This is a genomic window from Dolichospermum compactum NIES-806, assembly GCF_002368115.1.
Taxonomy (GTDB): domain Bacteria; phylum Cyanobacteriota; class Cyanobacteriia; order Cyanobacteriales; family Nostocaceae; genus Dolichospermum; species Dolichospermum compactum.
In genome coordinates this window covers 2,696,240-2,753,910 of record NZ_AP018316.1, presented here as the reverse complement: position 1 = coordinate 2,753,910, position 57,671 = coordinate 2,696,240, and the positions used below count along the sequence as shown (strand labels likewise).

At 37.1% G+C, this 57,671-nt stretch carries 54 protein-coding genes and 1 pseudogene (2 of these 55 running past the window's edge); 40 read left to right on the top strand and 15 right to left on the bottom strand.

The genetic code is table 11. The annotated features are described in order from the left end of the window. Positions 1–568, bottom strand: partial view of a prolipoprotein diacylglyceryl transferase gene (gene lgt / locus CA730_RS13130; RefSeq protein ID WP_096667882.1) — the 5' portion only. The gene continues 308 nt to the left of window position 1, outside the view; 568 of the gene's 876 nt are visible here — the first part of the coding sequence; it begins with the start codon at positions 566–568; its stop codon lies off the left edge, out of view. A gap of 242 nt (positions 569–810) precedes the next feature. On the opposite strand from lgt, the gene coaD reads away from it, so the two are divergent. The 6 genes from coaD to CA730_RS13100 all read left to right on the top strand — a co-directional run bounded on the left by coaD (position 811) and on the right by CA730_RS13100 (position 7,735). Then, complete coding sequence (gene coaD / locus CA730_RS13125; protein ID WP_096667880.1) at positions 811–1,344, top strand: pantetheine-phosphate adenylyltransferase; 534 nt, start codon at positions 811–813, stop codon at positions 1,342–1,344. Further along, positions 1,272–1,988 carry a DivIVA domain-containing protein gene (locus tag CA730_RS13120; RefSeq protein WP_172891186.1) on the top strand — a complete coding sequence of 239 codons (717 nt, stop codon included), beginning with the start codon at positions 1,272–1,274 and terminating at the stop codon, positions 1,986–1,988. The genes coaD and CA730_RS13120 overlap by 73 nt, the downstream gene beginning before the upstream one ends. Positions 1,989–2,273: 285 nt before the next feature. Further along, entirely contained in the window at positions 2,274–2,735 is a 462-nt protein-coding gene (locus CA730_RS13115; protein WP_096667877.1) for a hypothetical protein, read from the top strand. 4 nt (positions 2,736–2,739) lie between these two features. Further along, complete coding sequence (locus CA730_RS13110) at positions 2,740–5,205, top strand: tetratricopeptide repeat protein (RefSeq protein ID WP_096667875.1); 2,466 nt, start codon at positions 2,740–2,742, stop codon at positions 5,203–5,205. 175 nt (positions 5,206–5,380) lie between these two features. Then, complete coding sequence (locus CA730_RS13105) at positions 5,381–6,247, top strand: DUF2887 domain-containing protein (RefSeq protein ID WP_096667873.1); 867 nt, start codon at positions 5,381–5,383, stop codon at positions 6,245–6,247. A 102-nt stretch (positions 6,248–6,349) separates the two neighbouring features. After that, positions 6,350–7,735 carry an IctB family putative bicarbonate transporter gene (locus CA730_RS13100; protein WP_096667871.1) on the top strand — a complete coding sequence of 462 codons (1,386 nt, stop codon included), beginning with the start codon at positions 6,350–6,352 and terminating at the stop codon, positions 7,733–7,735. A 57-nt stretch (positions 7,736–7,792) separates the two neighbouring features. Here the strand turns inward: CA730_RS13100 and smpB are convergent, their stop codons facing one another. After that, positions 7,793–8,263, bottom strand: coding sequence for an SsrA-binding protein SmpB (gene smpB, locus CA730_RS13095; protein ID WP_096667869.1), 471 nt, complete (start codon positions 8,261–8,263; stop codon positions 7,793–7,795). Between the two features lie 311 nt (positions 8,264–8,574). Between smpB and CA730_RS13090 the strand changes: the two genes are divergently transcribed. Continuing rightward, positions 8,575–9,258, top strand: coding sequence for a response regulator transcription factor (locus tag CA730_RS13090; protein WP_096667867.1), 684 nt, complete (start codon positions 8,575–8,577; stop codon positions 9,256–9,258). 102 nt (positions 9,259–9,360) lie between these two features. Here the strand turns inward: CA730_RS13090 and CA730_RS26260 are convergent, their stop codons facing one another. From CA730_RS26260 to CA730_RS13075, 3 genes are all read right to left on the bottom strand, one after another. After that, entirely contained in the window at positions 9,361–9,789 is a 429-nt protein-coding gene (locus CA730_RS26260; RefSeq protein WP_096667865.1) for a leucine-rich repeat domain-containing protein, read from the bottom strand. Positions 9,790–10,005: 216 nt separating this feature from the next. Next, the gene (locus CA730_RS13080) at positions 10,006–10,803 is read right to left on the bottom strand and encodes a leucine-rich repeat domain-containing protein (RefSeq protein WP_096667863.1); all 798 of its coding nucleotides are present in this window, start codon (positions 10,801–10,803) and stop codon (positions 10,006–10,008) included. A 77-nt stretch (positions 10,804–10,880) separates the two neighbouring features. Beyond that, entirely contained in the window at positions 10,881–11,810 is a 930-nt protein-coding gene (locus CA730_RS13075; RefSeq protein WP_027400844.1) for a leucine-rich repeat domain-containing protein, read from the bottom strand. Positions 11,811–11,932: 122 nt separating this feature from the next. Between CA730_RS13075 and CA730_RS13070 the strand changes: the two genes are divergently transcribed. From CA730_RS13070 to CA730_RS13000, 16 genes are all read left to right on the top strand, one after another. Beyond that, a complete protein-coding gene (locus CA730_RS13070; protein ID WP_096667861.1) occupies positions 11,933–12,676 on the top strand; it encodes a hypothetical protein in 744 nt (247 codons plus the stop codon). 9 nt (positions 12,677–12,685) lie between these two features. Beyond that, positions 12,686–13,051, top strand: a complete 366-nt coding sequence (locus tag CA730_RS24380) for a hypothetical protein (protein ID WP_157749971.1) — start codon at positions 12,686–12,688, stop codon at positions 13,049–13,051. A 19-nt stretch (positions 13,052–13,070) separates the two neighbouring features. Next, positions 13,071–13,895, top strand: coding sequence for a TRAFAC clade GTPase domain-containing protein (locus CA730_RS13065; protein ID WP_096667859.1), 825 nt, complete (start codon positions 13,071–13,073; stop codon positions 13,893–13,895). Continuing rightward, a complete protein-coding gene (locus CA730_RS13060) occupies positions 13,888–14,766 on the top strand; it encodes a GTPase domain-containing protein (RefSeq protein WP_096667857.1) in 879 nt (292 codons plus the stop codon). Before CA730_RS13065 ends, CA730_RS13060 begins: the two co-directional genes overlap by 8 nt. Positions 14,767–14,770: 4 nt before the next feature. Next, the gene (locus CA730_RS13055; protein WP_096667855.1) at positions 14,771–17,098 is read left to right on the top strand and encodes a hypothetical protein; all 2,328 of its coding nucleotides are present in this window, start codon (positions 14,771–14,773) and stop codon (positions 17,096–17,098) included. 56 nt (positions 17,099–17,154) lie between these two features. Beyond that, on the top strand, positions 17,155–18,804 hold the full coding sequence (locus CA730_RS13050) for a hypothetical protein (RefSeq protein ID WP_096667853.1): 1,650 nt from the start codon (positions 17,155–17,157) through the stop codon (positions 18,802–18,804). 527 nt (positions 18,805–19,331) lie between these two features. Continuing rightward, complete coding sequence (locus CA730_RS13045) at positions 19,332–20,483, top strand: hypothetical protein (RefSeq protein WP_096667850.1); 1,152 nt, start codon at positions 19,332–19,334, stop codon at positions 20,481–20,483. 13 nt (positions 20,484–20,496) lie between these two features. Then, complete coding sequence (locus tag CA730_RS13040) at positions 20,497–21,705, top strand: vWA domain-containing protein (RefSeq protein ID WP_231939826.1); 1,209 nt, start codon at positions 20,497–20,499, stop codon at positions 21,703–21,705. A gap of 181 nt (positions 21,706–21,886) precedes the next feature. Further along, positions 21,887–22,657, top strand: coding sequence for a hypothetical protein (locus CA730_RS13035; protein WP_157749969.1), 771 nt, complete (start codon positions 21,887–21,889; stop codon positions 22,655–22,657). 41 nt (positions 22,658–22,698) lie between these two features. Next, positions 22,699–23,634, top strand: coding sequence for an ARC6/PARC6 family protein (locus CA730_RS13030; RefSeq protein ID WP_096667844.1), 936 nt, complete (start codon positions 22,699–22,701; stop codon positions 23,632–23,634). A gap of 35 nt (positions 23,635–23,669) precedes the next feature. Beyond that, positions 23,670–25,136 (top strand): vWA domain-containing protein, encoded by a 1,467-nt coding sequence (locus tag CA730_RS13025; protein ID WP_096667842.1) that lies wholly within the window; start codon positions 23,670–23,672, stop codon positions 25,134–25,136. Further along, on the top strand, positions 25,129–25,512 hold the full coding sequence (locus tag CA730_RS13020; RefSeq protein ID WP_096667840.1) for a hypothetical protein: 384 nt from the start codon (positions 25,129–25,131) through the stop codon (positions 25,510–25,512). The genes CA730_RS13025 and CA730_RS13020 overlap by 8 nt, the downstream gene beginning before the upstream one ends. Positions 25,513–25,533: 21 nt before the next feature. Then, entirely contained in the window at positions 25,534–26,925 is a 1,392-nt protein-coding gene (locus CA730_RS13015; protein WP_096667838.1) for a vWA domain-containing protein, read from the top strand. Between the two features lie 150 nt (positions 26,926–27,075). Then, positions 27,076–27,594 carry an FHA domain-containing protein gene (locus tag CA730_RS13010; protein WP_096667836.1) on the top strand — a complete coding sequence of 173 codons (519 nt, stop codon included), beginning with the start codon at positions 27,076–27,078 and terminating at the stop codon, positions 27,592–27,594. An 80-nt stretch (positions 27,595–27,674) separates the two neighbouring features. Then, on the top strand, positions 27,675–29,405 hold the full coding sequence (locus CA730_RS13005) for a PP2C family protein-serine/threonine phosphatase (RefSeq protein ID WP_231939825.1): 1,731 nt from the start codon (positions 27,675–27,677) through the stop codon (positions 29,403–29,405). Positions 29,406–29,464: 59 nt separating this feature from the next. After that, entirely contained in the window at positions 29,465–31,585 is a 2,121-nt protein-coding gene (locus CA730_RS13000) for a protein kinase domain-containing protein (protein WP_096667832.1), read from the top strand. Positions 31,586–31,629: 44 nt separating this feature from the next. On the opposite strand, the gene CA730_RS12995 is transcribed toward CA730_RS13000, so the two are convergent. Then, complete coding sequence (locus CA730_RS12995; RefSeq protein ID WP_096671513.1) at positions 31,630–32,646, bottom strand: potassium channel family protein; 1,017 nt, start codon at positions 32,644–32,646, stop codon at positions 31,630–31,632. Positions 32,647–32,935: 289 nt separating this feature from the next. On the opposite strand from CA730_RS12995, the gene CA730_RS12990 reads away from it, so the two are divergent. From CA730_RS12990 to CA730_RS12975, 4 genes are all read left to right on the top strand, one after another. After that, positions 32,936–34,219, top strand: a complete 1,284-nt coding sequence (locus CA730_RS12990; protein WP_096667830.1) for an aspartate aminotransferase family protein — start codon at positions 32,936–32,938, stop codon at positions 34,217–34,219. Between the two features lie 174 nt (positions 34,220–34,393). Further along, the gene (locus tag CA730_RS12985) at positions 34,394–34,711 is read left to right on the top strand and encodes a hypothetical protein (protein WP_096667829.1); all 318 of its coding nucleotides are present in this window, start codon (positions 34,394–34,396) and stop codon (positions 34,709–34,711) included. An 86-nt stretch (positions 34,712–34,797) separates the two neighbouring features. Next, positions 34,798–35,853, top strand: a complete 1,056-nt coding sequence (locus CA730_RS12980) for a YwqG family protein (RefSeq protein WP_096667827.1) — start codon at positions 34,798–34,800, stop codon at positions 35,851–35,853. A gap of 390 nt (positions 35,854–36,243) precedes the next feature. Next, positions 36,244–36,501 carry a hypothetical protein gene (locus tag CA730_RS12975; RefSeq protein WP_096667825.1) on the top strand — a complete coding sequence of 86 codons (258 nt, stop codon included), beginning with the start codon at positions 36,244–36,246 and terminating at the stop codon, positions 36,499–36,501. A 12-nt stretch (positions 36,502–36,513) separates the two neighbouring features. Here CA730_RS12975 and CA730_RS12970 read toward each other — a convergent pair whose 3' ends face one another. The 5 genes from CA730_RS12970 to CA730_RS12950 form a co-directional block, all read right to left on the bottom strand. After that, a complete protein-coding gene (locus CA730_RS12970; RefSeq protein ID WP_172891185.1) occupies positions 36,514–37,020 on the bottom strand; it encodes a hypothetical protein in 507 nt (168 codons plus the stop codon). An 87-nt stretch (positions 37,021–37,107) separates the two neighbouring features. After that, on the bottom strand, positions 37,108–38,484 hold the full coding sequence (locus CA730_RS12965; RefSeq protein ID WP_096667823.1) for an aminopeptidase P family protein: 1,377 nt from the start codon (positions 38,482–38,484) through the stop codon (positions 37,108–37,110). A 124-nt stretch (positions 38,485–38,608) separates the two neighbouring features. After that, entirely contained in the window at positions 38,609–38,836 is a 228-nt protein-coding gene (locus CA730_RS12960; protein ID WP_039199568.1) for a hypothetical protein, read from the bottom strand. A 247-nt stretch (positions 38,837–39,083) separates the two neighbouring features. Further along, complete coding sequence (locus tag CA730_RS12955) at positions 39,084–40,949, bottom strand: S8 family peptidase (protein ID WP_096667821.1); 1,866 nt, start codon at positions 40,947–40,949, stop codon at positions 39,084–39,086. Positions 40,950–41,055: 106 nt separating this feature from the next. Beyond that, positions 41,056–41,238: a BLUF domain-containing protein gene (locus CA730_RS12950; protein WP_096667819.1), complete on the bottom strand. Its 183-nt coding sequence runs from the start codon at positions 41,236–41,238 to the stop codon at positions 41,056–41,058. A 235-nt stretch (positions 41,239–41,473) separates the two neighbouring features. Between CA730_RS12950 and CA730_RS12945 the strand changes: the two genes are divergently transcribed. Beyond that, positions 41,474–41,899: a hypothetical protein gene (locus CA730_RS12945; RefSeq protein WP_096667817.1), complete on the top strand. Its 426-nt coding sequence runs from the start codon at positions 41,474–41,476 to the stop codon at positions 41,897–41,899. 29 nt (positions 41,900–41,928) lie between these two features. On the opposite strand, the gene CA730_RS12940 is transcribed toward CA730_RS12945, so the two are convergent. From CA730_RS12940 to CA730_RS12930, 3 genes are all read right to left on the bottom strand, one after another. After that, a complete protein-coding gene (locus CA730_RS12940) occupies positions 41,929–43,104 on the bottom strand; it encodes a TRC40/GET3/ArsA family transport-energizing ATPase (RefSeq protein WP_096667815.1) in 1,176 nt (391 codons plus the stop codon). Between the two features lie 42 nt (positions 43,105–43,146). Then, a complete protein-coding gene (locus CA730_RS12935) occupies positions 43,147–43,539 on the bottom strand; it encodes a DUF2358 domain-containing protein (RefSeq protein ID WP_096667813.1) in 393 nt (130 codons plus the stop codon). A 77-nt stretch (positions 43,540–43,616) separates the two neighbouring features. Then, positions 43,617–44,123: a hypothetical protein gene (locus tag CA730_RS12930; protein WP_157749968.1), complete on the bottom strand. Its 507-nt coding sequence runs from the start codon at positions 44,121–44,123 to the stop codon at positions 43,617–43,619. A gap of 741 nt (positions 44,124–44,864) precedes the next feature. On the opposite strand from CA730_RS12930, the gene CA730_RS12925 reads away from it, so the two are divergent. The 4 genes from CA730_RS12925 to CA730_RS12910 all read left to right on the top strand — a co-directional run bounded on the left by CA730_RS12925 (position 44,865) and on the right by CA730_RS12910 (position 47,451). Continuing rightward, positions 44,865–45,503: a lysophospholipid acyltransferase family protein gene (locus CA730_RS12925; protein ID WP_096671509.1), complete on the top strand. Its 639-nt coding sequence runs from the start codon at positions 44,865–44,867 to the stop codon at positions 45,501–45,503. A gap of 97 nt (positions 45,504–45,600) precedes the next feature. After that, on the top strand, positions 45,601–45,915 hold the full coding sequence (locus tag CA730_RS12920; protein WP_231939824.1) for a HindVP family restriction endonuclease: 315 nt from the start codon (positions 45,601–45,603) through the stop codon (positions 45,913–45,915). A gap of 210 nt (positions 45,916–46,125) precedes the next feature. Further along, positions 46,126–47,079 carry a DNA cytosine methyltransferase gene (locus CA730_RS12915; protein WP_096671507.1) on the top strand — a complete coding sequence of 318 codons (954 nt, stop codon included), beginning with the start codon at positions 46,126–46,128 and terminating at the stop codon, positions 47,077–47,079. Between the two features lie 75 nt (positions 47,080–47,154). Next, positions 47,155–47,451, top strand: a complete 297-nt coding sequence (locus CA730_RS12910; RefSeq protein ID WP_096667809.1) for a DUF2288 domain-containing protein — start codon at positions 47,155–47,157, stop codon at positions 47,449–47,451. Positions 47,452–47,623: 172 nt separating this feature from the next. On the opposite strand, the gene mnmE is transcribed toward CA730_RS12910, so the two are convergent. Then, positions 47,624–49,018: a tRNA uridine-5-carboxymethylaminomethyl(34) synthesis GTPase MnmE gene (gene mnmE / locus CA730_RS12905; protein WP_096667807.1), complete on the bottom strand. Its 1,395-nt coding sequence runs from the start codon at positions 49,016–49,018 to the stop codon at positions 47,624–47,626. 98 nt (positions 49,019–49,116) lie between these two features. Between mnmE and CA730_RS12900 the strand changes: the two genes are divergently transcribed. The 8 genes and pseudogenes from CA730_RS12900 to CA730_RS12860 all read left to right on the top strand — a co-directional run. Next, complete coding sequence (locus CA730_RS12900; protein ID WP_096667805.1) at positions 49,117–50,553, top strand: TldD/PmbA family protein; 1,437 nt, start codon at positions 49,117–49,119, stop codon at positions 50,551–50,553. A 154-nt stretch (positions 50,554–50,707) separates the two neighbouring features. Then, positions 50,708–50,920, top strand: a pseudogene (locus CA730_RS12895) (Uma2 family endonuclease); the annotation flags it as partial. 110 nt (positions 50,921–51,030) lie between these two features. Then, a complete protein-coding gene (locus tag CA730_RS12890) occupies positions 51,031–52,644 on the top strand; it encodes a serine/threonine protein kinase (RefSeq protein ID WP_096667803.1) in 1,614 nt (537 codons plus the stop codon). Between the two features lie 880 nt (positions 52,645–53,524). Further along, positions 53,525–54,226 carry a Uma2 family endonuclease gene (locus tag CA730_RS12880; protein ID WP_096667799.1) on the top strand — a complete coding sequence of 234 codons (702 nt, stop codon included), beginning with the start codon at positions 53,525–53,527 and terminating at the stop codon, positions 54,224–54,226. Between the two features lie 238 nt (positions 54,227–54,464). Next, entirely contained in the window at positions 54,465–55,145 is a 681-nt protein-coding gene (locus CA730_RS12875) for a Uma2 family endonuclease (protein ID WP_096667797.1), read from the top strand. Positions 55,146–55,148: 3 nt separating this feature from the next. After that, a complete protein-coding gene (locus CA730_RS12870; protein WP_096667795.1) occupies positions 55,149–56,498 on the top strand; it encodes a TldD/PmbA family protein in 1,350 nt (449 codons plus the stop codon). A 47-nt stretch (positions 56,499–56,545) separates the two neighbouring features. Then, complete coding sequence (locus CA730_RS12865; RefSeq protein ID WP_197705442.1) at positions 56,546–56,701, top strand: hypothetical protein; 156 nt, start codon at positions 56,546–56,548, stop codon at positions 56,699–56,701. A gap of 313 nt (positions 56,702–57,014) precedes the next feature. Beyond that, on the top strand, positions 57,015–57,671 hold the 5' portion of the coding sequence (locus tag CA730_RS12860; protein ID WP_096667793.1) for an AAA family ATPase. Its footprint extends 417 nt past the window's final position; only the first 657 of its 1,074 coding nucleotides appear in the window; the start codon lies at positions 57,015–57,017; its stop codon lies beyond the right edge, outside the window.

Below are 57,671 nucleotides of genomic sequence, written 5' to 3'. Positions count from 1 at the left end.
CATACAGAAAAGTGGGATGGAAATATTCAAAATTCACGAAATCCAAAGGACGACGATCTGGGGGAATATATAATTTCCAAGGTAAATTAGTTGGTCTGCCAAAAGCTTCCGAGTTGAAAAAATTTCCCCACCGACCAATGGCTTGCCCTAGTATTAAGGAAGGAGCAACCAAATCCGTCAATTGCCAAAAAGATACCTTATTCAATCTAGCAAAAATTAACGCCGCGATCGCACCGCCAATAATTGCCCCATGAATCGCAATACCCCCTTGCCAAATTGCAATTATCCGTTCCGGGTGTTGAGAATATTCTGTCCACTGAAACAAAACATAATACAATCTAGCGGCAGGAATAGCCCCAATCACCAACCAAATTGATAAATCACTGATTAAATCTGGATTCAGATGACGACGCTTGGCTAGGTACTGAGAAAGACTAACACCAATTAATACCGCAGAAGCAATCAACAACCCATACCAACGAATAACAATCGGACCCAATTTAACCACAATCGGACCAGGGGAAGTAAATAGAAACCCCAAAGGCAAAACAGAAAAATCCACTACCATACAAAATTACCTATAGGAATTTGAAATCTATGGAGATGAAACACAATAATATAGTACGCCTTCACTATAGCGATAAGTAATTCAGCAAAATTAAAATCATTTGTAGAATTCGGTAATTGGTAATTGGAATAATTCTTTCCCCTGCGCCCTGCTCCCTACCTCCCCTACCTCCCCCACTCCCTGTGTTAGATTTAATAAAGTTCTGTTGAAAATCCGTCAATATAATCACTTAAAATAACATTGTGATTGCTATTTATCCTGGTAGTTTTGATCCCATCACCTTGGGACATTTAGACCTTATTCAGCGCAGTAGTCGTTTATTTGAACGAGTCATAGTTGCCGTCCTCCGCAATCCCAATAAAATGCCATTGTTCACAGTAGAGCAAAGATTAGAACAAATTCGTCTATCTACAAAACATTTACCAAATGTAGGAGTAGACAGCTTTGACGGTTTAACCGTAGAATATGCCCAAATGCAACAAGCGCAAGTTTTGTTACGGGGGTTAAGAGCGGTATCTGACTTTGAGATTGAGCTACAAATGGCTCACACTAATAAAACATTGTCTACTCAGATCGAGACAGTTTTTCTGGCAACATCAAATGAGTATAGTTTTTTAAGTAGTAGTGTGGTAAAAGAGATTGCCAGGTTTGGTGGCTCTGTTGATCATCTTGTTCCCCCACAAATTGCCCTAGATATATACCAATGCTACAACCAAAAATCCCTAGCCTCGAATCCAACCACAACGGCAGTAATCCTCCCCCACGAGAGTACGTGAATGGTATCCCCTCCATTGGCAATCCAGAACCAACAGCAGGGGTAGACATTCAGCACGAACTCAACCAATTAGAGGAAATAGTTCTCTCTAGTTTGAGGATTCCCCTCACAGGACGAACTTTAATAGATGAAGATAAATTACTTGAACAACTGGATTTTGTCCGTTTTTCTTTGCCAACAGTGTTCCAAGAAGCACTAGATATTTTGGCACAAAAGAATGAAATTCTTCTAGAAGCAGAAGAATATGGACAACAGGTAGTAGATGTAGCCCAAGCCAAAAGAGCGCAAATTTTGTCTGAAAGTGATATTGTCAGACAAGCACAGAGAGAAGCTGACCAACTGCGGCGACAAGTCCAGCAGGATTGTGAAGCAATGATGCAAGACACCCTCGCAGAAATTGACCGTAAACGCCGCGCTTGTCAACAAGAATTAGAAGAAATGCGCCAAATTGCAATTTCTCAAGCTGAAGAAATTGAAGATGGTGCTGATAAATACGCCGATAACGTTCTGGCTAATATTGAACAGGATATTCAAGAAATGTTAAAAATTATTACTAATGGTCGCAAACAATTAAATTCCCCCAGTGTCCCCAAGAATGGAGATCATCCCCAACAACGCCCCCCACATAATTCCAAAAAAAGATAGTATCACCTCATTTTATCTCGTTCCCAGTCTCCGACTGGGAATGCCATCACAGAGGCTCTGCCTCTTGCTGTCATTGAAGTCAGCGCCTTCTATAATTCATTCCCATACAGAGTATAGGAACGGGGATAAAATCTGTTTTTTTAACCTTAACCGAAAAGAATTGGTATAGACTTTATTTCGCGCATAAATGCAAATAAGCAAAAGCTCGAAATTTCTTGTTTGTTGCTTGACCTGTTGCGAATGATATATACTTATGCTGTATTAATCAATTAAGGTGTAATTTTTATGGTAGAACCACTCACTGGTGCGGTAATTGTTTCTTTGTTTTTTTCCGAAGCACTCAAAGAAGGTGGAAAAGCTTTAGCGAAAGGAGTCGCGGATACTTTTGCAAAGTTGGTTAGCACCACTAGAGAAAAGCTAAAAGCCGAAGGAATGGAAGGTTTATTGATTCGTGCTGAAAAAGATCCAACTGAGCAAAATAAAACTAAGTTACAAGATGAATTGCAAGAATACATTAATGCTGATGCAAATTTCGCTAATCAATTGAAATTGCTGGTTGAAGAACTAAAAGCACAAGATGAAAATATCCGTCAGGTGATTCTGAGTGGAATTGAATTAACTGGAGATTTAAAAGCTGGGGATATCACCCAAGAAACTACCCGGAGTGGTGGTTCAGTTGAACAAACCATGCTCAAAGATATCAAAGCTGGCAATATTGAGGTGGGTAATTTAAGTCAAGAATCTTAAAATTATGACTATAAATTCCAGTTTTCAAAATGTCCAGAAAATCTTTGAAAATGTCCAAGCCAGTGGTGATATCAATATTAGAGATATTTATCAAACCGTCAACAATTTAAGTGATATTTCTCAACCTACGGGGTTTCCTCACAACATCCCTGGTAGTAATACAAAGAAGTTTGTCGGACGGGAAAAAGAACTGGTACTGATTCATCAGTATTTAAAAGAAAATAATTCGGCTGTGATTGCTGCTGTTGAAGGTATGGGTGGTATTGGTAAAACTGAATTGGCAACCCAATATTCTCTTTTACATTTACAATTAAATACTTATCCTGGGGGTATTTGTTGGTTGCAAGCTAGAGATCAAAATATTGGTTTACAAATTATTCAATTTTGCCGCACAAATTTAGGTTTACAACCACCGGATCATGTTGATTTATTAGAACAGGTAAGTTGGTGTTGGCAACGTTGGCAACAGAGTAATACCTTAGTAGTTATTGATGATGTTCAGAATTATTCTGCGATTCAGCCTTATTTGCCGCCCAAACCATCTCAATTTAAGGTTTTGATCACAACGAGACTCAAGCTAGATTTATCTGGTTCTTTGTCTTTGCAAATCCTTTCTGAATTAGAGGCACTGGCATTACTATCTGAATTGATTGGTGCTGATAAATTAACTTCAGAAACAGCACAAGCACAGGAACTTTGTCAGCGTTTAGGTTGCTTACCTCTGGCTTTACAATTGGTTGGTCGTTATATTAGAAAACGCCAGATATCTTTAGCAGAAATGCTGAAAAGATTAGAAGCTAAAGGTTTAGGTCATCCTGCTTTAGTTGTTGATATGAATGACCCAACCTGGACTTTATCTATAACCCGTGGTGTTGAAGCTGCTTTTGCATTAAGTTGGGAAGTCCTCAGTTCTGCTGCTCAAGAATTAGGTTGTTTACTGAGTTTGTTTGCTCTAGCTCCTATTCGTTGGTCACTTGTGGAAAGTGCTGCACCTGAGCAATATACAGAAGATTTAGAAGATGCCAGAATTGAATTAGAACAATTACATCTTTTGCAAAGTGAAGATAATTATTATCAATTACATCAACTAATTCGTGAGTTTTTGAAAAAGAAGCATCATAACTTAGCTTCTGGACAACAACAAATATCTCACTTCTGCCAAACAATGATTGATGTAGCTCAATCAATTCCTGAGCGGCCAATACAGGAAGATATTAAAAAATTAAAATTAGATATACCGCATTTAGAGGAAGTAGCAGAACATCTAGTTGATGTTGTTAGTGATGAAAATTTATATTTGCCTTTTGCTGGATTAGGAAGATTTTATGAAGGACAAGGATTATATAAACTTGCAGAACCTTGGAAAGAAAAATGTGTTTTATTACTAAAACAGCATTTAGGTGATGACCATCCCTATGTCGCTCTAAGTTTTAACAATTTGGGAGGACTCTACCATTCCCAAGGCAGGTACAGCGAAGCAGAACCTCTCCATATCCAAGCTTTAGCTCTCTGGCAAAAGCTCTTGGGTGATGACCATCCCTATGTCGCTATCATTTTCAACAATTTGGCTCTACTCTACCATTCCCAAGGCAGGTACAGCGAAGCAGAACCTCTTTACATCCAAGCTTTAGCTCTCTGGCAAAAGCTCCTGGGTGATGACCATCCCGATGTCGCTACCAGTTTTAACAATTTGGCTCTACTCTACTATTCCCAAAGCAAGTACAGCGAAGCCGAACCTCTCTACATCCAAGCTTTAGCTCTCTGGCAAAAGCTCTTGGGTGATGACCATCCCCGTGTCGCTCTAAGTTTTAACAATTTGGGAGGACTCTACTATTCCCAAGGCAGGTACAGCGAAGCAGAACCTCTTTACATCCAAGCTTTAGCTCTCTGGCAAAAGCTCCTGGGTGATGACCATCCCGATGTCGCTACCAGTTTTAACAATTTGGCTCTACTCTACTATTCCCAAAGCAAGTACAGCGAAGCCGAACCTCTCTACATCCAAGCTTTAGCTCTCAGGCAAAAGCTCTTGGGTGATGACCATCCCGATGTCGCTACCAGTTTCAACAATTTGGCAGGACTCTACGAATCCCAAGGCAGGTACAGCGAAGCCGAACCTCTCTACATTCAAGCTTTAGCTCTCTTGCAAAAGCTTCTAGGTGATGACCATCCCTATGTCGCTCAAAGTTTCAACAATTTAGCTCTACTCTACAAATCCCAAGGCAGGTACAGCGAGTCCGAACCTCTTTACATCCAAGCTTTAGCTCTCTGGCAAAAGCTGCTGGGTGATGACCATCCCTCTATGGCTACCAGTTTCAACAATTTGGCAGGACTCTACGAATCCCAAGGCAGGTACAGCGAAGCTGAACCTCTCTACATTCAAGCGGTAAATATTTTAGAACAACGCTTAGGAGTAGATCATCCTACTACTATTACTGTTCGTAATAATCTTGAACGTTTACGTAATCGTTAAGTAAATGCTGTTAATCTTAAAGCATTTATTTTCAGACAAATCTATTGGATAGGATAACAATAGCTTTGTTTAGCAATCTGATATTTTACTTTCAGATTCTCATTCCTATACTCTGTATGAGAATAAGAAAAATAGAATTTTTGGATAAGGAGATTAAAGAGAACGATAGGTAATTATGAAAACTGATAAACTGTTTTACCGACTATTTTTATCTCAGCCAGGATTGATTACCGAGTTAATCCCAGAAATTCCCAAAGATTGCGAATTTACCTATAGTGCGCCCGCAGTCAAAGAAAAAGGATTTGCAATAGATGGATTATTAACACCGATTGCCAAGGATCTAAATTTACCGTTAGTATTTTTAGAGGCACAGATGCAAAGAGACCCCAAATTTTATGGGCGGTATTTCGCAGAGATTTTTATGTACCTATATCAATACAACATCAAACAACCTTGGTACGGATTGTTGATTTTACCCAACCGACAAGAAGATTTAGGCTCAGATATTCCCTACCAATCGTTGTTGACAAATCAAGTCAAACGCCTATATTTAGAAGATTTATTACCATTAACCAACTTGAGTCCCAATCTGTCATTATTGAAATTGCTGGTAGTCAATGAACAAGATACAGCCGCCTTGGCACAGGCGATTATTAATAGTGCAGAAACAGAAGAAGAACTGCGCCGACGCTTAGATTTGGTAGAAGCTATACTTGTGAATAAATTCCCACAACTCAGCACAAAGGAGATTTTGAAAATGCTAAACCTGAAAACAGCAGATGTCACCCAAACACGGTTTTATCAGGAAGTGTTTCAAGAAGGACAGCAAGCAGGACAACGAGCAGGACGACAAGAAGGACGACAAGAAGGGGAAACGGATTTAGTGCTGCGTATTTTGACTAAGCGGTATGGATTGCTATCTCAAGCCCAACAAGAGCAAATAAGAAGTTTGAAGATAGAGCAGTTGGAGAGTTTAGGGGATTCCTTGTTAGATTTTACAGGAATAGCCGATTTAGATGCGTGGCTTTTGGCGCATTTGTAGTCATAAAAACTTTAGAATAGCTTTCTAAAAAAGGAATATTAATTTTCACAGCCAGACTTGCCGTAAGCTATACTGCATAACTTCTGTATTTTGTATTTCTCCATGAATTTAGTCTGGGAAAGATTGACTTTATCTTCTTTACCACTGAAAGAATATTTGTCTGGTAGTTACCTACATCGGTTTCTGGTGGGACTTTTGCTGCCTTGGCGACAAAGTAGTATCTTAATGCAGTGGGGAGATATTATTGCTGTTGGCTTACTTAGCCTCATTTATGGTCTTGCACCTTTTGTTTCTACTACTTTAATCGGTTTATTGTTGGTGGCTTGTGTCGGCTTTTGGCTGCTGTTGACCTTATCGGATGACAATAAATCAGCAAATGCAGCTTCAGTTACTCCTATTCACCTGCTAGTGTTGCTGTATTGGACTATTGCTGCCATATCAACGGCTTTATCACCGGTGAAAAAAGCCGCTTTGGGTGATTTACAAACATTAACTCTTTATTTGTTGCTGTTTGCCCTCTGTGCTAGGGTGCTGCGAGTCCCCCGGTTTCGGTCTTGGTTAATTACTCTTTATTTGCATATATCCCTGATTGTTAGCGTCTATGGGTTGCGACAATGGTTTTTTGGCGCGAAGGCTTTAGCTACTTGGGTTGACCCGGAATCACCTTTGGCTAAAACTACTAGGGTTTACAGTTATTTAGGCAATCCCAATTTATTGGCTGGATATCTTTTGCCGGCTGTGGTTTTAAGTTTGGTGGCTATTGTGGCTTGGCAAGGTTGGATCAGGAAATCATTAGCATTAACGATGTTTCTTGTCAATGCTGCTACTTTAATTCTTACCTTTAGTCGCGGTGGTTGGATTGCTTTGTTGGTGGGATTGTTTACTGTGGCAGTATTGCTAATTTATTGGTGGAGTATAAATATGCCGCTATTTTGGCGGAGTTGGTCTTTACCTATTCTGTTAGGAAGTGTGGTGGGGTTATTGGTAATAGGGGTGTTATTTGTCGAACCTTTCCGGGTGCGGGTTGTGAGTATATTTGCTGACCGCCAAGACAGTAGTAATAATTTTCGCAAAAATGTCTGGGAATCTGTGTTTCAAATGATCCGCGATCGCCCGATAATTGGTATAGGACCTGGACACAATTCTTTTAATAAGATATATCCTCTCTATCAACGTCCTCGCTTTACAGCTTTGAGTGCCTATTCTGTGTTTCTAGAAACCATTGTGGAAACTGGCTTTTTGGGTTTTACCTGTTTCTTATGGTTAATAGTCGTTACTTTTAATACAGGATTTTTGCAACTGCGCCGATTAAGAGAAACTAGGAATATAGAGGGCTTCTGGTTAATTGGGGCGATCGCTAGTATGCTAGGTATACTTGCTCAGGGTCTATTTGATACGGTCTTCTATCGCCCTGAAGTTAATACCCTCTGGTGGTTTATGGTGGCTTTAGTTGCCAGCTATTGGCAACCTTTGGCTAGAAGTCATTAGTCAGTGGTCAGTGGTCATTGGTCATTTCTTTTTCCTGACAACTGACACCTGACTCCTCTAATATCTCTTCATTGCCCTTTGCATATCTCGTTGATCATCACGACGTTTCATACTTTCGCGTTTGTCGTGTAATTTTTTACCTTTACCCAGGGCAATAACTATTTTTACCCAACCCCGTTTTAGATACATTTTTAGGGGGACGAGGGTTAAACCTTCCTGTTGTACCCTACCAATGAGTTTACGCAGTTCTTGTTTATGAAGTAATAACTTGCGGGTTCGTCTGGGTTCGTGATTAAAATATGCACCGCTGGAGATATAAGGAGAAATATGCACGTTAATTAACCATGCTTCACCGTCACGAAGCAACGCGTAACCATCTTGCAAATTGGCTTTACCGGCACGAATTGACTTTACCTCAGTTCCTGTCAATTGAATACCCGCTTCATAGGTTTCTATGATTTCATATAAGAACCGTGCTTGCCGATTATCACAAATAACTTTGTAACCTTCACTCTGTTTATCACTCATCAAAAATCTTCTTAAGTTTTAATAAATACGCCTAAAAATTTCTTTAGACTAGCTTTTTCTTTAATTGTAATCCAAAGGGACTGGTGATTAGTGATTGATCAAAAATCCTCTCTCTTTTTTGGAGATTACGTAAAGTTTTATGAACAATTTGTAAAAATTTAATATTTTCTTTAGAAATCACTGATGATCTCATCATGAGTAAGTAATTTTGTCATAGTATTAGAAATAGAATTAGTATTCTTGCTTGTGTCTATTAATATTTGTGATTACAGTAAATTGCTCGACCAAAAGATTATAGGGGTGTACTATCCATGCCCTTGACTATTCTTGTCGCAGATGATGATTTAGGTACACGCCTATCTATTAGTGACTATCTTGATCTGTCCGGGTATAATGTTATAACTGTTGATAATGGTGTAGATGCTTTGGCGATGGTTCAAAAGCGTCATCCTGATTTGATGGTGACAGATATTATGATGCCACAGATGAATGGTTATGAGTTGGTGCGTCGAGTTCGTCAATTATCGGCGTTTCGATTATTACCTGTGATTTTGTTGACAGAAAGAACGAAAACTCAAGAACGAATTTTGGGATATCAGTCTGGCTGTGATTTGTATTTGCCTAAACCATTTGAATTGGAAGAAATAGCCGCTGCTATACGTAATTTATTAGAGCGATCGCAAGTCATCAAATCAGAATGTCGTTTTCTTTATCAGGAAGAAATCAGTTTTGCCACTTATACAAAAGCAAAAAACGGTCATATCTCCATACCTACTCAGATGCAACAATCTCAGGTATTGACACCATTAACTGTGAGAGAACAGGAAGTTTTAGACTTATTAACTCATGGTTTGTCTAATGGAGAAATTGGTAATCATTTACATTTAAGTCCGCGCACAGTGGAGAAATATGTGAGTAGTTTATTGAGGAAAACAGAAACTAGTAATCGTGCAGAATTGGTCAGATTTGCGATAAAACATGATTTAGTAGAATAGGATTTTTGTCCAATTTGACATTTTTAGTCTGGTAATATTCAGGGAAATTGAGTATTTTGAGGGTGCGTTAGTAAGTCCATAGCGCACCAAAATATAACCGGACTAAAATTTACAAATAGACTCTGGTTTCAGGGGACATTGTTTAACGATAAGTGGATTTTTCGTAAGGTCAAGCAAAGTCAATTTAGTCAGATTAGACAAAGGTTTGATATCGCTAATTTGATTTCCCACAAGGTAAAGAGAAGTCAAATTAGTCAGATTAGACAAAGGTTTGATATCGCTGATTTGATTTTCCCCAAGCTCAAGAGAAGTCAATTTAGTCAGCGTTTGATTAGCTTGACTACAATTTCGGGTTTCAGCAACATTTAATAATGCTTCTACCGTTCGTTTCGTCTCTTGAGGTAAACTGGCTTTTTGTTGACACCATTCTTTAAAGGTCTTAGGTGTTTTTATAGGTGCTGCGGTGACTTTTGGGGTATAAAATCCTAAAGTCAGGGTAAAAATGGTGGTTGCTACTACACTTAGTTTCATGATTTTAGTGATAAGAAGTTACAGTAATTTTATTATGTTGTCGTGCTGAATTGTTAGATTTGCGATCAAACATGATTTAGTAGAATAGGATTTTTGTCCAATTTGACATTTTTAGTCTGGTAATATTCAGGGAAATTGAGTATTTTGAGGGCGCGTTAGTAAGTCCATAACGCACCAAAATATAACCGGACTAAAATTTACAAATAGACTCTGGTTTCAGGGACATTGTTTAGAAATAAGTGGATTTTCCGAAAGGTCAAGAGAAGTCAAATTAGTCAGATTAGACAAAGGTTTGATATCCCTGATTTTATTTACCGGAAGGTCAAGAGAATTTAAGTTAGTCAGATTGGACAAAGGTTTGATATCGCTGATTTGATTTTCTGAAAGGCCAAGAGAAGTCAAATTAGTCAGGTTAGACAAGGGTTTGATATTGCTGATTTGATTTTTATCAAGGTAAAGAGAAGTCAAATTAGTCAGGTTAGACAAGGGTTTGATATTGCTGATTTGATTTTTATTAAGATAAAGAGAAGTCAAATTAGTGAGATTAGATAAAGGTTTGATATTGCTGATTTGATTTTCCGAAAGGTAGAGAGTAGTCAAGTTAGTCAGGTTAGACAAAGATTTGATATTGCTGATTTGATTTGCTGAAAGGCCAAGATAAGTCAATTTAGTCAGGTTAGATAAAGGTGTAATATCGCTGATTTGATTTCCCGAAAGGTCAAGTTTAGTTAAGTTAGTCAGATTAGACAAAGGTTTGATATTGCTGATTTGATTTCCCCAAAGCTCAAGTTCAGTCAATTTGGTCAGCGCTTGATTAGCTTGACTACAATTTTGCGTTTTGGCAACTTTTAATAATGCTTCTACCGTTCGTTTCGTCTCTTGAGGTAAACTGGCTTTTTGTTGACACCATTCTTTAAAGGTCTTAGGTGTTTTTATAGGTGCTGCGGTGACTTTTGGGGTGTACAATCCTAAAGTCAAGGTAAAAATAGTGGTCGCTACTAAAGCTAGTTTCATGATTTTAGTGATAATCAGAATTAAACACAGATAAATGCAAATAAACGCAGATGATTTTATAAGTCCTTAGTGATTTGCTAAAAACTAAAACGACAAATAGACTCTGGTTGGATGGGACATTGTTTAGAAATAAGCGGGTTATCCTGAACTTTAAGAGTCTGTAAATTTTCCAAAGCGGATAAAGATTGAATATTTTGGACTTGATTTTTTTCTAAGTAAACAGCAGTTAATTTAGTCAGATTTGACAAAGATTGAATATTTTGGATTTGATTTTCTCCCAGATAAACAGCAGTCAATTTAGTTAAATTTGACAAACTTTCAATGTCACTAACTCGATTTTCTTTCAAGTCGAGAAAAGTTAAATTATGCAAATTTGCTAAAGGTTTGATATCGCTGATTTGATTCTTCCACAAGGAGATAAAAGTTAAATTATGCAAATTTGTCAAGGGTTGGATATCCCTGATTTGATTTTTCCACAACGAGATAAAAGTTAAATTATGCAAATTTGTCAAGGGTTGGATATCCCTGATTTGATTTTCCCACAAATTCAGGGTAGTTAACTTAGTTAATTTTGATAAGGGTTGGATATCAATAATTTGATTTCCACCCAGGTCAAGAGAAGTTAAATTAGTCAAATTTGCTAAAGGTTTGATATCACTAATTTTATTTTCCCATAAAGAGATAAAAGTTAAATTAGTCAAACTTGATAAAGGTTGGATATCACTAATTTGACTTTTCCACAGGTTAAGAGTAGTCAACTTAATCAGTTTTTGATGAGCTTGAGTACAGTTTGTCGTACCAGCAGTTTTTAATAATACTTCAACCGTGTATCTCGTCTGTTGAGGTAGCTTGGCTTTTTGCTCACACCATTGTTGAAAGTTGTTTGGTGTTTTTGCCGTTGTCACAGGGTTTTTAGCAGGTTTTTTTACAGGTGCAGATGAGACTGGCAATGTGTAAAGTCCTAACGTGAATGTAAAAACAGTAGCCGCAGCTAAAATTAGTTTCATAATTTTTAAATTACACAGAATCCACAGTAATTATACCATTGATGACAAACTTACAGCCTATTTTAGGTTTAATTATTGTATGATGACGTTTGGATATACGTAATGTCACAAAAATAATCAATGTGGGAGTAATATATATAGGCGATCGCGCAACAGGTAAGACTCACTTAGCACTAGAGTTAGTCAACCCCAAAGGTGAATATGTCAAAGTTGCCAATCTCGATTATGACAATCTGAGAGTGCAATTGTTGGATGAAAACTCACAACCCTACGCGACACCTCGACAAATGCACGAACGGTATTTAGAGATGGAGGTGCGGCTACCGTCTGGTAATAAGCAAATGGTAGTAGATTGGATTGATACAGCGGGGGAGGTGTGGAACAGGAATTTGCAAAAGGATAGTCCTGAACAATTGAATCAATTTTTACCTCTCATTCGCAACAGTGAGGGAGTGTTGCTTATTCTTCCACCCCACCGGGGCATGAGTTTACAACCAGGTATAGATGTGGAGCAGTTTGTCACGCAAAAACAATGGTGTAATCGCTTTGACAGATGGGTGAAATTTTTCCATCACCAATGTCCCAATGTTAGACATTTAGCTATTTGTATCAATAAAGCTGATTTATTTTGTGATTTATCCCAGGAAGGTGGTAAACTGGCTTACAAGCCTTATGGTAGTTCCCTGAACTGGCAGCAGCGGCATACTTATGTTTTACAAAGATATTTCCGTCCGATTTATTCCCAATTAGAACAATTGAATAATGGTCTTTCCGGTGGCTCGGTGCGGTGTTTTATTACATCTATTCATCATCGAGGTTTATTAGAATTACCTTGGATTTATTTGGGTAGTTTTTTAGCGAAATAGGTTTGAATTGTGTTAGACAAATTTTTTCATGGATTGAAACCATCTCCGGTGATCAGAAATCCCGTCTACACAGGCGAAACCCGCCTTCGCGGGTTGGAAATTCATCCTTTATTAGTTGAGATGGTAGGGGCGATTAGAAAGATACCTCCGGCACGCTGGCGCGAACGCATCTACACAGGCAAAACCCGCCTTCGCGGGTTGGGAATTTATCCTTTATTAGTCCACGAAGGTGGACTTTGTTTGTGTAGCCGCGAATTCCATTCGCCGGGGATTATTTGTTTGTGTAGCCGCGAATTCCATTCGCCGGGGATTATTTGTTTGTGTAGCCGCGAATTCCATTCGCCGGGGATTATTTCATCATTCTCTGTTCTTTAAATAATGAAAAGGGTGTAACATGGGCAACATTCATATAATCGGACCACAGGCTTCTGGCAAAACTACTTATTTAGCGGCTTTGGCTTATCAACCATTAAAAACAAAGCAGAAAAATAAAAATTTTAAAGTTCAAGCGTTGAATGAAGAAACTAGAGAATTAGCAGACAAGGCAGAAAACATTATTTTAGAGGGTGCATCTTTAGAACCTACTCGTCTTCATGTCAAAACAATTGATGATTTAAAAGTCTATTCATTCATTATTGAAATTCAGAAAAAATGGCGAAAGCTAGAGAAAATAAATTTAGCTGTGCGAGACTATCCAGGAGAAGTTTTTAAAGAGTTGGAATCAGTTTCTGCTGATCCATTACATGAAGAATTTATGAATGAGTGTTTAAGTAAAGATACTCAAGGGTGTTTAGTTTTATTAACAGAGTGGAGACAAGGAACAGATAAATTTTATAAACGAGTCTTTAAAAGGTTTATAAATTTAATGGATAAACAGGAAAGATTGCATGATTTACGGTTAGCTGTAGCCATGAGTAAATGTGAACGGGGGGAACTGTGGCCTGGTCGGTTAGATCCTGAAAATGATTTATTTGCTATTCATTTCCCAGAAACTCTGTCATTTTTAAAAGACAATATTCCTCCTAAAAATTTACAGTTTTATGCTATATCTACTTTTGGGGTTTTAAGAAATAAAGATCCGCGCCCCAATCGTAAGGAAGAATTAGGAACAAAAGGCAGATATTCTGTGTTACGAGAAACTGATAACTGGTCGCCCTATGGCATGATTTCACCTCTCTATTGGTTAAGTACGGGTAAGAGGATGAAAGAAGATGTTTAATTTATTTAAGAATAAAAATCAGCCCCCATTACAAAGTAGTGGGGTGTTACGAGTTATAGGCGATCGCTCTTCTGGAAAAACCACATATATGGCCTCCTTAGCCCGATGGCCAAATGCTGATCCTGATAGTCCAGTTCAGGCTGTAACGGCTGTGGATGAAGGTGGAGAAGACTTACTTAGTAAAGCTCAAAATATCTTAGAACAGGGGTTAGAACTAGAACCAACTGTGTTCGCTTCAACTGTATCAGATGTAAATGATTGCACTTTACAAATTACGCTGAAAGAAAAAAAATTAGGTTCTAAATTACTGAATTTAAACGTCAGTTCTAAAGATTATGCTGGTGAATTTTTTAGTGATTTATTACATCGCGGTAAAAATCCCCAGTTAGATGATTATTTAGAAGATTGTTTACAGTGTAATGGTATTATGTTTTTGGTTGATGGTAGTAGTCGGCGAAAAGATTTAGAATATGCCAATGGTTTAGATAAATTGCTGTTAGCACTTGACAGGAATGATCTGGGTGGAAGTAAGCGCAGAATTGCCTTAGTATTGAATAAATGTGAACAATCTGATTTGTGGGTAAATCGAGATAAACCAGCATTTTTAGCATCAGCAAGGTTTCCCCAAGTTTGCAGAAAATTACAATCATGGCAACAAATGGGAGGAGGTGATATAGAATTTTTTGCAGCTTCAGCTTTTGGGATGTTGGGTAGTAAATATCCTGAGCCAAATGTTAACTTATTAAGTAGAAGTAGGGGGGGAGTAACAGCAGTAATTAAAAATCCCAAACTTTGGCGACCTTTTGGTTTGATTTCTCCCATTTATTGGCTTTGTACAGGTTCACGTCATCAGGAATTAGATAAAGGTTAAAAACATGAGTTCACCAAATATTGAAATTCACGAATTTAGTACAGGTATTCACTTTCAACAAATGGTTAATGGTTGGGTGTCTCTGGGTTTTACAGGACAATACATGAACGCCACTATTAACCCTATTCCTCAAGTTGTAGAAAGGTCTATTGCTAATCAAGAATTTGCCTTAACTGAAGGATCTTCTACGGAGAAACCAGCAATTATCGGCCGGATAGTAGGAAGTGGTGATGATGTTTGGTCTGTGATGGCTGTTGTCACACGAGGACAAGATGAAGGGGAACGCAGTGCGGCTTTTTATCGTTATTTTTTGTGTAAAGGAGATCATAATTTACGGTTTATATTAACTTGGTGGGAACAAAATCAAAAACCAACATTTAACCCCTTAGATTTTCAAGGTAGTCCTCATTTATTTATGGGAGAATCTGGTCAACCTCACCGGACAAAGGAGGATGAATCTTTACCGTTTGAACAAGACCAAGCAATAGTATTACCAGCAGAAAATCAATGTGATTTATATACTCTTAACGCCTTAGCAATCAGAAAAAAGAAAGAGTGTAAAAATGGTTTACCTGTTGCGTGGGCTTTTAATGTAGAAGCATTGGAAAAACCAGAACGGTTTCAGGTAATTCAACCAGCGTCACAAAGAGCCTATGATGGATTAAAACGAGCTATTGCTAATGCTGGTCAGGTGATTTCAGCAATAAATGTTGATGAAGCGGCGTTAAAATCTGCTATTCGCAGTTTAATGAATAGTTCTACTGTCAAACCGGAAGCAGTACAAGAAATTGTTAAAGGATTAGAAACTAAGGAAATCAAATCTGATTATTGGGAGAGTTTATTTAATGCTCAAGGTGCGGATAAAGCCATTAAGCAAAAGATTTATAGCTCCCAAATGGTACGACTAATAACGTTGAGAGCAATGGTAATTCCAGAAACTTTACCGCAGTTTTTGGAATGGTTGAATATTCAAACAGGTAAGAAACCTGATGCAAGTCAAACTATGTCTTTAGAGTTGCAAAAAGCTATTCGGGGTTTATTACCTAAGGAACAACTTGCAAAAGGGATTAAATATCTACTATTAGATTTATTAAATCAGAAAATATCTGTAGATAGTCTTTGTTGGTTATTAATGATAGATGGTAGTGCTTGGGTTTATGCACAAAGACAATTTATTACTGATATTCAGGATGATTTACAATTAATTTATGATCACTTTTCTAGCCCCAGAACTTCATCCAAAAGCAGTTCTTATACTGATCCTAATTCAGTATTAACTAGCAGTTCCTCTTTTGCATCTCAAAATGATTCACAATTCCATCATGTTCAACCACCAATTAAAAAGGATTCATGGCAAGATAATTTCAAATACCAAAAGCAAATTTGGGCAAATTTAATAAATAGTTGGCAAGGTATTCAACAAGGATACTATAAAATTGAAGAATATCAACCTTTGGCTGAATTATTTGAAAATTTTAGACAATATGATTTAGCTGCATATTTTTATCAAGTGAGTGATGGAATAGTTGACAAAGATTTATATTATGAAGTAGCTAATCAACAACATCGTCGCTCACCTGTTGTTTTTGGTTTAACTCTTGAACCGAAAAAGAATTTAATTGATCATGTCCTTGATTTTATCACCCAGGAGTATATTGTGCCAATTCAATTTGTTATTCCTCTTTCACTATTCATCTTAGTCAGTGGTTGGTTTATCGGTGCAAAAAATTGGGAATCTTATACCAATGAAACTGATATTGAAAAATCTTTGTGTAGCAAAACTTTCAAAGATACTAAAAACTGTCCGGTTATAGTTTTAGATCCAAAGACAAGTTATGGTTTTAGTGAAATCAAGCAATTAATTCCAGAGGTTGTAGAGGGTGTTACTAAGCAGAAAAAAGGAGAAGAAGATATAAAATATCAAAAAGCAAATGAAAAATATGATAAGGAAATGAGTCGAGGAAAATCAGCAACACCACCGCAAGAAAAAACAGAAGAAAATATAAAACAAGAAGTCATAAACAAGCTGGAAAATATTTTGTATCCAAACAATACAGCACTTAAATATGAGGATTTAAAACCTGGTAAAGACCCGACAGATTTAAAGACTCAAAAGCAATGGGTGACAGCAATTTATAATTATCAAATTAAAAGGAATGTAACATATCAAAAAATGGCAGATAATAATAATGGAAACAATGAATGTAAGCCGCAAATATTCGGGATATGTTTATGGCCATTTGGACAGAAAAATAATACTAGTAGTGGTGCTAATGATGTAAAAAATTCTAACCTTTACAAAGAATTGAAAAAAGATATTCTAAAACCATAAGAAAGCCGGGGAATTGATTCCCTGTCCAATTGACTAAAAGCTAATTGAGAAAATCAATGAACTCACAAACACAAGCACTCAAACCAGCAATTAGGAAATTAATCCACAGTTCCCAAGTCAAACCGGAAGCGGTGCGGGTAATTGTGGAAGGGTTAGAAGATGAGAATGTCACTCCTGAAGATTGGGAAACTCTATTTAATAAAGAAGGTGCTGAAATTGCGATAAAACAAAAGATATATAGTCCCCAAATGGTGCGGTTGATAACCCTAAGAGCAATAGTAATTCCAGAAACATTACAGGAGTTTTTGGCATGGTTGAATATTCAAGGTCGTAAGAAACTTGACGAGCATCAAACTGTGTCTTTAGAATTTCAAAAAGATATTCGGCCTTTATTTCCTCAAGAGCAACTAACAAAAGGGATTAACTATCTAATATTAAATTTATTGAATAAGCAAATATCGGTAGATTGTGCATATTGGTTATTAACGACAGATGGTAGTGCTTGGTTTTATGCTCGGAAAAAGTTTATTACCGATGTTAAATATGATTTACAATTGAATTGTACCTTTATTGTGCTGGACAATAAATTGTTTAAATGCCGAAAGCAAGTTTGGGCAAGTTTAATAAGTAATTGGAAAAGTATTCAAAAAGAAACTCACAAAAGCGAAGAATATCAACCTTTGGCTGAATTATTGGCAAGGTTAAAAGAATATGAGTTGGCTGCATATTTCTATCAAGTGAGTCAAGGCAATGTTACTAACGATTTATTTTATAAGATGGCTTATGAAAAATATCTCCAACTTCGTCCTAATTCTAAAATTTTCGGAGAAGTAGCTTATCAAAAATACCGCAATTCTCATATTACTGTTTACGGCTTACTGATTAAACGTTTCGGAGAAGTAGCTTATCAAAAATACCGCAATTCTCATATTACTGTTTACGGCTTACTGATTAAACGAAAACCGACGATGATTGAATTTATAGATTATGTTTTTTATTTTATTACTCTGGAGGTGGATATGAAAATTCAATTTGTTATTCCTTTTTCACTATTCATCTTAGTCAGTGGTTGGTTTATCGGTGCAAAAAATTGGGAATCTCATACCAGTGCAACTGAAATTGAAAAATCTTTGTGTAGCAAGACTTTCAAAGATGGTAAAAACTGTCCGGTTATAGTTTTAGAGCCAGGTTATAGTTTTAGTAAAATCAAGCAATTAGTTCCAGCGGTTGTGGATGATATTGTTAGTGAAAAAACAAACCAAGTTCAAACATCTAACAGCGTTAAAAACAACAATCAACAAACATCAAGAACAACAGGAGTAAATACAACAGAAGAAGATATGCGAACAAAGGTCGTACAAAAGTTAAGAAGTTTAACAGGAAGTACAGAACTTAAATATGAGGATTTAAAATCTGGTGAAGAACCGACAGATTTAGAGATTCAAAAGAAATGGATGACAGCAATTTATAATTATCAAATTAAAAAGAATGTAACATATCAAAAAATTATTGCAGATAATGGGAATAAAAGCGATGAATGTAACCAGCGAATATTCTGGCTATGTTTATCGAAATCTGGAGAAGACAATGATACTCGTAATGGTGTTAATGAAAAAGATTCTGAGCTTTACAAAAAATTGAAAAATGATATTTCAGCAGCCATGAAATCAGAACAAAGCCGGGGAATCAATTCCCCGTCTGATTGACAAATAAAAAATCTCTTTCAACCCCGAAAACACCGGAAAATAAATTCCCCAACCCATAACCACAACCTGGTAACATAGAACCAGCAAATCCCAAAAATTAGTCGGTTTTAACCGACTTGAGCTATTAGACAGGGAATTGATTCCCTGTCCAATTGACTGATTTGTTCGTGATTGACTCAAGGTTAAATAGTTTCTAAAAATTACTGAATTGTTGTAAAATATAAATACTGCATTGAAAAATGATAAATTGCAAAAACGTAAGGATTCAGGTGAGGTGATAAGAGTTAAGGAAATGTAGGTTGGGTTGAGCGACAGCGAAACCCAACAAAATCCTTGATAATGTTGGGTTTCGTTCCTCAACCCAACCTACGGTATAATTACTTTTTAAATCATTAACTAACGATTATTCCATAGCAATTAGTATAATTACAAAGATGGAACTAATCGTTGGTTGTCGCAATAAAAAACTCAATTTACACCCTTATCCCTAAAAATTAATATTTAAGCAATCAAAATATACACCAAATATGAGAATCTACCTTTACATACTAGCCGGCATCACATCAGCCTTAATAGGCTGGAATATAGGTCAATTTTTCCTCACAGACTTGGGGTTATTTAAACAGTTTCCCGAAATTACTTTATTTCCCTGTATAGCAGTTTCCTTAGCTTTTGGTATGGTGATGAATGAAATATTTATCAGCAACCCCACCAGACCAAAACGCAGTTTTCAAACCGCACAAAAGCCCCTATTAATAGCCTTGGGATTAGGGATACTTTCTGGGTTAATTGCTGGTATTATGTCCCAAATCCTGTTTTTACCAATTATTCGTGTACCTACTCCCATTGTGAGAACATTAGGATGGTTATTAATTGGTAGTTCTGTGGGTATTGCAGAGGGTTTAAGTTGGCGTTGGTATAGTATGGAAGCGGGGAGTAAAAAACGCTTTCAACAAAGATTAAAAACCAGCATCATTGCTGCAAGTGGGGCGAGTTTTGCAGCAGCAATTATATTTGAAATCATTCGCTTAATGTTGGGAACAATGCCGGCAGAATTTAAAGGTATAGAAGATCCTATTGGTTTTTCTATTTTAGGTTTATTACTAGGTGGCGTTTTTAGTCTCACTAATTCTCCCAGTTATCTCGCGGCTTTGCGGGCTGGTAGTGGTTTTGAGTATAGGGAAATTAAACCAGAAATCAAACCAGACATTAACCCAGAAATTAAAGATCATGTTCAAGACTCGGAACTATCCACAGACTCCCTAACAGACTCACCCACCCTTAACCAATCTTATCCCTACATTAATAAATCGGTGCTTTCCTTTGTCACACTACATGATAGTCTGAATGAGGATGAAATAGAAGAAGGTTTATCTATCTCATTACCCGGAAATCAGACAATTACCATCGGTTCTAGAGTTGACAATACTATTTCTATTCCTGGTCTACCTCCCCATGTTGCTGATATTCAATTACAGAACCGGACAACCCTTCTCATTCCTGATAAACAGTTCTTTCATACCATAGAAATAAATAGTGTCCGTATAAAATCACGGAAGATTATCCCTTTGAAGCATAATTATGTATTGACTTTTTACACCATTAATGGAGATGACATCAATGAGGAAAAATATTATCGCTTTGTCTACTACAACCGCTTTTTGGACCCCCAGGCTTAGTCTATCTTTATTGTTGCTTCTGACTCTAGCTTGTCCCAGTTTAGCCCAGGTAAAAAAGACAGAAGTTATTGGTAGTCCCACATTCAAAGATGAGAAAGTAACAATTAGAATTAAGGTCAAAGGTGGAGATGATAGACCTGTAATGGGTTTAGAAGATACTAATTTTAAATTGACGGTTGATAAAAAGGAGGTTAAGTTTAAACCTAAAGATTGGAAAAGTCCAGAAGAAACTGTACCTCCTCCAGCTTGGATTATAGTTTTACTAGATTTTAGTGGCAGTATGAATCAAGTAGATAGTGGAGGAACTAAAAAAATAGCAGGTGCTATTAATGCGATTCGTCAATTTACGAAAATTTCTGGTGAACGGGGTGGAAATACCCAAATTTCTATAGTTCCTTTTGGAAAAGCTGGTAGTAAGTGTCCTGAATCTATTGTAAATAAAGAAACTCTGGATAAGTTTCTAGCGGCCAATGATTTTAAACTGCAAAATAATCTGGATTATTTATCAAGTTTAAGTCCCTGTGCGTCTACAGATTTATATGAACCTTTAACCAAAGCAGTCAAGTTTTTAGCGAATACTAAGGACTCCCGATTTTACTTACCAGAAAATTCTTCCCAACCACAACCTAGACTATCAATAATTCTCCTGTCTGACGGATATCACAATGCACTTAATGAAGCGACTGATTTTGCAGCTTTAACTAAGTTGCTTAAAAACAATGAAAATATTACAGTACATACTTTAGGTTATGGGTTGACACCACAGGAATTAGGTGTAAAATATAAATTAGGCAGACCTGCTACTCGTGCTGATTTGAATAAACGTAAAGTACCCGAAGCAGAATTTGTAGACCAACAAAGATTAGCGGAAATTGCCAAATTAACAGGGGGAATTGCGGAGTTTTCTGGTAATGCCGAAAGGATAGCGGAGAATTTACAATTATTTCTGAATGCGTTGTTAGGAGAGTATGAAATTACCTTTACTCAACCTAATGCAGAAAGGGGTTCTAAGCACAAAGTTCAGGTGAAAGTAAGTTCTCAAGATGGTAAAGCCAAGGAGTCGCCAATCATAGAATATATTATGCCTGTATTTGGGCGATCGCTGCCTTTGGGAGTACGTCTGGTCATGGTCATATCGGTGTTATTTATAGTCATAATTTTTGGAATAGTCCCTTTTCACTACTGGGGAAAACATTTAAAAGCAGAAGCACAAAGGGACTAATAATATGGGTGTATTTGGAAAACATCGGCGATTAGAAAGATGCCTCCGGCACGCTGGCGCGAACACGTCTACACAGACAAAACCCACCTGCGTGGGTTTAAAGACTCTCTTTTTTCCTCAGTCCGCGAAGGCGGACTTCGCCTGTGTAGCCGCGAATTATATTCGCCCAATATTATTTTCTTTGAGTCTTTATTTTCTCACTGCTTGTTCTCAAAATCAGCCAGTAAATCAAGTAATTACTTCCCAATGTCCTACTCAACCAACAGCAGTTTTAGAAACCAACAATGTTAAACCTATTTCTCTGGGTTCTCAAGCTATGAAGGAAACAGGTATGGTGACTAATAATAAATCACTTGGCTATACTTTTACAGCTAAATCAGGTGACAAACTGGTTTATAAAACTAATCAAGATATTTGTATTTGGGTTTATACCCCAGACAATCAATTAATTACTAATCCTATTTTACCTCTTGATGGTAAGTATACTGTTCAAGTTGCTGCTATGGGCGGTTCTACTACCTTTGATTTAGGATTGCAATTACAAAACGATGCAGACCAATCGTTATCATCAGCACAACCAATACCTTTAGAAACCAGTCAAACTAATATAGAAAATTCCCCCAGAAAAGATGCGGCTGATTTTATTAGAAATCATTATTTATCTCTAAACAACCGTGAATATAGTCAAACACGGAATCAACTATCAAATCAGTTTAAAAATAAATATTCTGGTACTTATGCAGAATATCAACAATGGTGGGATAGTGTTAAAGAAATAAAGATTGGTGATGTTAAAACTGTCAATGATAATGGTAATAATGTTACTTTAGATGCGGAGTTATGGTATTATATGAATGATGGGAGAACTGTTCAAGATTCTCGCAGTCGTATTTATTTAATATGGAATCAAAGTAATAATACATGGTTAATTAATGATAAATCTGAACCATGATGAAAATTAATTCTTGTTTAGCAAACCTGAGATGATTTAATATGTTTAAAAAGTTAATTGTGTACTCTACCTGTCTATCAATTATCGGTTGTCAAACCATAGAAAATCCTCTAACCAATCTTTCTTCTAATGCTATCAGTTCCTCTGGTTGTGCTGAGAAACCTATGGTATCCTTGAGTGGAAAAGATGTAGAAACAGTTGCATTAAATGAAAGTACAATTACTAAATCTGGTCAAGTTAGTGCTAGTAAAAATATTGGCTATACCTTTACAGCAACAACAGGACAGAAATTAAGTTATAGCACTGATGCGGATGTTTGTCTTTGGGTATTTAGTCCAGATAATGAAATTCTCAAAGGTGGAGAGTTATCTAAAAACGGTAAATATGTTATTCAAGTTGCTGCACCTCAAGGGGCAAAAACCTTTGATTTAAAAATGAGTTTAGGACTTTTAGAAACTGCTTCTAGTACTCCTACTGCATCACCTACTAACAATCCTGAAAATACTCCTGAAAATACTTCTGAAAATAATAATTCTCAATCTAGTTTAGAAAATGATAATCTCCAACCAGAAAATGATATTTCTCAAGAACAAGCATTAGAATTAGTCCAGAAATGGTACGCAGCAAAACCCCGCATATTTGCGCCACCTTTTGATAGAGATTTATTAAATGAACTAGCTACAGGAAAACTTTATCAAAGAGTGGGAGGTGAAGATGGTTCAATAGATTGGTTACAAAAATATAATCGTTACTATACATATAATAAATCAGAAATTACCAATGTTATGGGTTTTTCTAGTTCTGGAAGCAGACCATATATTAAAGTTAGAATTATAGAAGAATTATATTTACAAGGTGAAAAAGGAATTGATAAAACAAATTCTGGTGAATATCAAATTGATTATATCTATTTTTTTGCAAAAGAAAATGGTACATGGAAAATATATAGTAATGAAAAAATATCTGATGCCGATTAATAATTTATATTAAAAAACAATCTTTAATAAACAGTATGCTTAACCTATTTAATCAATTAAAAAACAACAAACCCCTACTATTTGGATTATACGGTGCTAGTGGATGTCTGACAGCCGCAATCCTATTAGGAGAACCATTTTTAGCCTTAACCAAAGCTAAACCAAACCCAACTTCTCCCGTCACTCCCCAAGTCATAGTTTTATTAATTGACGCATCCTCAAGTATGAGTGATGGAAAATTAACAGAAGTCAAAACAGCAGCCAGCAAATTTATAGAACGTCGTGACTTACAAAAAGATCAACTGGCAGTAGTCAGTTTTGGACTAGAAATTAAAACCGCCACCCCACTCACAAACGACGCTAACACCTTAAAAAATGCCATTGATACTCTATCAGAAAATGGGAGTACACCAATGGCTGAAGGTATCAACGCAGCCATGGGAGAATTACAAACAACCGCATTAGATAAAAACATCATTTTATTTACCGATGGTATCCCAGATGATCCGAATTTTGCCTATAATTCAGCCCTAGCTGCCAGAAACATGGGAGTAAAACTAATTTCAGTTGCTACAGGGGATGCAGATATAAATTATTTAACTCAAATTACAGGCGATCGCTCATTAGTATTTTATGCTAATTCCGGTCAATTTGAGCAAGCCTTTCGCAACGCAGAAGCGGCAATTTATAAACAATTAGTTGAATCTGATTCCAGCGAAAACTACAGTATCACCTATTCAGTATTACGCATGGGTGGTTGGACAGCATTTTTAGCTATGGGAATATACCTAGCTTTAATTATGGGACAAAACCGCTATATGCGCCTTCCCTTATTAACAACAAATAAAGGTATTATTAGTATTTGTGGTAGTCTGGCTGCGGGAATGATAGCAGGTGCAACCGGACAAATTGTATTTTTACCTCTCTCTAATATAGCTGTTTTAGAAATAATTGGCAGAATTGCAGGCTGGGTAATTGTCGGTGCATTAGTAGGAGTAGGAACTAGGTTTTTTGTTCCCAATTTAAACCTCAAAAATGCTTTATTAGGTGGAACAATTGGGGGAGGAATTGGTGGTAGTGGTTTCTTAATTACAGCCAGTATTTTCGGTGATGTTTTGGGGCGTTTATCCGGTACGTCTATTATAGGATTTTTCACTGGTTTAATGATAGCTTGGATAGAACAAAAGCAGTTAGAATCACAACCATATTTATTAGTAAATTGGACTGCAACGGAACAAACCACATATTTATTAGGGACAAAGCCAATTTTAATTGGTAGTTCCTTAAATGTAGAAATTCCCTTAAATGCCTCCGATGGATTTACACCGATTACTGCTAAAATCTTTAAAGAAGGAGAAAACATTATTATGCAATTTGATCAAGAGTATGCAGCTATAAAAAACATGAAAAAAACCAGTCAAGATCTAAAAGTCGGTGATACCCGCAAATTAGGACAAATCACTATAGAAGTTAAAGATAAAACCCTTACCGCAAATGGTTAAATATACATTTAATCTCCAAGTTAAAAACTCCCCAGATCAATATACTTACACCTTAGATTTAACCCCAAATCAAGAAGATATGCCAGAACAGATTTTTACCCCTGCTATCAAAGAAGATATCCGCACAACCTTACAAAATCTCAGCCTATCAGCAATTAAAGATCATCAACTCAACAACATTATTCAAACTTGGGTAGAGGATATTAAAGAAGGCTATAGATTTAGTTCTCTGACTCTTAATTTGCGGTTATTAATAGAGGAAAATATTGATAAACTCCATGAGACAGGAAATCAGGAAATACCGAAAATAATTGATCCAGATTTATCAAATATAGAACCTCAATTTGGTATGCTTCCTCCTTTAAATTTTATTTAATTATTCAATTAGGAAAGAAAAATGCAGAATAATCTTAACATTAGTATTACTCCCCATCGGGAATTTATGCCAGCAGAGACAGCAGCACAAAAATTATTTGTGATGTTGAAATTACGTCCTACTAAAGATGTCGCTACAAGTTCCCCACATACCACATTTACCTTTGTTATTGATACCAGTGGTTCAATGTATGAAGTAGTATCAGGAGAGTCAAAACCAACGGGGATTACTTATCAACAAGACGGACAAGCATATCAACAGGTTACAGGAGGAAAATCCAAAATAGATATAGTCATTGAATCCTTATTAGCATTAGTCCGTTCGGGAAAATTGACCACCAGCGATCGCATTGCTATAGTCCAATTTGATGATAACGCTTCCCAAACTATCGGTTTAACCAGTGCTACAGAAATTAATCAACTAGAAAATGCTATTAACAACCTGAGAAACTTTTCCGGTGGTACACGCATGGGTTTAGGATTACGTCGGGCATTTGATATCTTAAGTGAACAACAAATGACAGTCAGACGCGCCCTATTATTTACTGATGGACAAACATTTGATGAAGATCAATGTCGGTCAATTTCTAGTAATTTCGCCACCAATAATATCCCCATTACCGCATTAGGAGTAGGAGAATTTAACGAAGACCTACTTACCCATCTTAGCGATTCTACAGGAGGAAAATTACTTTATATTGTCCCAGGAACAGCCATAGGTACACAAATTTCTATCCTTGATTTACCCAACAAAATTATAGACGAATATAGCCAAGCCCAACAAGAAGTGATCACCAACCTAGCCCTAACAGTGAAAACAGTTAAGGGAGTAGAACTGACTAGAATTGTTCGCGCTTACCCTACCCAAGCCGAATTTCCCATTAATCAAGATCCTCATCCTTTAGGGAATGCGATCGCTAACGACGAAACCATATTTATCCTCGAATTTACTATTAATAATCGCCCCGCTACTCGTGTGCGTATCGCCCAACTTGGGATCACTTACGACATACCCGGACAAAAAATACGTGGTGAACTTCCACCACAAAACCTAATTATTCAATTCGTTCCCGGACAGGAAAATGCAGCCCAAGTCAATCAAGAAGTCATGGATTATGTCCAACAATGCAACATAGCCAACCTCGTCAACCAAGCCACAAAAATAGCCGAACATGATCCACAAAAAGCCGAACAAATATTAGAAACAGCCCGACGCATGACCATGAAAATCGGCAATAAGGACATGACAGAATCCTTAAACAACGCCCAAGAAGAACTCCGAAAAACCAAAAAAATCTCCGATGGAACTCGGAAAACCGTGAAAATGGGTGCAAAAGGTAAAACGGTAAAAATGGGCAACGATATTAACGAAATGCTTTCAGAAGAAGAAATGCGAAAACTCACAGGAACATAAATACAGCAGAATTCAGGAGTGAGAATGATTCAAACATCAATAATTGACACAATATAGAATCTTAAATTGCAAAACTCCAACTATAAAACTTTGCCCCTTTGTGTCTTTGGGCGAAAAAAAATTAATCATTAAAAATGAGGAGAAAACACCATGATTACTTGTACAGTTTGCGGCTATGATCAAAATTTAGACTACGCAGAATTTTGTAACGCTTGCGGTTCAGAACTACAAGCCATAGCCACACCACCACCAAAAATAGAACCCACCTTAGCACCTACAGTCATTCAACCAACTACACCACAACTCAATTATCCCCCAATTATCAACACATTTACAAAAGCCAAACTAACATCTAAACAAACAAACGCCCCCATACCAGAATTTATCCTAGATAATAACGCCATTGTTGGCATATTTGATCCAGACACAGGACCAGTAGAAATTGATTTAGAAACATTTTTTGGCGGAGAAACAGTATCTCGTAATCATGCCGAAATTTATCAAGAACTAGGAACATGGAAAGTCAAAGATTTAGGTTCTACCAACGGAGTATTTATCAAACCACCAGGACAAACTCGCTTTAGTGCCAGAATTACCATACCCACCCCCTTAAACTCAGGTGATGAAATAGCATTTGGTAAAGTTAGATTTCTCTTTCAAACTATCTAAAAAATCAAAAAAATTCTCTTGTGGGGTGGGCATCTTGCCTGCCAACCACTCCTATATTTCTTGCAAATTCCATGAATGAAATGACAAATCAAAACCCACTAATAATTAAAGAAAACATCTGTTTTCAAATAGATAACCTGCAAATAGAAATCATCTCCTATTTAGGACAACTCACACCTGATATTTATTACTTTCAAGTCAATATCATATCTGAAAAACCAGGTTTACTGAGAATAGGTGCAACTAACAGCGCACTCAACCGAGAACTAGAACTGAGAAAAAGACTAGGTGATTACAAACTCGTTACCGAACTACTTGCACATAGCCAGGACAATATAACTATTGAGATTAAACCCCAAAATATACCAGAAATTGCAACTATCTTTTCTCCTATCCCAGAAATAGATACAGCCTCAGAATCTTTAGAAGATGAATATTTAGAAGACGAATATTTAGAAAAAGAATATTTAGAAGACGAATATTATCCAGAAACAGAAATTAGCACCAATATATCAAATCAAAAACTTATCCTTCTTACCTACCTTCCCAAGGAAAATCAGACCCTAGAAACTTGGCTAAAAACCGAACATTCTTTAGAAGAATCAATATTTTTAACCAGCCAAATATGTCAACTATGTCGCTATCTTTATCAAAGAGAATGGTGTTTTATCAATATCCTTCCCCAATTTATTCAAATGGGAACACCTATACAATTTTTCGATATTACCAGTGCCTATCCTTTGGGTGAAACTCTCAATTCTGGGTTAATAGGAACTTATTGCGCCCCCGAATTAGCATACTGTAAAAACCCCATTCATGAAACAATGAGTAGTTATACAGTTGCAGCATTATTATATCAGATAATTCACAACAAAACCCTATCAACAGATCAAACCATAGAAATACAAATTAATCCCATTCCTATTATTTATCAAATTCTCAAAATTTGTTTATCTTCCCTGCCAGAAGAAAGATTTCCTCTAGAACAACTATTAAAAATATTAGTTCGCACCCGCCAAAACATTAGCACACCCAAAATTAACTGGCAAATAGCCAGTAGTTCTACCGTTGGACTATCAATAAACCGTTTACAAAATGAAGATAACTATGGCATTAAACAACAGAAAATCAGTGATAGAGAAACCATCCTCTTAGCTGCGATCGCTGATGGTATGGGAGGAATGTCTCAAGGCGAATTAGCCAGTCAATTAGCAATAAAAACAGTTTTAGAAACACCCATCTTCTTCCAAAATCAAACCATAGAACAATACCAAGAATGGCTAGAAAACCTATTTATTCAAGCCAATGAAACAGTATCAAATCAAGTTAAAGATGGGGGAACAACCCTCAGCATCATTTTAGCTGTATCCCAACAATTAATAATTAGTCATGTTGGTGATAGTCGCATTTACTTACTACGACAAGGAGAAATAAAACAACTCAGTCAAGATCATTCTCTTGTTGCTATGTTAGTAGCCAGTGGACAAATTACACCAAGCCAAAGTTTAGAACATCCAGATAGAAATGTTCTGACAAAATCCATCGGTACAAAACGCAGATTAAGTGATGGTTACGTCCAAGATCTAAAACAAACTACTCCAGAATTATCTATGCGATTAGAACATGAAGATATTATTTTACTATGTTCGGATGGGGTTTGGGACTTAGTGCCTAAAAATGAACTAGCGGAAATTTTCACCCCTGATCAAAACCTACAAATATCAGTTAATTTGACTATTAATAAAGTTTTAGAACGTGGTGCGTCTGATAACGCCACCCTTTTAGCATTACAATTTTCAGTCAATTCATAAATCCCCGACTTCTTTAATAAGTCGGGGATCTTATTCTCATTAATTACCAATTACCAATTATGTCTATTCAATGTCCAACCTGTCTCACAGATAACTACGATCATGAAACTAGCTGTATCGCTTGCGGTACACCTTTAACCTCTTCTTCCGCCACATCAAATCTGCATTTATCCCCAGGAACATTATTAAAAAATGGCAGATATAGAATAGAGAACATATTAGGACAAGGTGGCTTTGGGATTACTTATGCAGCCACTTACATCTCCAACTCTACCAAAGTTGCCATTAAAGAATTATGGACAGAAAATGCTGCTAGACAAGGTAATACAGTTCTGTGGCCAATGTCCATTACCCCTGTGCAGCGTCAACAACAACTGCAACAATTTCAATTAGAGGCTAACTATTTACAAAAATGTGTTCATCCTCATATCGCTAAAATTTATGAATGGTTTACAGAAAATGATACCGCATACATGGTAATGGAATTACTTGTTGGTAAATCATTAGATAAAATATTGCTAGAAACAGGAACACTAGAAGAAAATCGAGTTAAAAATTACTTTATGCAAATTGCTGATGCTTTAAAAGTTATTCATAGTCATAATTTACTGCATCGAGACATCAAACCAGAAAATATTATTATTGTTCCTCCTAATAAAGCTGTCTTAATTGATTTTGGCGCAGCTAGAGAATTTATTGCCGGTCAAACTGGGGATATGACCCGAATATTAACCCCTGGATATGCACCTTATGAACAATATATTCAAAAAAGTAAGCGTTTTCCTAGTACAGACCTTTATGCTTTATGTGCATCAATGTATGAATTATTAACGGGAAAATTACCAATAGAAGCCACAGATAGAGCCAGTGCTTTTTTACAAGGTAGTTCTGTGGATAAATTAATATCACCCCGACAATTACGCCCTAATTTAAGTTCCTTAATAGAAAAAGTTATTCTCACAGGAATGCAATTTAGAGTAGAGGATAGATTTCAAACTGCTGATGAATTAATTAATGCACTTCAAGGTAAATTTATTTCTCCTCAACATCAACGAGCCAAGGAATTAGTCAAACAAGGTCAACTAGCTGATGCCGTTCAAGCATATCAAAAATATTTACAACTTGCACCAGATCATGGAGAAGCAGCCGTAGAACTAGCATTATTACAAATATATCTTGATGATCAACAAGCAGAAGCAGCCGCAGAAATAGCCATTCGATTACAACCCAATGACGGCAGAGGTTATGGAGTTTTAGGACTGATTAATTGCCGGCAAAAAAATTGGGAAGAAGCAGTTAAGAACTTACAGAAAGCAGTTCAAATAGCTCCTCATGAGGCTTGGATACAAGCTAATTTTGCTTGGGCATTAGGTAAATCTGGTAAATGGAAAGATGCAGAGAATACAGCAAATAAAGCATTACAATTACAGCCTGATTGTACCTTTGCTTTGGGTTTGCAAGCTTGGATATATGTACAGCAACAAGAATGGAAATTAACTATTCGTGCAGCTACACAAGCAATATTTAAATTACAGAATCAGAAAAATAGTCCTGAAAAAGAGTTACAATCTAGCCTATATCCTTATTTAATTATAGCTTTAGAAAAAGCCGTTGTCACTAAACAAGCTAATGATGTAGATAGAAGAATTGAAGAATTCATTAATCAAGTGCCTGATAGTGCTATAGCTTGGGGTTTAAAAGGTTGGAAACAAGCCACTAAATATTTATGGCAAGATGCTATCAGCAGTTTTGAAAAAGCCAGTCATCAAGCATCAATTATAGATTGGGTATTAATTAATCACGCTATTACTCAAGAAAATTTACAAAATTATCAAAGTGCTATTCAAATCTATGACAATTATCTACAAAAATTTACGCCTCAAGCTTTTATTTTATTTCGTCTCGGTACTTTATATGCCCAAATAGGAGAATGGCAAAAAGCAAAGTTATATCTTGAAAAAGCAATTAAATATAATCATATTTATGCTGAAGCCTATCATAATTTAGGTTGGGTATTGCTGAATATTAAAAGTCAAGATGGACAAGTAGAAAACTGCCGAGAAATGTTATCTGCTTATAGTAAAGCTACAGAATTATATGGAAAAGAACAAAAATCACCAATGAATGTAGGTATTAAACAGGCCTTTCAATTGGTAGGACTCCAGATCTCCGACTTCTAATATGAATTCATCATTTATTTTGCAAGTTGGAATATCTACTGCTTTTAGCTATTTTTTGGACGTTTTAGGGGGATAGAATTAATCGGACCAAGAATTTGATTTAAATCCCGTAATTGTTCAGCCGTACCCATACAAATTAGGGTATCTCCTGACATTAAAACAGTATCTCCAGTGGGACCACCAATGAGTTTACCATCAAGACGACGAATTGCCAGAACTAATACGCCTGATTGCGATCGCAATTTGGCTTTTTGTAAAGTTTGACCAACGAAGGGACACCTACCTGGATCTAGTAAAAATTCTTCCATATATAGCTGGCGGTCTGTACCAGAGAGAATCCCATCCACAAAGTCTAAAATCTGGGGTCTGAGGGCTGCTGCTGCCATGCGTTTGCCGCCGGTAATATACGGTGAAATTACGGCATCTGCGCCACCACGCTGTAACTTTTGTACCGCTTCTTCTGTACTAGCACGAGCGATCGCTCGAATATCTGGATTCAGAGTTTTTGCTGATAAAACAGTATATAAATTTTCCGCATCTGAAGGTAAAGCCGCCACAATACAAATTGCTTTAGTAATGCCAACTTTTAACAAAGTATCGTCTAATGTGGCATCACCCTGAAAAACAATATAACCAATTTCCTGAGCTTTTTGAACCGATTCTAATTCCGAATCAATAATCACAAACGCAACATCTTCAGCCCGAAATTCCTTAGCAATTTGTCGCCCAGTGCGGCTAAATCCACAGATAATATAATGTTCTGATAATGATTCCATTAAACGCCTTTGTTGTCGGAGTCGAATTCCTTCGAGAAAATAGCCTTCAATGACTGCGGCTGTAAATCTATTGACAATATAACCAAGATTGACCACACCCATTAAAATCAAAGCAATCGTAAACAACCGTCCCCGACTACCCAATGGATGGGTTTCTCCATAACCGACAGTTGCCAAAGTAATCACAGTCATATAAGCTGCATCTTCCCATCTCCAGCCCTCAACCAGGGAATACCATAGAGTCCCAATTAGGGAAATACCAGCTAAAGCAAGAGCCCCAGCCATTAACTCCTTTTGAATACGTTGATATTTTTGTTCAAGGGTAGAATACACAGGCAATTAAGAATTTAGAATTTAGAATTTAGAATTTAGAATTGAAAAACTTCTAATATCAAGATTCAGAATATAGAATCTTTCAAGTCAAGGAATAGGGAATAGGGAATAGGCTTTCTTCTTTCTTTCTGACTCGGTGACTCCTGACTCGGTGACTTCTCTTAAAATCATCAAAAATTTTGTTCATATTTCCCAGAACCTAGTAAAGTATTACGATAAAAGCTTTTCAGGAGTAGCGGTAGTGAGCGTGCAAACTCTAATAGAACAAGCCACGAACCCCCCGGAGTCAGGTATTATGCCATCTACACCTTTTGATGTTGATAGCTTTGATGGGGCTGTCATGTCTACATACAGTCGGTTTCCTTTGGCTTTGGAACGGGGTGCTGGTTGCCGTGTTTGGGATAGTCAGGGCAACGAATATCTGGATTTTGTCGCGGGTATTGCCACTTGTACTCTAGGACACGCCCATCCAGCAATGGTAGAGGCTGTAACTAGACAAATCCAGAAATTGCATCATGTTTCTAATTTGTACTATATTCCTGAACAGGGTGAATTAGCGAAATGGATTGTTAATCATTCCTGCGCGGATAGAGTATTTTTCTGCAATTCTGGCGCTGAAGCCAACGAAGCAGCAATTAAACTAGCGCGGAAATATGCCCATACTGTCCTAGAAATTGCTAACCCTATAATTTTAACTGCCCATGCCAGTTTTCACGGACGGACTTTAGCCACCGTGACTGCAACTGGACAGCCAAAATATCAAAAACACTTTGATCCTTTAGTTCCTGGTTTCCACTATGTAGATTACAACGATATCAGGGCAGTAGAAGCTGCGGTTACTGAATTAGACGAAGGTAATTATCGCGTAGGGGCAATTTTAATTGAACCATTGCAGGGAGAAGGTGGAGTTCGTCCTGGGGATGTTGCCTACTTCAAACGCTTACGGGAGATTTGCGACGAAACGGGCATTTTGTTGATTTTCGACGAAGTGCAAGTGGGTATGGGACGCAGTGGTAAATTATGGGGTTATGAACATTTGGGAGTAGAACCAGACATTTTCACCAGTGCGAAAGGTTTAGGCGGTGGTATTCCCATCGGTGCGATGATGAGTAAGAAATTCTGCGATATTTTCCAACCAGGAGAACACGCAAGTACATTTGGCGGTAATCCCTTTGTTTGCGGTGTGGCGCTGAGTGTGTGTGAGACTTTGGAAAAAGAAAATATTTTAGAGAATGTCAGAGAACAGGGCGCACATTTACGAGAAGGATTAAGAGCGATCGCTCGTCAATATCCTCAGCATATCTCAGAAGTGCGCGGTTGGGGTCTAATCAACGGCATGGAAATCAAAGCCGATATTCCTTTAACAGCCCCTGAAGTCGTCAAAGCGGCAATGGACGCAGGTTTATTACTTGTTCCTGCAGGTCCTAAAGTAGTGCGGTTTGTTCCTCCTCTCATTGTCACAGATGCAGAAATCAAGCAAGCATTAAAAGCTGTAGAAAAGGCATTAGCTAAACTGACAGCTTAATTCATAATTCGTAATTCGTAATTCGTAATTCGTAATTCGTAATTCGTAATTCGTAATTTTAGGATTATCAATTACGAATTTTTTATCTTGATAAATTTAAACATATCAATTAGGAAAAAATTAATCAAAAATGCGATAAAATATAATATATTTTTCAGTAATACATAACAAATTATGCCAGAAACAAAATCTACTCATACAGTCCGCAGAGGCAGAATATTCCCGGAAATTCAATGGACTCAAGAACAGAAAGCGCAATGGCAGACGGAACGGGAAACATTGTCTCAAGACTGCAAAGTAATTTTTGAGCAGTTACAAGCAGAACTCATTAAAACTCACTATAACTGGTACATAGCAATTGAGCCAAATAGCCGTGAATATTTTATTGATGAAGATCCCTTATTAGCCGCACAACAAGCACATCAAAAATACCCAAATGTCAAACTGCACGTTTTCCGAATTAATGAAACTGGAGTATGTGGAAAAATATGATTTTAAAATAATACTTACTACAACTAAAAGAAAGACTTTTCAATCATTACCAATATCATTCATTATCACATCTAAGGTTAATTATCATGAAATCCAATAAAATATTTAGATTAAGTTCACTGAGAACGTCAATTCACCTCGATGGCTACAACGTTACCCATTATCAAGAACTGCATAAATTCTCTTCTGAAGCCGAAGCTGAAGCCTTTTTTAACGAAAGTATTCAAGAATTACTCACACATGGTTGGTATGATGTCGAATCTGTTCCAGTAGATGAAAATAACAAAGATTTTACTCCAGATGAATTGTATGGGATGTTCTTAGAACTAAAAAATCAAGTAGATGAATTTGCCAATGCAATTATCAAACCCTCTATAGAAATTACTCCCTATTCAACAACAGAAACTACTCTATGGCAAAGTAAATTTGGTGGTGTACCTTACCTGCCTAAAAATACGACCTATCCTGAAGCACCAGATGGTACTCCCCTCCATCTTTTAGCACAAATCAACTTTTCAGAAACGCCGAATTTAGAAGATTTACCAGAAAAAGGCATACTTCAGTTTTATATTGAAGCATCAGGTGAAACAGCCTATGGAATTGAAGAATATCCGCAATTAAAACAAACAACTTTTCGAGTTATTTACTTTCCCGAACCAGATTTAAATATTGATAATCTCCTAAATAATTTTGATTTTTTACCTCCAGGAATAGGTTTACCATTAATAGACTGTTTAGCTTTGAATTTCGCCATTAAATCAACTCCCATGAGTGCATCAGATTATCGCTTTAGAAACTTAGTTAAAAGCCATTTTTCCATTTTTCAACAAAGTAATTTAACTAAAGCAATGGAAAACTCTTTAGAAGAACTGGTAGATGATTTTCTCAATGAATATGAAGAAAAATATGAAGAATCACTAGGAGGACATTGTTTAGGAGGATATCCCGCATTTGTCCAAAATGATGATCGTGCTGACTTGGAGGAAGAGGAAGGTTATGATTTTCTGCTATTGCAAATGAACTCTGATGATGAACATTCAATTATGTGGGGAGATGAGGGAGTTGGTAACTTTTTTATTCAGCCTTCTGCACTTAAACAGTTGGATTTTTCTAAGATTTTGTACACCTATGCTTGTTGTTAAGAGAAGATTAATTAAGTTTATCAGTTCTAGCATTGCCTTTATGGGTATACGATATGGTTCTGGTAGATTTATTGTAGAATATATAGGAATCATTCGTTAATCTCTTTGTGCTGAAAGAATTTTTAATTTAATAAACCACGAAGACACGAAGAGCGCGAAGATAGTAAAAGTTTAAGAAATATTAAGTTCTATTTCTCGTGTATTCATGCAATGTATAGCAAATCAATCAACGGGGTTTATATTAGTAATACTTTGTGGTCTCCGCAAAAACTACTTAGCTTTGTCTATTAGCTAACAGAAATATCCACGATATATTGTTATAAATAATTTGACAAGTTCATATTGATTCCCAGGGTGTTATCTGCCATAAACACCACCTTGAGGAAATATATGCGGTATCAACTCTATGGCAAAAAACGTAGTTTTTCTGTAATACCTGCTATTAAATTTGTCAGTGTTACGTTTTTTTTTGGAACTTTAATCTATTGTGGTTTCTCTACCGGTTCGTTCATGATTTCTTATGTTACATCCAACTTAAACATTATTCGCCCTACCTCAATTACTGGTATTAAAGAACAGGAAAAGTGTGAGGCGAAAAATGCAGTTTGGCGTGATCATAAATGTTGGGACTCTGTTGAAAATCCTTAATTTTAAATTATATCAATTGATATGTTTCTGTGCCGGAGAAGTTGTGGTTGTTGGTTTGGAAATTTCTTGCTTGTACAAACGGACTACCTTCTGCACGTAGTCAGCAGTAAAGCCTTTATCGCAGCCTGTATAATTACCAGTCATCCACCAACAAGCGACACCACGCACAGCACTGTTTTCATTATTTTTAGTGGCTGCAAATTGCTTATTTAACTCCCGGTTAGTAATACAGGAAATGACTTGACGGGCTATTTTCGGATCATTTTCAAACTGAGTTGGTGTTAATTCTTTTTTCAGACAAGTTTTTGTCCAACCTTTGAGAGTTTCTGGTTTAACTTGCCATTCGCTATGATAGCCATCATTGCGCTTTTTTGTTTTAGGTGCAGCGAGTCGCAAAGCTTCTACCATTGCTGCAACTTGGGTATCAGAAACAGGCTGTTTGGCTTGTGCTAAGGATGGTAAAATTCCTAAGCTGATAATAATGCCACTAAATATGAATGCTATTGGGGGGTTTTTCATGATTTTAAAAGTATTGAAAATGTGAATTAATGAATTACAACTCTTAATTATGTTATCTCATGTTGGGTTTCCTTGCGTCAACCCAACCTACGAAAAATTGGCATTTAATAAATCTTCGATCGCACTAGTTTCAGTTGGTAATGCAGCGGTTAAAACTTCACTCCCTGATTCTGTAACTAAGACATCATCTTCAATGCGAATGCCTCGCACATCTGCAAACTGTTCTAAACGTTCCCAATTGACTAAATATTGATATTGAGAACGAGTTTTTGGATCATTTAAAATTGCCGGAACTTGATAAAATCCTGGTTCAATTGTGACTAACATTCCTGGACGTAAGGGACGATTTAATCGTAAATAACTTAAACCAAAACGGCTACTTCTGCTTCTGCCCTGATCATAACCGGCGATGTCTCCCAAATCTTCCATATCATGAACATCTAAACCTAAAAGATGTCCAATTCCGTGAGGAAAAAATAAAGCATGAAGATCCATTTTTACCAAATCTTCTGGTTTACCTTGCAGAATTCCTAAATTTACTAAACCTTCGGCAATTATAGTGGCTGCTAACAGATGAATTTCTGCATATTCTACACCAGGGGCGATGTTTTGAATACAAGCATCATGGGCAGCTAAAACAATATCATAAATGTCTTTTTGGGTTGATGAAAACTTACCAGAAACAGGCCAGGTGCGGGTAATATCAGCCGCCCAACCTGTCTGGGTTTCCGCACCCACGTCGGCTAAAAGTAAATCTCCTGGTTGCAGAGAGTGGTAATAATGATTATTGTGTAAAACTTCACCATGAACTGTAACAATACTGGTGTAAGCAGTGGTCATGTTCTCAGCCATAATTACTGCTTCCATTGCGGCGCGGACTTCTGATTCTTGTTTAGCTGAAGATGTTGCTGCCATTCCTGCCTTGTGTGCTGTTACACTCACGACCGCTGCTTTACGTAATTCTATCAATGCTGCTGCATCATGGGTAAGCCGCAGAGAAACAATGGCTTTCGCTAGTTCTAAATCAATGCCTTCCAGTTGAGTTTTTGGTAAAATGAATCTATCTAAAAGTTGGGTTTGCTGTGTCCAAGTAGTTGCATCTTGTACTGGCAAGGTCGCCACGTCTTCTAAGTAATTTGCTAATTCTGCCATTGTTTTGGCTTCATCTGCGCCTATTTTGGCAGCGATTTCTTCACGGTTTGGGGTTTCTCCATGCCAGAGGGCGCTACTGGGGTGGGGGTCATCTATAAATAGTTGTAGATTGCCACTTTCTAGGCGAATGGCGGCATTTTGGAGAGGAATTCCGGCGAAATAAAGGAAATGGCTATTGGCGCGGTGGGGGAAGGTATTAGCGGGGAAGTTGCGGGGACTGCTACTACCTGACCAGAGAACGGCGGGTAAGTCTATGATTTCTGCGAGTTTTTGGCGACGGTGACGGAGAATTTCTGGGAGGTTTGTTTGCATAGGAGAATTAGATTTTAGTCTCACGCAAAGACGCAAAGACGCAAAGGTAAGAGTTTTAAAGGTTCAATTTGGGAATTTCATACCTCAATATGGCTACGCCACGCAGGCTATCAGCAACACTAAATTATGTGATTACTTCAAAGGAATGAATTTCTAAAACGGAACCAATCATTGCTGCTGTCATTAAGTCTTCTCGGACTTTTCCGGTGATTTTGGCTTTTTGTCCAGCTTTTAGTAAGGTTTTATCGGAACTTTTGGGGATTTCGTAGGTAACACCATCTTCGGTTACGAAAGCCCAAGCACCAAGTCCAATATTTCGACGTTCGATAGTACCAGTGGTTGTAATAGTCATTTGTTAGTTGTTAGTTGTCAGTTGTTACAGCAAATTGTCATCAAACCTGGAACAAGAACCCCACCCCCAACCCCCTCCAGTATCAAAAGCTTATCCTTTTCTTCCCCCCGCAGCGGGGGGATTTAGGGGGTGCGATGAGGGGGCTAAGATGTAGCTTATATGATTGGAAATCGCTGTAGTTGTTAGGCAAGAGGCAAGAGATAAAACTTTTTTCCCAATTAACCATTACCAATTACCAATTACCTAATTAAGCTATTTGTCCGTCTTTTTTTAATGCTAACCGGGCTAGTCCGTAGCAAAGTAAAGCATTAATAAGGAGGAAGATTCGGGCGAGGTTACTATTTCCTAAACCCCAAACGGCAGGATCATAAACAGCGCTAACTGTGAGGAAAGCTGTTATTCCTAAAGTTACACCAATGGCAAACCATTTCCCTGTAGGATGTCCTAAGAATAAGGCTATTAACACAAAGGGAATTAAGACGCTGGCAAAAAGTGGATTTAGTGCGTCTGTTCCCTGTAAGGTGTTGCCTAATTCGGGAATGGAACTACCTAAAATTCGGAAAGGCCATTGGGGAAGATCAAAGATATACAATCCTTTGAGGAAGAATAAACCAGAACTGCCGAAAATTAAACCGCCAGATAGAGACCAACTCCAAGCGAAGGGGAAGTAGGTTCGTAAAAACCAAGCCAGGATATAAGAACTTACTACCATAAATATTTTAGGGACTAAAGCGATCGCTCCGCCATCTATCCAAAAGCCAGGATTTAGATAGCCTTGTTCTCGCAACCACCGGAAAAAGTCGGGAACACTAATGATACCGTCGCTGGCTAGTTTAACTGCTGCTTCGGCGTTGAGTTGTCCAGCCCCATAATAGTTCAAACCGTCGTCTTGAATGACTCTGGCTGACTGTTGGAGAACTTGCAAAATTTCGTCGGGTTCTTTGATTCCCAAGGCTTTGATTAGTGCCGCTACCCCCGCAACGTGGGGAGAAGCCATACTTGTGCCTTGGAGTCCGAGAAATACGCCTTCACCTTGTTCATTGATAGTTTCTTGGAGAATTGTCCCGGTTTGACTCCCTCCAGGGGCAGAAATATCTACACCTGCACCATAGTTGGAATAGGATGCTCTTTCACCGTCGGGTCCAAAGGCCGAAACACCGATAACATGATCATAACGGGCGGGATAGCTTACGCCGTTGGTGTCTTCATTGCCGGCGGCGGCGATAATGGTTACACCTTTGTTGTGGGCGTATTTAATGGCATCTTCCATGAGTTGGCTGGCACCACCACCACCTAAGCTCATGTTAATGATGTCTGCACCGTTATCAGCCGCAAATTTGATGGCTTCGGCAATGTCGGCTACTGTTCCTGAACCGTCGGCATTTAAGACTTTTAAGGGCATCAGACTGGCTTCATAAGCCACTCCAGCGACACCATAGGCGTTATTGGTGGCTTGGGCGACTGTGCCGGCGACGTGAGTTCCGTGTCCGTTATCGTCTTTGGCTGCTTCTGTATCGTTAACAAAATCGTAGCCTTTGACAAATTTAGTTTCATATAAATCGCGGACTTTGGTAATGCCTGTATCAATGACGGCAACGGTGATACCACTACCTTTACTCCGTGTCCAAGCCGCTTCTATACCAATTTTGTGTAAGTTCCACTGTTTGCTGTAATACTGATCATTAGGACCAATTAAGGAAGAATTTGGTTCTTCGTTTTGAGGTGCTAACAGTTCTCCTAACCAAGTGGCTTTTCCTTCGGGAACGATTTTATAAATGTAATTTGGTTCAATAAATTCTGTAACTTTGGCAAAGGGAGATTTTCGTAAATCTGTGAGTCTTTGGCGATAGCTGCCCTCGCCGGAGGCACCGCCTTTGATAATATATACATGATCCGCCTCTGAATATTTATTATCTAATTGGGGGGTAACATGATATTGTAGAGCGATCGCTTGTAAATTCTCCTGAATGACACTTTCTGCAATATCTTCCCGAAAATTCAGCAAAATTGTCTCAAACTCACCTTTCGCTGCTAATCCCTGAAAATTCAGAAACCCAAATACAGCCGCAGTCAGTCCAATCACAAACAAGCACAATAATATAAGTTTTTTCATCACCGCTTCTTGTCAGTTTGCTCACTACCATAACTCATATAGTAGGTAACAGGGAATAGGAAACAGGGAATAGGGAAGAGAAAATAAGTATCAAGATGATGCAGCTCTATTGTAAAATGTAGCGATCGCCTTCCAATATCTGCAAAAATACAGAATCCCCATAACATAGTAGCCCTGCAACTCCATCAAATTGATTATTCTTCTCGGATTTCTCCATAATATCCTTCAGATCATGATACCCCAAATTAGATTGTCCATAGCTACTGTAAATTAGACGGTATAAACTCATTTATTTTTCTCTCTTGGATTACTGGTTATTTGTCTATGAAATAGTCAAATTGCTATAGATTACTCAGTTCACTAATAATATATAATACATTAATCCCTATAGTTTTGCTTATATTCTATATTCATATTGCATATTGTAAAATGGTATTTGGTGGATTTTAGAACCAATTCTATCTTCTTACCTGTTTTCGCATGAAATTAACGACGCTCCTCTCAAAGAGGCATTAAGAATTATTATGGAACGTGGTCTTTTCTGGTTGCCTTTGTTAGTAGCATTTTTCTGGTTAGCTTGGCAAGGTTCACAGGAATTTAAGAAACTTCAAGCTTATCAAATTTGGGCAGAACAATTTGAACGGGCGAAATATGATATTTATGCAGTATTAGCTCAAAAAGGTAATGATATCACATGGGGAAAACCCACCACAAAAGGACCCATTGAATTAGAAACTTTTTCCTTATTGGATGTTCAAGAAATCCGCTTTTTAGTCAATGATCATGTAGTAGATATAGAAAACCCCCCCCAAAAAGGTCGCAAAATCGAATTAGACTTTTTATTAACTACTCCTAAATCAATTCGTGTTCCCTTTACAGAAGTTCCCCTAGCAGCAGAATGGGGTAAATTTTTGCAAAGGACATTAAAGAATTTACAGATAGAAACTTGAGTAGGGGCGGGGTTTCCCCGCCCAGGTTTTTATTCAGAAAAACGAATTTTCAGATAATCATCTTCCATTTTCGCTCCTGCTGGTTGCAGTGCAGCTAAAGCTTGAGGTAATACTAAATTACGGCGATGATTGCCAATAGTAATATTTAACTCATCTCCAGTTTTACTTAATTGCACTTGGCTTTTGGGAATATTCGGTAAATAGAGTTCTAAACTGTATTGGTTATTCTCTTGAACAACTCTGAGAGTAGTTTCTTTATAATAAACTTGAGTTGGATCTTCATCTTTGTAGAGAGTTTCTTTCAATCTTTCCAAAGCTGCCAAACCACACAATTCTTCAGAGTAGAGAGGTACTTCTTTCACTGGCAAAGGTAAGAAATTATCATGAATTTCTTGGCGGTATTGTTCTTGATTTTCCTTCCAGCGTTGGAAAAATGGATCTGTAACCTCTTGAGGAATAATCCGGTTAGCAATTACTAAATCTGTCGCTACATTATACAAACTCAAATAGGCATGAGCGCGAAGAGATTCTTTAATTACCATCTTTTCAGGATTGGTTACTAGACGCACAGAAGTTTGAGTATTGTCAGTTAACACCTTTTCCAAAGCTTCAATTTGCTCATAAAATTCATAGGGTGCGTCCATTACCTCCTTATCTGGTAGAGAAAAACCAGCAATAGGTTTGAAAAAAGGTTCTACCAATGGTCTAAGGGCAACGGAAATATTTTGAAACGGTTTGTAAAAACGACGCATATACCAACCGCCAACTTCAGGCAAACTTAACAGCCGTAATGCTGTACCAGTCGGGGCAGAGTCAATAATTAAAACCTCATATTCTCCATCATCATAATGACGTTTCATTCTCACCAAACCGAAAATTTCATCCATACCCGGTAAGATTGCTAATTCTTCCGCTTGTATGCCGTCTAAACCTCTGGCTTGTAAAACTTGGGTAATGTAGCGTTTCACAGCCCCCCAATTACCTTCCAATTCTTGTAGGGCATCTAATTCTGCCCCCCACAAATTGGGACGAACGAGACGGGCATCATGTCCCAATTCTACGTCAAAGCTATCTGCAAGGGAATGGGCAGGGTCTGTACTTAAAACTAATGTCCGATAGCCGAGTTCTGCACAACGGAGTCCAGTGGCTGCGGCAACGGAGGTTTTACCCACGCCACCTTTCCCTGTCATTAAAATTACTCGCATCAATTATTCCTTATGCCTGGATTTTATTTACATTTATTTACATTATGATGGTTTTTTCCCAGAAATGAAATGCTGCTTAATTACATCCAAGCGAGAACAGTGCCAATAATCAATATGGGAAACAATTAAACCCTCGGTATTCAGCCGTAATTCACTCCAACCAGAAACGGAAATATAGGGCTTCCAGGGTAATGGGGAATTCCAACTCATTGTCCATTCAGTTTTAATAATTTCTTCCTGAGATTGGATGTTATGTAAATCTAGTTTGAGATTGAAGAAAAAAGTTTGAATGAATTTAATCATCCATTTATAAAGTTCAAGTCCCCGAAACTTGAAAACAGCATCTTGAAAATAAACATCGTCAGCATAAATGCTGTAAGTTTGATTTTCAGGAAATCTTGCATAATCGGCTTTGAGGGTTTCAATAATATTCATAAATTAACAGGAGTCAGGAGTCAGAAAGAAGGAGTTAGGAGTCAGGAGTCAGGAGTTAGAATAGAATGAATTCTTCTTTATGACTGATTTACAAAATTACCAATTACAGTTTGTAGCTTGACTCTGGCACAATCTCTTTCTTCTACAGGTAAACAGGATAAAGCAAATTCAAACTCATCTATCTTTTCAGTTAAGGCATTGACTAATTCTTGTTTACCTTCTGCGAGGCTAAGTTCGGATTTGCCTAGATCAATTTCGATGGATTCTAAAGATCCTAAAGTTCCTAAAATTAAGCTATTTTTGTCATTTTGTTCTAAATCAATCTGATCTTCTAATTCAGGGCTAATCATTTTTGATTTAGTAATTTCTAAAATCTCTTCAGTTGTACATTCTAAATCAGTTTGGGCTTCTCTTAATAGCTGTGCTGCTTCTTTCAGTTTTTCATTTGCTAGTTCTTCCATAATTTTTTTCTTCTCTAAAAGTAAAGATAATTCTTTTTGAGCATCTAATAATTCTTGTTGATGTTCGGCGATTTTAGCGGCTTGGTTTTTGATTTGATTTTGAATTTGTGCAAGTGTCATCATCAGCATTCCTTAAAGATTAATCGAGTATGTTTTGTGCATTTTTTCTCTTGTTGCTATTTGTTATTTATTCACAGGTTAGAGACTTTTGATCATCTTTCCCTCGTCAAGAATTTGGTGCATTGTGCTGTCGCTAACACGCCATACTGACTTTCTTAATCATCAAACGGATGTCTATATTTGGTTTTTGCCTATTTTAGACGGGTTTCGGTAGATATTGACTACCCTAAGCTACTTAATATTGCTCAGAAATCATTGAGAATTCCTACAGCGATTTCCAATCATATAAGGTACATCTTAGCCCCCTCATCGCACCCCCCTAAATCCCCCCGCTGCGGGGGGAAGAAAAGGATAAGCTTTTGATACTGGAGGGGGTTGGGGGTGGGGTTCTTGTTCCGGGTTTGATGACAATTTGCTGTAAATATACTTGAAGAAACTGACCGACAATTGCTATGTATGCTCATATTAGAGTAAAAATATTACCATAACCACTCTCACTAAAATAACTTTGGGTTATGAAAAAAGCTGTCTACTGGATAATGGGTGAAAGGGCAATAAAGACCCTGCTAGTGCTGGAGTGCAAGCATTTTTAGGTTATGCTACTTCACCTCAAGGACAACAGGCTTTAACATTAGGCAACTAATGTAGGAAAAATAAGCGATTAGATTTGGGAGTTAGAGGTTAAAATGAGTTCTGACTCCTGAATTCTGACTTTTGTATTCTATTTTATTTATATTATCTTCTGTGACTAGAACTCGTGAACCCTTAATTAGTTTGGCACTGTATCACGCCTTTAAGTGGTCGGTGGTTAGTCCCGCATTACACGCATACTTTCGGGGCAAGATTTATGGCGCGGAAAATGTCCCCCAATCTGGTGCTGTCATAGTCGTTAGTAATCATGCTAGTTATTTTGACCCTCCCATAGTTTCTAGTTGTGTCCGTCGTCCTGTCGCGTACATGGCTAAGGAAGAATTATTTAAAGTTCCTGTTTTAGCACAAGCAATTAAATTATACGGCGCGTACCCTGTTAGCCGGGGCAGTGCTGACCGCAATGCAATTCGTTCTGCTTTAGAATATTTGGCGAATGGTTGGGCTGTAGGTGTGTTTTTAGAAGGTACACGCACGAATGACGGTCGCATTCATGACCCGAAAAGAGGTGCAGCCCTCCTGGCGGCTAAGGCCAAAGCTCCTTTTTTACCAGTAAGTTTATGGGGAAGTGAGCAGATTTTACAACCGGGTTCTTCTCTACCCCGTTCTGTACCTTTAACTATTAGAATTGGTCAGTTAATTGATGCTCCCAGTTCTACTAATAAGGAAGAGTTGGAAAGAGTTACTCAAATGTGTGCGAAGGCAATTAATGAAATGCACGATTTGGGCAGGTAAAATTTATTATAGGGTAGGCAAGATGTCTACCCCACAAGAGTTTTCAGCATCAATAATAAATGCGTTTTTATGTAAGTTAATTATCAAATTCAGCCTAATGCAACCAGAAAATTTACAGGTAGGTTTATTTGGATTAAATCATTCTAATAGAGATTTTTCTCAAAGAGAAAGTTGGGGAAAGAATCAATTTAATAATTCTTTTCCTGCATCCTTAGCTTGTTATATGTATCAGAAAGGTTTAAAACTCAATTATTTAACCTTGGACAAGCAGCTAAAAATTCAGTATCAAGAAATAGATATTTCTCAAATATTTGGTATTACTCCTCTTTCTGATCATTTATTCTTCTCCTTTGAAAGTGACTATGTACCTTATAGAAAAATAGTTGTTGGTAAATTACCGCGAGTTGATTAGGAGGAGGACAAAACTTTTTAAGTCCTGAAAGAAGATTTGATGCTATAGCGGTATGCACTTGCATGAGATACATCATAGCCCCCTCATCGCTTGCGGGTTGGGGGTTGGGGGTGGAGTTCTTGTATCTCACTCAATCGAGAACCGCTATATTATTTTCAGCAATCCAGAAATTTTTGATGATAGACTAAAGGAAATTTAATGAATACACCCATGAAATCCTCTCCTTTAAAAGTCATAGATGTATTTTCCGGTTGTGGTGGATTATCACTAGGATTTCAGAATAGTGGATTTGAGATTGTCGCTGCTTTTGAAAACTGGAAATCTGCTATAAATGTTTATCAGCAAAACTTTCATCATCCAATTTTTGAATATGATTTGAGTCAGGTAAATAACGATTATTTAATATTTAAAGAATTATTACCAGATGTAATTATTGGTGGTCCACCTTGTAAAGATTTTTCTAGTGCTGGTAAGCGGAATGAAGATTTAGGGAGAGGAGATTTAAGTATTACATTTGCTGAAATAGTAGCTAATGTTTCAAGTCAATGGTTTGTTTTAGAAAATGTAGCATTGTTTAGAAAATCTCACAAATATCAAGAGTTTAAGCAAATTCTTAAATCGGCTGGTTATGGTTTAACAGAAAAGGTATTAGATGCTAGTTTATGCGGTGTACCACAAAAGAGGAAGAGATTTTTCTGTATAGGAGAACTTGGTGGTAAAGATGATAATCTCAAGACTTATCTAGAATCTAATTTATCTAAAAAACCGACAACTATTAGAGATTATTTAGGAAATAGTTTAGGACTTGAATATTATTATCGTCATCCTAGAAGTTATCAAAGAAGAGCCATTTTCAGTATTGATGAACCAAGTCCAACTATTCGAGGTGTGAATAGACCAATACCTAAAACTTATCAACAACACCCCGGAGATGTTGCACCATTAACACCAGATTTGCGTCCATTAACTACTCGTGAAAGAAGTTATCTTCAAACTTTTTCTGATGATTTTATTTTTGCAGGTTCAAAAACAGATTTAGAACAGATGATTGGTAATGCTGTTCCTATTAAATTAGCGGAATATGTTGCTAAATGTTTGCTGATGTACATTCAAGATCAAAATAAATACCATATATCTAATGTGATGATACCACTGACTGGTTAAAAAAAATTCATGACTTCTAAAAAATTGGTTTCTGATATTGTAAAATCAAAATAATAACTAAAAAAGTGGGGAATTATGTCGGAGTTACGGGAAAAATTACAGCAAAATCTTGATGAAGCGGAATGGGAGTGGTTAATTCCCCATGTCCAAAAAGATGCGGTGATTTTGGTAGCGGAGAATTTGGATTTGCTAGATGTGGGAGAAGCGATCGCTAGTGATAATATTCTTTCAGTGCAACATTGGATAGATGAACAATTATTAGCCAAACCAACGGTAGTTCAGGTGGGAGAATGGAATCTCAACCGGGAGAAGCGATTTAATGCTCTGATTGTTGAACCTTATGTCATCATCAAAGAAATAGCCACTGTCTAAAATACTGCCATTTTGAGATTTGATTCGGGAACTGCTAACAATAAATTATCCGGGGTTGCTGAATTGAGGTATGAAATTCCCAAATTGAACCTTTAAAACTCAAACCTCAGTGCGTCTTTGCGCCTTTGCGTGAGACTAAAATTTATACCCTTAATCAGCAACGCCAATTATCCTATTTACCAATACAGAATCTACTAAAAATCCGATCTAAAACTGATTCTGTAACTTCTTCTCCGGTGATTTCTCCTAATGCTTGAATTGCTCCTCTTAAATCAATTGTCCAAAAATCTAAGGGTAATTTATCGGTGATTGTTATTTGCACTTGTGCTAAATCAATTTTGGCTTTTGTTAAAGCTGCTGCTTGTCGTTGATTAATTGCTAAATCTAGATCAGCGGCTTGAACTTTTCCCTGTCGAACTATTTCTAAAATCGCTGTTTCTAAATTATCAATTCCTTGATTTATGGCTGCGGCTGTGACGATTTTGGATTTTGGATTTTGGATTTTGGATTGTAAAGTTTCTTGTTCTGCTGTTGAAATCAAATCAATTTTATTAATGACTAAAATTACTGGACGGTGTTTTACTTGTTCATAGATTTCTTGATCTGCTGGTGTCCAACCTGCGGCTGCATCTATGGTAAATAATACCAAATCAGCGTCATTAGCGGCACGATGCGATCGCTCTACACCGATTTTTTCGACTTGATCTAATGTTTCCCGAATCCCGGCTGTATCTAACACTTGGACAGGAATTCCCCCCACAACCAACTGTGATTCTACCACATCGCGGGTTGTTCCTGGTAAGTCGGTGACAATGGCGCGATCGCTCTGACTCCAAGCATTTAATAAACTCGATTTTCCCACATTTGGTCGCCCCACTATCGCCACTTTTAAACCCGTTCGCAGCAATTCACCTTTGTCTTTTGTGGCTAATAATTTGTTAATTTCCGCTGTCACTTGCTCAATATCTGCAATAATTCTTTGGTGATCTAAAGGTGGTAAATCCTCCTCAAAATCAATTCTGGCTTCAATTTCTGCCAAAATATCTAAACAATTAGCCCGTAATTTGCGGATAGGTTGGGCTAATTTACCTTGTAACCCAGCCAAAGCCGTTTGAGCAGCTTGAGGTGATTTTGCTCCCACTAAATCGGCGATACTTTCCGCTTGGGTTAAGTCTAATCTACCATTTAAAAACGCTCTTAATGTAAATTCTCCTGGTTGAGCTAATCTTGCGCCATTTTCCAAGCATAGTTGTAATACTTGTTGTACCGCCATAATTCCCCCATGACAATGGAATTCTACCACATCTTCACGGGTGAAAGAACGGGGGGCTTTCATTATTAATAATAAAGCCTCATCAATAATTTGCTTAGTTTGGGGTTGACGAATATAACCATAAAGAATCTGATGACTTGACCAAACTTGTCGCCCTGGGGCGTAAAATAGATTGTGAGCGATCGCCATTGCCAGATCACCGGAAACCCGGACAATACCCACACTACCCTGTTGAGGGACAACAGCAGTAGCGATCGCCGCAATAGTTCCAGTGTTAGCTAATAATTCCGACATGAACAGTTTTTCTACAAATTCAAAAACAGGCGATAAAGTGTAATATTAAACCACTACAATCCCATAGTATCGCAAAGTGGCATCAAAAATTAAAAATTATGTTGATTGAATTAAAAAAAGCGATTTCTGATTTAAATATCCCCGCAGATTGGGTAGGAATTAGAGCCGTAAAAACAACTTCTACAGATCATTCTGTCCGTGATGGTTTACCCAAAAGCAACGGTAAATCATTGAATATGGGAGCAATGATCGAAGTCATGGTTAATGGTTGTTTAGGTTATGCCGCTACCAACTCCTTACATATTTCTAGTTTACAAAATGCTGCGGAAATCGCCTATAAACAAGCAATTGCAGCTAGTAAATGGTGGATATATCCAATTAGTGAAAATACCCGTCCTCAAGTCATTGGTGAATATAAATCACCATGTTTAGAACCATTTAATGCTATTACTCCCGGAGAAATCAACGATTTACTCATTCAGATTTGTCAGCAACTCAAAATTAGCGATAAAATCGTGCAAACCACAGCTACAGTCGGCACAGATCAAAAAGAAACTTGGTTTGTCAGTAGCAACGGTTCAGAAGTATATCAAAATATTTTATCTCTTAGTCATCATTTTGGGGCGATCGCTCAAGACGGTGCAATTGTCCAACAACGTAGCAACAACGGCGCTCACGCCAACTCTTATCAAGGAGGTTGGGAACTGTTTAAACACGATAACTTATGGCATCAAGTTCAAAAAGTTGGTGAACAAACATTAGAATTATTAACAGCAGAAGAATGTCCAAATACCCAGACTAACCTAGTTTTAGCACCAGACCAAATGATGCTACAAATTCATGAAAGTATCGGACATCCTTTAGAAATTGACCGCATTTTAGGAGACGAACGCAACTATGCCGGCGGTAGCTTTGTTAACAAAGATGATTTTGGTAAATTAGAATATGGTTCACCGCTCATGAATATCACCTTTGATCCTACAGTAGCAGGTGAATTTGCCAGTTATGGTTTTGATGATACTGGTGCAGTAGCCAGCAAAGAATATGTAATTAAAAAAGGCATTTTACAACGGGGTTTAGGCAGTTTAGAAAGTCAAGCTAGAGCAGATTTACCCGGTGTTGCTTGTGCGCGAGCTTGTTCTTGGAATCGTCCCCCCATAGACAGAATGGCTAACTTGAATTTAGAACCAGGAAACGCCAGCTTTGAAGAAATCATCTCAGGAATAGAACATGGAATTTACATGGAATCTAACCGTTCTTGGTCAATAGATGATCAACGTTATAAATTTCAATTTGGTTGTGAATATGCCAAATTAATTGAAAACGGTAAACTGACTAAAACCCTGCGTAATCCTAACTATCGTGCCACCACACCAGAATTTTGGCATAGTTTAATTCAAGTTGGAAATAACACTAATTGGCAAATTTACGGCACACCTTTCTGCGGTAAAGGAGAACCAAATCAAGCCATTTCTGTAGGACATGGTTCACCGGTTTGTGCATTTGCAAACGTCGAAGTTTTTGGTGGTGGTTAATGAATTTTCTGATTTAGGTTGTGGTGAGTTAAAGTAGGTTGGGTTAAGCGACAGCGCAACCCAACAAAAAGATTAAAGATTAATACATTATTATATTATTAATCTTGAATTAATGCTACAATCAACAAGTAACTACTTGATGCCATATCAATATAAATATCAACCTTTAGAACCCAATGAAAAAGGACATTTATGGAGTGAACAGTTAGGTTTATATTTAGGAATTCACCAAGGACTGTTAAGGTATTTTACCCCAGCAGGAGAGTTAGTTCCCACACCTGAAGAAACCGCAGAAAAAGAAGCGAGAAAATCAGAACGTTTAGCAGCAAAATTGCGGGAACTAAATATAGATCCTGATAGAATTTAATCCCGTTGCTAGGTTACTCTGTTGCTTAATCTAACAGGTTGTTTTAAACGTCTAAATTCAGATTATGGTAAAATTAAAATATACTAATATACTTGTTACCTCTGAGAAGTATGAGCATCTACCCAGATTTTCAAGCACAAGGCTATGAGGTTATTAGAGAATTAGGACGCAACCGCGAAGGTGGTAGAATTACTTGGTTAGCAACAAATCTTAACACAAACCAACCAGAAGTAATCAAACAGTTTTGTTTTGCTCAAGCGGGTTCAAGTTGGTCTGGTTCAGAAGCCCACGCACGAGAAATACAGGTACTTAAAGGATTAAATCATCCTGGTATTCCCAGTTACTTGCATTCCTTTGAAACCGCCGATGGTTTTTGTTTAGTTCAAGAGTATATTCATGCTTCTACTTTAGCAGAACCTCGCAGCTTTTCACCAGCAGAAATTAAACAAATTGCAGTTAAGATTTTAGAAATTCTGGTATATTTACAAAATCGGATGCCGTCGGTAATTCATCGAGATATCAAACCAGAAAACATTTTAGTAGATGAACAAATCAATGTCTATTTAATTGACTTTGGTTTTGCTCGTATTGGTAGTCATGATGTGGCTGGAAGTAGTGTATTTAAAGGAACTCCTGGTTTCATTCCGCCAGAGCAAATGTTTAAACCGACAAATGCTACAGATTTGTATGCTTTGGGTGTAACTTTAATCTGTTTATTAACAGGAGTTAAGTCAACAAAAATAGATCAATTACAAGATGCAGATGATCCTTATGTCATTAATTTCCGTCATCTTTTACCCCAGGTAAGTTTGCGGTTTATCGGTTGGTTAGAAAAGATGGTACAACCGAAACAAAAAGACCGATTTACTAATGCAGAATTAGCTTTAGAATCACTCAAACCCCTTGATGTTATTCGTGTACCAAGGGTTAATTTTAGTGAGACGGTTTTAGAGTTTAAAGCGAATAGGCTGGGGGAAAAATTAAGAAGGGATATTACTATAGAAAATTCTATACCAGATACTTTATTAGAAGGTAAATGGGAAGTTGCACCCCATCCTCAAGACCCACCACATACACCAGATAATCATGCTTGGATTTCAGTTAAACCTGCTCAGTTTAGCAGGAATAATATTCGTTGTCAGGTTGAGGTAGATACGAGTAAATTAATGGCAGATAAGCAGTATAAACGTCAATTAATTCTTCATAGTAATGCTTATCCAGCTAGTGATAATTTGACGGTGAAGGTACAAACGGCGGCTTTACCCATTGAGAAGATAAAATTGCCTTATTGGCGTTTAATTAAACTATTCTCAATAGCTGCGCTGGTAGCGATGGCTATAAGTACCTTTATTACTTATGTTTCCATTGCTATTGCTATTAAGTTATTACTACTAGTTTTGCAATTTGTTTTGCAATTTACACTAATGATGCCTATTTGGGTTGTTGTAAGTTTGTATGTGGCTATATGCTTGCTTAAAGATTCATTTATAGCTAGACTGACACTACTGGTTAAAAATTCATTTACAACTAAACTGACACTATTTATATTAGGATTGGGGATTAGTGTGGGAACGGGAATAATAATAGGTTTTAACTCATTTATTTTGTTAGCACTGACTGGAACAGGTTTAACCACACTTTTCATGCTGCTTTATCTACCCTTAAAAAGACGTAAATTAATTGCTAAATATCGTCAGTCAGAGGAATCTTTAATTAAGCCGTGAAAATGTCAGTCATGTAGGTTGGGTTAAGCGACAGCGCAACCCAACAAAAGATATAATGAAGATGTCTGAATCAGGATATCCAGGATTTAAAGATTTACAGGATAATGTCTGAATCAGGATACCCAGGATTTAAGGATTTACAGGATGAAGAGATTAAATATTTTTAATGATCACCAAATTCTATTAATCTACCAATTCTGTCAATGATGATAACAAAGCCTGATAGCGTGGCGTATCCCAGGATATATGGAATTCAATTGCTTTCTGAATGAACTATCTTTGAGAAACACACAATTATTTAATTATTCAACTCATCAAAATCCAAATCCATACAAAAATCCTGTAAATCCTTTAATCCTGGACATCCTGATTCAGACAAAATTATTTAATTATTCAACTCATCAAAATCCAAATCCATACAAAAATCCTGTAAATCCTTTAATCCTGGACATCCTGATTCAGACAAAATTATTTAATTATTCAACTCATCAAAATCCAAATCCATACAAAAATCCTGTAAATCCTTTAATCCTGGACATCCTGATTCAGACAAAAATATTTAATCATTCAACTCATCAAAATCCAAATCTAAACAAAAATCCTGTAAATCCTTTAATCCTGGACATCCTGATTCAGACAAAATATATTGACAAACATAACCAAATTAAATTAACCTTGCTAAAGATATACATTCCCTTCCATGAGAAATATCAAATTATCATCCAACCAGTCATGTAGGTTGGGTTAAGCAACAGCGCAACCCAACAAAAGATATAATATACAGCGCAACCCAAGAAAAGAATAATATATATAATGTTGGGTTTTCTCAACCCAACCTACATAATGCTATAATCAACAAATAACTACTTGGTATCACATCATGATGATCACTCAAGAATTAAAATGTCAAGAAAACATCTCCCAAGATGTAATATTTCCCCCAAGTGATTTATATAGTGATGAACCAACCGTGGAAACAGAACTACATCTAAGACAAATAATTCTACTTTTCAAATGTCTAGAATGGTTGTGGAAAGATAGAAATGATTTCTATGCTGCGGGAAATCTCACCATTTACTATAGTCCTAATCAGAAAAAATCTGAATATTTCCGAGGTCCAGATTTCTTTGTGGTCTTGGGAACAGAACGCAAAACCCGTAAAAGTTGGGTAGTTTGGGAAGAAGATGGTAAATATCCTAATTTCATTTTAGAAATTCTCTCACCAACTACAGCTAATACAGATAGAGAATATAAAAAAGAACTTTATCGAAATACTTTCCGCACACCAGATTATTTTTGGTTCGACCCTTATACACTAGAATTTGCAGGTTTTCATTTAGTAGACGGAGAATATCAACCTTTAGAACAAAATCAGCAAGGACATTTGTGGAGTCGTCAGCTAGGTTTATATTTAGGAATTTATCAAGGACTATTACGGTATTTTACCCCAGCAGGAGAGCTAGTTCCCACACCTGAAGAAACCGCAGAACAGGAAACTAAAAGAGCAGAAAAAGAAGCGAGAAAATCAGAACGTTTAGCAGCAAAGCTGCGGGAATTAAATATAGATCCTGATACAATTTAATCCAGTTGCTAATTTACTCTGTTGCTTAACCTGGGAGGTTGTTTTAAAAGTCTAGATTCATAATTTAAGCAGAATACTACCGAATTTATACAACAGATTAAACAAACAAAACACCCTTTAGTCATGTAGGTTGGGTTAAGCAACAGCGCCACCCAAGAAAAGAATAATATAATGTTGGGTTTTCTCAACCCAACCTACGTAATGCTATAATCAATAAATAACTACTTGGTATCATATCATGATGATTACTCAAGAATTAGAATGCAAAGAAAACATCTCCCCAGATGTAATATTTCCTCCTAGTGATTTATATAGTGATGAACCTCCCGTGGAATCAGAATTGCACCTAGAGCAAATTATGCTCTTAATCAAATGTCTCAAATGGTTGTGGAAAGATAGATATGATTTCTATGCTGCGGGAAATTTGAGTATTTACTATAGTCCTAATCAGAAAAAATCAGAATATTTCCGAGGTCCTGATTTTTTCGTCGTCTTGGAAACTGAACGCAAAACTCGGAAAAGTTGGGTAGTGTGGGAAGAAGATGGTAAATATCCTAATTTCATCTTAGAAATTCTTTCACCCAGTACAGCTAATACTGATAGAGAATACAAAAAAGAACTTTATCAAAATACTTTCCGCACACCGGATTACCTTTGGTTTGACCCTTATACATTAGAATTTGCAGGTTTTTATTTAACAAATGGAAAATATCAACCTTTACAACCAAATGAAAAGGGACATTTATGGAGTGAACAGTTAGGTTTATATTTAGGAATTCATCAAGGATTTTTAAGGTATTTTACTCCAGCAGGAGAGTTAGTCCCTACACCAGAAGAAACCGCAGAAGAGGAAACCAAAAGAGCAGAACGTTTAGCCGCAAAATTGCGAGAATTAAATATTGATCCAGATACAATTTAAATCATGAAACTTGCAGAATTATCAACTTTAGAAAAAACTTTTAATCAACTCATCGAAACTCTGCTGAATAAAAAAGCAGAACATGAACATTTCACCGTTAGACTTAGCAGCGAAAGCAGTCAATTTACCCGCTTTAATTCTGCCAAAGTGAGACAAACAGGTTGTGTTCATGATGGTTCGATTCAATTGACCTTAATGGCTAATCAACGCACTAGTTCCCGTCAGTTTCCCTTGACTGGAAATTGGGACGTAGATTGGGAATTAGCCTCCACCGCTTTACAAGAATTACGTGATGAATTACCATTATTACCAATTGATCCTTATTTAGTTTTACCATCAGAAAATAATAGCAGTCGAGAAATTAATACTGGTAAATTACTCACTCCAGAAATATTAGTTCCCAGTATCCTGGAAACAGTGACTAATTTAGATTTTACAGGGATGTATGCTGGAGGAGTTGTTATCAGAGGTTATGGTGATTCTAGCGGAAAAAAACACTGGTTTGTGACTGATTCCTTTAATTTAGATTATTCCTTATTTATGGCATCAGGACAAGCTGTAAAAGGAACTTTTGCCGGAAGTGAATGGAATGAATCTGCTTATTTAGCGAAAATAAATGATGGGAAACAGCAAATAGAAATGCTATCTCGTCCAGTTAAAGAATTACCCAAAGGACAATATAGAACTTATTTTGCTCCGGCGGCGGTAGCTGATTTATTGGGTATGCTTTCCTGGGGTGCTATTAGTGAAGCCGATATTCAACAAGGTAATAGTGCTTTAGCTGCTTTATCACGTCAAGAAAAACAACTTTCCTCAAAATTCACGTTAAAAGAAAATTTTCAAAGTGGTTTAGTTCCTAGATTTAATAATTTGGGAGAAATAGCTGCACCAGAATTAACATTAATTGAAAAAGGGATTTTAATTAATAGCTTAGTTAATTCTCGCACAGCGAAGGAATATAATAAACCTGCGAATGGTGCGAATGGTTCAGAAACCTTACGTTCTCCAGAAATCAGCCTTGGTAATTTGACTTTTGAGCAGATTTTACCCAGTTTAGATACAGGATTATATGTTTCTAATTTACATTATTTGAACTGGAGCGATCGCCCATCTGGCAGAATTACAGGAATGACTCGTTATGCGTGCTTTTGGGTAGAAAATGGCGAAATCATTGCCCCCATAGCCAACCTGCGCTTTGATGAAAGTCTCTATCGTTTTTGGGGTGCAGAAAATCTCATTGATTTAACCAACTTCCAAGAATTTATTCCCGAAGTCGGAACTTACGGAAGCCGACAATTAGGAGGTAGTTTAGTTCCCGGTATGTTGGTGAACAATTTCACCTATACATTATAAACCTTATCCACCTTAGATTCCCAACCATCTTAAGGAGGGAATTGGGAATGACCCTTACTTTTGATCCAGAAGTTTACAGAAAATTACTTTCTCAGTCTCAACCGCGAGTTATTAAAACTGAGGAAGAAAATGATCGACTTTTAGCAGTTGTGGAAGATTTGCTTTCTCTTTGTATCAAAAGAAAAAATACATTCTTTCCATAATTCATCAAACTCTTGCTCTGTGGGTTGATAATAACCAGGGAATAAATCACGCATATTCATTTTCTGATAACTTCTTAAGAAAGGCTTAACGTATAGTGATAATCCATACAAGGATAACACATAATATATTATTCTTTCATCCTGTAAATCCTTAAATCCTGGAAATCCTGATTCAGACAGTGATCTGAATTAGATTGATTATTGCATGAGTGCAAGCTATAATCAAGCTATATTTTGGTAATTTGTTACATAAATAACCAGTAATTTATTTGACAATTCACATTGCCTATAGTTTAAAACTAAAAATATTTATATGAAACTACACTCCTTAGAAATAAAAAACTTTCGTGCTATTAACGATATCTCTTTAGATTTTACAGATTTACTTAGTCGTCCTAGACCTATAAATTTAATTGTTGGTCCTAATGGTTCTGGGAAAACTTTAATTTTAGATGCCATTCATGTTGTAGTTAAAGTATTTGAAAATCCAAAACATCCAGAGTTAAGAGAGGGTTTAGAATACAATATACAACAATTAGTTAGGGGGACAACAAATATAACTCAAATCGCATTTGAATATTCTCTTGAAAGAGATGAAGCTGAAGCTATTAATGATGTTTATTCATCACTTGAATTAGACCAAAACTTTGATTTATCAAACCCAGTTCCACCTTTAGAAAGTCCAGCAAAAGTTATTTGGTATTATCCAAATAGAAAACTAAATACAAAGAATTTATGTGATTATGATATTTCACCTGGAAATTCTATTAAAGTTTTGGGTGCAAGAGGTAGAGCTTCTCAGGCAATATCTAAAAATCGTCAAACTTCACAAATATTTGATAGAATTGGCGGAGTTTGCTATTTAGATCAAAGACGTACTGTAAGATTATTTAAGAGTTTTAATAAACAAAATCAGGAAGATCAAAATGCACATAGCGATGTTTTATTATGGTTAAATCAATATTACCGT

Coding starts and splice junctions, on each gene's coding strand:
- CA730_RS13120 (WP_172891186.1), top strand. CDS start 1,272: ATGCTACAACCAAAAATCCCTAGCCTCGAATCCAACCACAACGGCAGT.
- CA730_RS13115 (WP_096667877.1), top strand. CDS start 2,274: ATGGTAGAACCACTCACTGGTGCGGTAATTGTTTCTTTGTTTTTTTCC.
- CA730_RS13110 (WP_096667875.1), top strand. CDS start 2,740: ATGACTATAAATTCCAGTTTTCAAAATGTCCAGAAAATCTTTGAAAAT.
- CA730_RS13105 (WP_096667873.1), top strand. CDS start 5,381: ATGAAAACTGATAAACTGTTTTACCGACTATTTTTATCTCAGCCAGGA.
- CA730_RS13100 (WP_096667871.1), top strand. CDS start 6,350: ATGAATTTAGTCTGGGAAAGATTGACTTTATCTTCTTTACCACTGAAA.
- smpB (WP_096667869.1), bottom strand. CDS start 8,263: ATGAGTGATAAACAGAGTGAAGGTTACAAAGTTATTTGTGATAATCGG.
- CA730_RS13090 (WP_096667867.1), top strand. CDS start 8,575: ATGCCCTTGACTATTCTTGTCGCAGATGATGATTTAGGTACACGCCTA.
- CA730_RS26260 (WP_096667865.1), bottom strand. CDS start 9,789: ATGAAACTAAGTGTAGTAGCAACCACCATTTTTACCCTGACTTTAGGA.
- CA730_RS13080 (WP_096667863.1), bottom strand. CDS start 10,803: ATGAAACTAGCTTTAGTAGCGACCACTATTTTTACCTTGACTTTAGGA.
- CA730_RS13075 (WP_027400844.1), bottom strand. CDS start 11,810: ATGAAACTAATTTTAGCTGCGGCTACTGTTTTTACATTCACGTTAGGA.
- CA730_RS13065 (WP_096667859.1), top strand. CDS start 13,071: ATGGGCAACATTCATATAATCGGACCACAGGCTTCTGGCAAAACTACT.
- CA730_RS13060 (WP_096667857.1), top strand. CDS start 13,888: ATGTTTAATTTATTTAAGAATAAAAATCAGCCCCCATTACAAAGTAGT.
- CA730_RS13055 (WP_096667855.1), top strand. CDS start 14,771: ATGAGTTCACCAAATATTGAAATTCACGAATTTAGTACAGGTATTCAC.
- CA730_RS13050 (WP_096667853.1), top strand. CDS start 17,155: ATGAACTCACAAACACAAGCACTCAAACCAGCAATTAGGAAATTAATC.
- CA730_RS13045 (WP_096667850.1), top strand. CDS start 19,332: ATGAGAATCTACCTTTACATACTAGCCGGCATCACATCAGCCTTAATA.
- CA730_RS13030 (WP_096667844.1), top strand. CDS start 22,699: ATGTTTAAAAAGTTAATTGTGTACTCTACCTGTCTATCAATTATCGGT.
- CA730_RS13025 (WP_096667842.1), top strand. CDS start 23,670: ATGCTTAACCTATTTAATCAATTAAAAAACAACAAACCCCTACTATTT.
- CA730_RS13020 (WP_096667840.1), top strand. CDS start 25,129: ATGGTTAAATATACATTTAATCTCCAAGTTAAAAACTCCCCAGATCAA.
- CA730_RS13015 (WP_096667838.1), top strand. CDS start 25,534: ATGCAGAATAATCTTAACATTAGTATTACTCCCCATCGGGAATTTATG.
- CA730_RS13010 (WP_096667836.1), top strand. CDS start 27,076: ATGATTACTTGTACAGTTTGCGGCTATGATCAAAATTTAGACTACGCA.
- CA730_RS13005 (WP_231939825.1), top strand. CDS start 27,675: ATGACAAATCAAAACCCACTAATAATTAAAGAAAACATCTGTTTTCAA.
- CA730_RS13000 (WP_096667832.1), top strand. CDS start 29,465: ATGTCTATTCAATGTCCAACCTGTCTCACAGATAACTACGATCATGAA.
- CA730_RS12995 (WP_096671513.1), bottom strand. CDS start 32,646: ATGGCTGGGGCTCTTGCTTTAGCTGGTATTTCCCTAATTGGGACTCTA.
- CA730_RS12985 (WP_096667829.1), top strand. CDS start 34,394: ATGCCAGAAACAAAATCTACTCATACAGTCCGCAGAGGCAGAATATTC.
- CA730_RS12980 (WP_096667827.1), top strand. CDS start 34,798: ATGAAATCCAATAAAATATTTAGATTAAGTTCACTGAGAACGTCAATT.
- CA730_RS12975 (WP_096667825.1), top strand. CDS start 36,244: ATGCGGTATCAACTCTATGGCAAAAAACGTAGTTTTTCTGTAATACCT.
- CA730_RS12970 (WP_172891185.1), bottom strand. CDS start 37,020: ATGAAAAACCCCCCAATAGCATTCATATTTAGTGGCATTATTATCAGC.
- CA730_RS12965 (WP_096667823.1), bottom strand. CDS start 38,484: ATGCAAACAAACCTCCCAGAAATTCTCCGTCACCGTCGCCAAAAACTC.
- CA730_RS12960 (WP_039199568.1), bottom strand. CDS start 38,836: ATGACTATTACAACCACTGGTACTATCGAACGTCGAAATATTGGACTT.
- CA730_RS12955 (WP_096667821.1), bottom strand. CDS start 40,949: ATGAAAAAACTTATATTATTGTGCTTGTTTGTGATTGGACTGACTGCG.
- CA730_RS12950 (WP_096667819.1), bottom strand. CDS start 41,238: ATGAGTTTATACCGTCTAATTTACAGTAGCTATGGACAATCTAATTTG.
- CA730_RS12945 (WP_096667817.1), top strand. CDS start 41,474: ATGGAACGTGGTCTTTTCTGGTTGCCTTTGTTAGTAGCATTTTTCTGG.
- CA730_RS12940 (WP_096667815.1), bottom strand. CDS start 43,104: ATGCGAGTAATTTTAATGACAGGGAAAGGTGGCGTGGGTAAAACCTCC.
- CA730_RS12935 (WP_096667813.1), bottom strand. CDS start 43,539: ATGAATATTATTGAAACCCTCAAAGCCGATTATGCAAGATTTCCTGAA.
- CA730_RS12930 (WP_157749968.1), bottom strand. CDS start 44,123: ATGATGACACTTGCACAAATTCAAAATCAAATCAAAAACCAAGCCGCT.
- CA730_RS12920 (WP_231939824.1), top strand. CDS start 45,601: ATGCAACCAGAAAATTTACAGGTAGGTTTATTTGGATTAAATCATTCT.
- CA730_RS12915 (WP_096671507.1), top strand. CDS start 46,126: ATGAAATCCTCTCCTTTAAAAGTCATAGATGTATTTTCCGGTTGTGGT.
- CA730_RS12910 (WP_096667809.1), top strand. CDS start 47,155: ATGTCGGAGTTACGGGAAAAATTACAGCAAAATCTTGATGAAGCGGAA.
- mnmE (WP_096667807.1), bottom strand. CDS start 49,018: ATGTCGGAATTATTAGCTAACACTGGAACTATTGCGGCGATCGCTACT.
- CA730_RS12900 (WP_096667805.1), top strand. CDS start 49,117: ATGTTGATTGAATTAAAAAAAGCGATTTCTGATTTAAATATCCCCGCA.
- CA730_RS12890 (WP_096667803.1), top strand. CDS start 51,031: ATGAGCATCTACCCAGATTTTCAAGCACAAGGCTATGAGGTTATTAGA.
- CA730_RS12880 (WP_096667799.1), top strand. CDS start 53,525: ATGATGATCACTCAAGAATTAAAATGTCAAGAAAACATCTCCCAAGAT.
- CA730_RS12875 (WP_096667797.1), top strand. CDS start 54,465: ATGATGATTACTCAAGAATTAGAATGCAAAGAAAACATCTCCCCAGAT.
- CA730_RS12870 (WP_096667795.1), top strand. CDS start 55,149: ATGAAACTTGCAGAATTATCAACTTTAGAAAAAACTTTTAATCAACTC.
- CA730_RS12865 (WP_197705442.1), top strand. CDS start 56,546: ATGACCCTTACTTTTGATCCAGAAGTTTACAGAAAATTACTTTCTCAG.